Source organism: Pseudomonas sp. FP1740 (assembly GCF_030687165.1).
Classification (GTDB): domain Bacteria; phylum Pseudomonadota; class Gammaproteobacteria; order Pseudomonadales; family Pseudomonadaceae; genus Aquipseudomonas.
In genome coordinates this window covers 4,952,760-5,008,838 of record NZ_CP117461.1, presented here as the reverse complement: position 1 = coordinate 5,008,838, position 56,079 = coordinate 4,952,760, and the positions used below count along the sequence as shown (strand labels likewise).

Annotated in this window: 58 protein-coding genes (2 of these 58 running past the window's edge); 49 read left to right on the top strand and 9 right to left on the bottom strand. The window is 60.0% G+C overall.

Features of this window, described 5'->3' with window-relative positions:
* From lpxK to PSH69_RS22295, 11 genes are all read left to right on the top strand, one after another.
* Positions 1-997 carry the 3' portion of a tetraacyldisaccharide 4'-kinase gene (gene lpxK, locus PSH69_RS22345; RefSeq protein WP_305409857.1) on the top strand. The gene continues 14 nt to the left of window position 1, outside the view, so the window shows 997 of its 1,011 coding nt (coding positions 15-1,011); the start codon falls outside the window, past its left edge; it ends in the stop codon at positions 995-997.
* A 25-nt stretch (positions 998-1,022) separates the two neighbouring features.
* Positions 1,023-1,208 (top strand): Trm112 family protein, encoded by a 186-nt coding sequence (locus tag PSH69_RS22340; RefSeq protein WP_003179363.1) that lies wholly within the window; start codon positions 1,023-1,025, stop codon positions 1,206-1,208.
* Positions 1,205-1,969: a 3-deoxy-manno-octulosonate cytidylyltransferase gene (kdsB, locus tag PSH69_RS22335; protein WP_018926233.1), complete on the top strand. Its 765-nt coding sequence runs from the start codon at positions 1,205-1,207 to the stop codon at positions 1,967-1,969. The genes PSH69_RS22340 and kdsB overlap by 4 nt, the downstream gene beginning before the upstream one ends.
* Positions 1,969-2,433: a low molecular weight protein-tyrosine-phosphatase gene (locus tag PSH69_RS22330; RefSeq protein ID WP_105342969.1), complete on the top strand. Its 465-nt coding sequence runs from the start codon at positions 1,969-1,971 to the stop codon at positions 2,431-2,433. Before kdsB ends, PSH69_RS22330 begins: the two co-directional genes overlap by 1 nt.
* Positions 2,430-3,449: a UDP-N-acetylmuramate dehydrogenase gene (gene murB, locus PSH69_RS22325; protein WP_305409856.1), complete on the top strand. Its 1,020-nt coding sequence runs from the start codon at positions 2,430-2,432 to the stop codon at positions 3,447-3,449. Before PSH69_RS22330 ends, murB begins: the two co-directional genes overlap by 4 nt.
* A 243-nt stretch (positions 3,450-3,692) precedes the next feature.
* Positions 3,693-4,163: a (2Fe-2S)-binding protein gene (locus PSH69_RS22320; RefSeq protein WP_019582720.1), complete on the top strand. Its 471-nt coding sequence runs from the start codon at positions 3,693-3,695 to the stop codon at positions 4,161-4,163.
* Complete coding sequence (locus PSH69_RS22315; RefSeq protein ID WP_305409855.1) at positions 4,160-6,481, top strand: xanthine dehydrogenase family protein molybdopterin-binding subunit; 2,322 nt, start codon at positions 4,160-4,162, stop codon at positions 6,479-6,481. Before PSH69_RS22320 ends, PSH69_RS22315 begins: the two co-directional genes overlap by 4 nt.
* Entirely contained in the window at positions 6,481-7,464 is a 984-nt protein-coding gene (locus PSH69_RS22310) for an XdhC family protein (RefSeq protein ID WP_305409854.1), read from the top strand. Before PSH69_RS22315 ends, PSH69_RS22310 begins: the two co-directional genes overlap by 1 nt.
* Positions 7,461-8,054, top strand: coding sequence for a nucleotidyltransferase family protein (locus PSH69_RS22305; RefSeq protein ID WP_305409853.1), 594 nt, complete (start codon positions 7,461-7,463; stop codon positions 8,052-8,054). Before PSH69_RS22310 ends, PSH69_RS22305 begins: the two co-directional genes overlap by 4 nt.
* A 224-nt stretch (positions 8,055-8,278) precedes the next feature.
* Positions 8,279-8,542 carry a hypothetical protein gene (locus tag PSH69_RS22300; RefSeq protein ID WP_305409852.1) on the top strand — a complete coding sequence of 88 codons (264 nt, stop codon included), beginning with the start codon at positions 8,279-8,281 and terminating at the stop codon, positions 8,540-8,542.
* A gap of 11 nt (positions 8,543-8,553) precedes the next feature.
* A complete protein-coding gene (locus PSH69_RS22295; protein ID WP_305409851.1) occupies positions 8,554-9,471 on the top strand; it encodes a DMT family transporter in 918 nt (305 codons plus the stop codon).
* 28 nt (positions 9,472-9,499) lie between these two features.
* Here PSH69_RS22295 and PSH69_RS22290 read toward each other — a convergent pair whose 3' ends face one another.
* On the bottom strand, positions 9,500-10,405 hold the full coding sequence (locus PSH69_RS22290; protein WP_305409850.1) for a LysR family transcriptional regulator: 906 nt from the start codon (positions 10,403-10,405) through the stop codon (positions 9,500-9,502).
* Between the two features lie 262 nt (positions 10,406-10,667).
* Positions 10,668-13,871: a ribonuclease E gene (rne, locus tag PSH69_RS22285; RefSeq protein WP_305409849.1), complete on the bottom strand. Its 3,204-nt coding sequence runs from the start codon at positions 13,869-13,871 to the stop codon at positions 10,668-10,670.
* Between the two features lie 701 nt (positions 13,872-14,572).
* On the opposite strand from rne, the gene rluC reads away from it, so the two are divergent.
* Genes rluC through sppA form a run of 3 tightly spaced genes read left to right on the top strand, consistent with a single transcriptional unit; the run spans position 14,573 to position 17,195 of the window.
* Complete coding sequence (gene rluC, locus PSH69_RS22280; protein WP_205889447.1) at positions 14,573-15,532, top strand: 23S rRNA pseudouridine(955/2504/2580) synthase RluC; 960 nt, start codon at positions 14,573-14,575, stop codon at positions 15,530-15,532.
* Complete coding sequence (locus PSH69_RS22275) at positions 15,519-16,181, top strand: HAD-IA family hydrolase (protein WP_305409848.1); 663 nt, start codon at positions 15,519-15,521, stop codon at positions 16,179-16,181. Before rluC ends, PSH69_RS22275 begins: the two co-directional genes overlap by 14 nt.
* Positions 16,182-16,205: 24 nt before the next feature.
* A complete protein-coding gene (gene sppA / locus PSH69_RS22270; RefSeq protein ID WP_305409847.1) occupies positions 16,206-17,195 on the top strand; it encodes a signal peptide peptidase SppA in 990 nt (329 codons plus the stop codon).
* A gap of 59 nt (positions 17,196-17,254) precedes the next feature.
* On the opposite strand, the gene PSH69_RS22265 is transcribed toward sppA, so the two are convergent.
* Entirely contained in the window at positions 17,255-17,833 is a 579-nt protein-coding gene (locus tag PSH69_RS22265) for a nucleoside triphosphate pyrophosphatase (RefSeq protein WP_305409846.1), read from the bottom strand.
* A gap of 105 nt (positions 17,834-17,938) precedes the next feature.
* On the opposite strand from PSH69_RS22265, the gene PSH69_RS22260 reads away from it, so the two are divergent.
* The 17 genes from PSH69_RS22260 to PSH69_RS22180 all read left to right on the top strand — a co-directional run bounded on the left by PSH69_RS22260 (position 17,939) and on the right by PSH69_RS22180 (position 31,710).
* Positions 17,939-18,466: a YceD family protein gene (locus PSH69_RS22260; RefSeq protein WP_007942001.1), complete on the top strand. Its 528-nt coding sequence runs from the start codon at positions 17,939-17,941 to the stop codon at positions 18,464-18,466.
* Between the two features lie 13 nt (positions 18,467-18,479).
* Positions 18,480-18,662, top strand: coding sequence for a 50S ribosomal protein L32 (gene rpmF / locus PSH69_RS22255; protein ID WP_003179396.1), 183 nt, complete (start codon positions 18,480-18,482; stop codon positions 18,660-18,662).
* Between the two features lie 3 nt (positions 18,663-18,665).
* The gene (gene plsX / locus PSH69_RS22250) at positions 18,666-19,676 is read left to right on the top strand and encodes a phosphate acyltransferase PlsX (RefSeq protein ID WP_305409845.1); all 1,011 of its coding nucleotides are present in this window, start codon (positions 18,666-18,668) and stop codon (positions 19,674-19,676) included.
* A gap of 125 nt (positions 19,677-19,801) precedes the next feature.
* Positions 19,802-20,740, top strand: coding sequence for an ACP S-malonyltransferase (fabD, locus tag PSH69_RS22245; protein WP_026286430.1), 939 nt, complete (start codon positions 19,802-19,804; stop codon positions 20,738-20,740).
* Between the two features lie 16 nt (positions 20,741-20,756).
* Positions 20,757-21,500 carry a 3-oxoacyl-ACP reductase FabG gene (gene fabG, locus PSH69_RS22240; protein WP_007942004.1) on the top strand — a complete coding sequence of 248 codons (744 nt, stop codon included), beginning with the start codon at positions 20,757-20,759 and terminating at the stop codon, positions 21,498-21,500.
* A 192-nt stretch (positions 21,501-21,692) separates the two neighbouring features.
* Positions 21,693-21,929, top strand: coding sequence for an acyl carrier protein (gene acpP / locus PSH69_RS22235; protein ID WP_003175607.1), 237 nt, complete (start codon positions 21,693-21,695; stop codon positions 21,927-21,929).
* A 109-nt stretch (positions 21,930-22,038) separates the two neighbouring features.
* Positions 22,039-23,283, top strand: a complete 1,245-nt coding sequence (fabF, locus tag PSH69_RS22230; protein ID WP_007942005.1) for a beta-ketoacyl-ACP synthase II — start codon at positions 22,039-22,041, stop codon at positions 23,281-23,283.
* The gene (gene pabC, locus PSH69_RS22225) at positions 23,283-24,098 is read left to right on the top strand and encodes an aminodeoxychorismate lyase (protein WP_305409844.1); all 816 of its coding nucleotides are present in this window, start codon (positions 23,283-23,285) and stop codon (positions 24,096-24,098) included. The genes fabF and pabC overlap by 1 nt, the downstream gene beginning before the upstream one ends.
* Positions 24,099-24,101: 3 nt before the next feature.
* Positions 24,102-25,292, top strand: coding sequence for an endolytic transglycosylase MltG (gene mltG, locus PSH69_RS22220; RefSeq protein WP_305409843.1), 1,191 nt, complete (start codon positions 24,102-24,104; stop codon positions 25,290-25,292).
* A 19-nt stretch (positions 25,293-25,311) separates the two neighbouring features.
* A complete protein-coding gene (gene tmk / locus PSH69_RS22215; protein WP_007942008.1) occupies positions 25,312-25,944 on the top strand; it encodes a dTMP kinase in 633 nt (210 codons plus the stop codon).
* Positions 25,937-26,923 carry a DNA polymerase III subunit delta' gene (locus PSH69_RS22210; RefSeq protein ID WP_305409842.1) on the top strand — a complete coding sequence of 329 codons (987 nt, stop codon included), beginning with the start codon at positions 25,937-25,939 and terminating at the stop codon, positions 26,921-26,923. Before tmk ends, PSH69_RS22210 begins: the two co-directional genes overlap by 8 nt.
* Before the next feature lie 32 nt (positions 26,924-26,955).
* The gene (locus PSH69_RS22205; protein ID WP_018926214.1) at positions 26,956-27,312 is read left to right on the top strand and encodes a PilZ domain-containing protein; all 357 of its coding nucleotides are present in this window, start codon (positions 26,956-26,958) and stop codon (positions 27,310-27,312) included.
* A gap of 14 nt (positions 27,313-27,326) precedes the next feature.
* The gene (locus PSH69_RS22200) at positions 27,327-28,118 is read left to right on the top strand and encodes a TatD family hydrolase (protein ID WP_305409841.1); all 792 of its coding nucleotides are present in this window, start codon (positions 27,327-27,329) and stop codon (positions 28,116-28,118) included.
* Positions 28,119-28,501: 383 nt separating this feature from the next.
* A complete protein-coding gene (locus PSH69_RS22195; protein ID WP_007942012.1) occupies positions 28,502-29,140 on the top strand; it encodes a TetR/AcrR family transcriptional regulator in 639 nt (212 codons plus the stop codon).
* Positions 29,141-29,286: 146 nt separating this feature from the next.
* A complete protein-coding gene (locus PSH69_RS22190) occupies positions 29,287-30,255 on the top strand; it encodes a GTP 3',8-cyclase MoaA (RefSeq protein ID WP_305409840.1) in 969 nt (322 codons plus the stop codon).
* A gap of 272 nt (positions 30,256-30,527) precedes the next feature.
* Positions 30,528-31,133 carry a DUF4823 domain-containing protein gene (locus PSH69_RS22185; protein ID WP_019650440.1) on the top strand — a complete coding sequence of 202 codons (606 nt, stop codon included), beginning with the start codon at positions 30,528-30,530 and terminating at the stop codon, positions 31,131-31,133.
* A 16-nt stretch (positions 31,134-31,149) separates the two neighbouring features.
* A complete protein-coding gene (locus PSH69_RS22180; protein ID WP_019582739.1) occupies positions 31,150-31,710 on the top strand; it encodes a DUF1285 domain-containing protein in 561 nt (186 codons plus the stop codon).
* Positions 31,711-31,768: 58 nt separating this feature from the next.
* Here the strand turns inward: PSH69_RS22180 and PSH69_RS22175 are convergent, their stop codons facing one another.
* Positions 31,769-32,641, bottom strand: a complete 873-nt coding sequence (locus tag PSH69_RS22175) for a triacylglycerol lipase (RefSeq protein ID WP_305409839.1) — start codon at positions 32,639-32,641, stop codon at positions 31,769-31,771.
* A 241-nt stretch (positions 32,642-32,882) separates the two neighbouring features.
* Here PSH69_RS22175 and PSH69_RS22170 point away from each other — a divergent pair, with 241 nt between their 5' ends.
* The 10 genes from PSH69_RS22170 to PSH69_RS22125 all read left to right on the top strand — a co-directional run bounded on the left by PSH69_RS22170 (position 32,883) and on the right by PSH69_RS22125 (position 43,783).
* Complete coding sequence (locus PSH69_RS22170; RefSeq protein WP_018926208.1) at positions 32,883-33,599, top strand: FadR/GntR family transcriptional regulator; 717 nt, start codon at positions 32,883-32,885, stop codon at positions 33,597-33,599.
* Positions 33,600-33,640: 41 nt separating this feature from the next.
* Positions 33,641-34,516 carry an SMP-30/gluconolactonase/LRE family protein gene (locus PSH69_RS22165; RefSeq protein ID WP_305409838.1) on the top strand — a complete coding sequence of 292 codons (876 nt, stop codon included), beginning with the start codon at positions 33,641-33,643 and terminating at the stop codon, positions 34,514-34,516.
* A 273-nt stretch (positions 34,517-34,789) separates the two neighbouring features.
* Positions 34,790-35,608, top strand: coding sequence for an SDR family oxidoreductase (locus PSH69_RS22160; RefSeq protein ID WP_018926206.1), 819 nt, complete (start codon positions 34,790-34,792; stop codon positions 35,606-35,608).
* A 130-nt stretch (positions 35,609-35,738) separates the two neighbouring features.
* Complete coding sequence (locus tag PSH69_RS22155) at positions 35,739-36,743, top strand: substrate-binding domain-containing protein (RefSeq protein WP_305409837.1); 1,005 nt, start codon at positions 35,739-35,741, stop codon at positions 36,741-36,743.
* A gap of 65 nt (positions 36,744-36,808) precedes the next feature.
* Entirely contained in the window at positions 36,809-38,353 is a 1,545-nt protein-coding gene (araG, locus tag PSH69_RS22150; RefSeq protein ID WP_305409836.1) for an L-arabinose ABC transporter ATP-binding protein AraG, read from the top strand.
* A gap of 9 nt (positions 38,354-38,362) precedes the next feature.
* The gene (gene araH / locus PSH69_RS22145; protein WP_305409835.1) at positions 38,363-39,331 is read left to right on the top strand and encodes an L-arabinose ABC transporter permease AraH; all 969 of its coding nucleotides are present in this window, start codon (positions 38,363-38,365) and stop codon (positions 39,329-39,331) included.
* Positions 39,332-39,531: 200 nt separating this feature from the next.
* Entirely contained in the window at positions 39,532-40,245 is a 714-nt protein-coding gene (locus PSH69_RS22140) for a GntR family transcriptional regulator (protein WP_026286427.1), read from the top strand.
* Positions 40,242-41,240 (top strand): ADP-ribosylglycohydrolase family protein, encoded by a 999-nt coding sequence (locus tag PSH69_RS22135; RefSeq protein ID WP_305409834.1) that lies wholly within the window; start codon positions 40,242-40,244, stop codon positions 41,238-41,240. Before PSH69_RS22140 ends, PSH69_RS22135 begins: the two co-directional genes overlap by 4 nt.
* Before the next feature lie 154 nt (positions 41,241-41,394).
* Complete coding sequence (locus tag PSH69_RS22130; RefSeq protein WP_305409833.1) at positions 41,395-42,861, top strand: cytosine permease; 1,467 nt, start codon at positions 41,395-41,397, stop codon at positions 42,859-42,861.
* Positions 42,854-43,783, top strand: a complete 930-nt coding sequence (locus PSH69_RS22125) for a PfkB family carbohydrate kinase (protein ID WP_305409832.1) — start codon at positions 42,854-42,856, stop codon at positions 43,781-43,783. The genes PSH69_RS22130 and PSH69_RS22125 overlap by 8 nt, the downstream gene beginning before the upstream one ends.
* Before the next feature lie 42 nt (positions 43,784-43,825).
* Here the strand turns inward: PSH69_RS22125 and PSH69_RS22120 are convergent, their stop codons facing one another.
* From PSH69_RS22120 to PSH69_RS22110, 3 genes are all read right to left on the bottom strand, one after another.
* Positions 43,826-44,206 (bottom strand): Rho termination factor N-terminal domain-containing protein, encoded by a 381-nt coding sequence (locus PSH69_RS22120; RefSeq protein ID WP_086944608.1) that lies wholly within the window; start codon positions 44,204-44,206, stop codon positions 43,826-43,828.
* 53 nt (positions 44,207-44,259) lie between these two features.
* Positions 44,260-44,514, bottom strand: a complete 255-nt coding sequence (locus PSH69_RS22115; protein WP_018926197.1) for a hypothetical protein — start codon at positions 44,512-44,514, stop codon at positions 44,260-44,262.
* 127 nt (positions 44,515-44,641) lie between these two features.
* Positions 44,642-45,295 (bottom strand): HD domain-containing protein, encoded by a 654-nt coding sequence (locus PSH69_RS22110; RefSeq protein ID WP_305409831.1) that lies wholly within the window; start codon positions 45,293-45,295, stop codon positions 44,642-44,644.
* A 245-nt stretch (positions 45,296-45,540) separates the two neighbouring features.
* Between PSH69_RS22110 and PSH69_RS22105 the strand changes: the two genes are divergently transcribed.
* The 6 genes from PSH69_RS22105 (at position 45,541) to PSH69_RS22080 (ending at position 51,327) form a co-directional block, all read left to right on the top strand.
* Complete coding sequence (locus tag PSH69_RS22105; protein WP_111455360.1) at positions 45,541-46,023, top strand: GNAT family N-acetyltransferase; 483 nt, start codon at positions 45,541-45,543, stop codon at positions 46,021-46,023.
* 217 nt (positions 46,024-46,240) lie between these two features.
* Complete coding sequence (locus PSH69_RS22100) at positions 46,241-47,233, top strand: 2-dehydro-3-deoxygalactonokinase (protein WP_305409830.1); 993 nt, start codon at positions 46,241-46,243, stop codon at positions 47,231-47,233.
* Positions 47,234-47,252: 19 nt separating this feature from the next.
* The gene (locus PSH69_RS22095; RefSeq protein WP_018926189.1) at positions 47,253-47,873 is read left to right on the top strand and encodes a 2-dehydro-3-deoxy-6-phosphogalactonate aldolase; all 621 of its coding nucleotides are present in this window, start codon (positions 47,253-47,255) and stop codon (positions 47,871-47,873) included.
* A 47-nt stretch (positions 47,874-47,920) separates the two neighbouring features.
* The gene (gene dgoD, locus PSH69_RS22090) at positions 47,921-49,069 is read left to right on the top strand and encodes a galactonate dehydratase (protein ID WP_030131992.1); all 1,149 of its coding nucleotides are present in this window, start codon (positions 47,921-47,923) and stop codon (positions 49,067-49,069) included.
* An 83-nt stretch (positions 49,070-49,152) separates the two neighbouring features.
* Complete coding sequence (locus PSH69_RS22085; RefSeq protein WP_305409829.1) at positions 49,153-50,463, top strand: MFS transporter; 1,311 nt, start codon at positions 49,153-49,155, stop codon at positions 50,461-50,463.
* A 60-nt stretch (positions 50,464-50,523) separates the two neighbouring features.
* Positions 50,524-51,327, top strand: coding sequence for an IclR family transcriptional regulator (locus PSH69_RS22080; RefSeq protein WP_096480885.1), 804 nt, complete (start codon positions 50,524-50,526; stop codon positions 51,325-51,327).
* Here the strand turns inward: PSH69_RS22080 and PSH69_RS22075 are convergent.
* On the bottom strand, positions 51,324-52,376 hold the full coding sequence (locus tag PSH69_RS22075) for an NAD(P)-dependent alcohol dehydrogenase (protein ID WP_019582753.1): 1,053 nt from the start codon (positions 52,374-52,376) through the stop codon (positions 51,324-51,326). The genes PSH69_RS22080 and PSH69_RS22075 overlap by 4 nt on opposite strands.
* 190 nt (positions 52,377-52,566) lie before the next feature.
* Between PSH69_RS22075 and PSH69_RS22070 the strand changes: the two genes are divergently transcribed.
* Positions 52,567-53,457: an AraC family transcriptional regulator gene (locus PSH69_RS22070; RefSeq protein ID WP_064616620.1), complete on the top strand. Its 891-nt coding sequence runs from the start codon at positions 52,567-52,569 to the stop codon at positions 53,455-53,457.
* 83 nt (positions 53,458-53,540) lie between these two features.
* Here PSH69_RS22070 and PSH69_RS22065 read toward each other — a convergent pair whose 3' ends face one another.
* Entirely contained in the window at positions 53,541-55,205 is a 1,665-nt protein-coding gene (locus PSH69_RS22065) for an electron transfer flavoprotein-ubiquinone oxidoreductase (protein ID WP_096480883.1), read from the bottom strand.
* Positions 55,206-55,751: 546 nt separating this feature from the next.
* Here PSH69_RS22065 and PSH69_RS22060 point away from each other — a divergent pair.
* Positions 55,752-56,079 carry the 5' end (the start) of an electron transfer flavoprotein subunit beta/FixA family protein gene (locus PSH69_RS22060; protein ID WP_007903904.1) on the top strand. Its footprint extends 422 nt past the window's final position, so only the first 328 of its 750 coding nucleotides appear in the window; its start codon is at positions 55,752-55,754; its stop codon lies beyond the right edge, outside the window.

The following is a 56,079-nucleotide window of genomic DNA, read 5'->3' as shown; positions in this document are numbered from 1 at the left end:
TCGATTGCTCGCCGCGTGGTACGAAGGTCATCCGGCGTTGAAGCTGTTGCAGCCTCTGGAGTGGCTGTATCGACGCGTGGTCACCGGCAAGCGCGAGCGTTTTCTGGCTGGCGAGGGCGAGATCTACCAATCGCCCGTGCCGCTGATCGTGGTCGGCAATATCACGGTGGGCGGCACCGGCAAGACGCCACTGATTCTGTGGATGATCCAGCACTGCCAGCGCAGCGGTCTGCGGGTCGGTGTGGTCAGCCGTGGTTACGGCGCCAAACCGCCGCAATTGCCGTGGCGGGTCACAGCGGATCAAGGCGCGGACGTGGCGGGCGATGAGCCGCTGTTGATCGTCCAGCGCACCGGCGTGCCGCTGATGATCGACCCGGACCGCAGCCGCGCAGTCAAAGCCTTGCTGGCGAGTGAGCCGCTGGACCTGATCCTTTCCGACGACGGCATGCAGCATTACCGGCTGGCCCGGGACCTGGAACTGGTGCTGATCGATGCCGCCCGGGGGCTGGGCAACAAGCGTTGCCTGCCGGCCGGGCCGTTGCGCGAACCGGTCGAGCGCCTGCAAAGCGTCGATGCAGTGCTGTACAACGGCGCTGCCAATGATCGCGAAGACGGTTTTGCCTTTCAGTTGCAACCCACCGAACTGGTCAATCTGCACAGCGGTGAACGGCGGCCTCTGGACCACTTTCCCGCTGGCCAGGCGTTGCATGCGGTGGCCGGAATCGGCAATCCCCAACGTTTCTTCACGACCCTCGAAACGCTACACTGGCGGCCAGTGCCCCATGCATTTGCCGACCATGCCGAGTACAGCGTGCAGGCCTTGAATTTCACACCGTCATTGCCAGTGGTGATGACAGAAAAGGACGCGGTGAAGTGCCGTGCCTTCGCCGCTGCCGATTGGTGGTACCTGGCGGTCGATGCTGCGCCATCGCCGGCCTTCGTGGCCTGGTTCGATACGCAGCTGATGCGCCTGTTGCCGGCTCGTCTTTTGCCTTAACTCCGTTTCTATCCAGGGAATGTACATGGACACCAAATTGCTCGATATCCTCGCTTGCCCGGTCTGCAAAGGCCCGCTCAAGCTCAGCGCCGACAAAACCGAGCTGATCAGCAAGGGCGCCGGCCTGGCGTACCCGATTCGCGACGGCATTCCGGTGATGCTCGAAAGCGAAGCGCGCACCCTGACCACTGACGAGCGTCTGGATAAATGACCACAGCCTTTACCGTTGTCATTCCATCGCGTTACGCCTCCACCCGCTTGCCGGGTAAGCCGCTGCTGCTGATCGCCGGCAAGCCGATGATCCAGCACGTCTGGGAACAGGCGAGCAAAAGCAGCGCCCAGCGCGTGGTGGTCGCCACTGACGATGCGCGCATCGTCGAGGCCTGCAAAGGCTTTGGCGCCGAAGTGGTGCTGACCCGCGAAGATCACAACTCCGGCACTGACCGCCTGGCCGAAGTTGCGGCGAAACTGGGCCTGGCCCCGGATGCGATCGTGGTCAATGTTCAGGGCGACGAGCCGTTGATCCCGCCAAGCGTGATCGATCAGGTCGCCGCCAACCTGGCCGCTCACACCGAAGCACGCATGGCCACCCTGGCCGAACCGATCGAAGACGTCGAAACCCTGTTCAACCCCAATGTGGTCAAAGTGGTCAGCGACCTCAATGGCCTGGCGCTGACCTTCAGTCGTGCCACCTTGCCGTGGGCCCGCGACGCGTTTGCCAAAAGCCGCGAGCAATTGCCGGAAGGCGTGCCATATCGCCGCCACATCGGCATTTATGCTTACCGTGCCGGCTTCCTTCAGGACTTCGTCACCTGGGGCCCGTGCTGGCTGGAAAACACCGAGTCTCTGGAACAGCTGCGTGCCCTCTGGCACGGCGTGCGGATTCACGTCGCCGATGCGCTGATCGCACCGCCCACCGGCGTCGACACCGTTGAAGACCTCGAGCGCGTTCGTCGCCTGCTGGAGGCCTGATGCGGGTTCTGTTCGTCTGCCTGGGCAACATCTGCCGGTCCCCCACGGCCGAAGGCGTATTGCGGCACAAGCTGCGTGAGGCGGGGCTGGCCGATCAAGTCGAAGTGGCTTCCGCCGGCACCGGCGACTGGCACGTCGGCAAGGCCCCGGACAAGCGCAGTCAGGCTGCGGCGAAACTGCGCGGTTATGACCTGTCCGCCCAGCGCGCCCAGCAAGTGACCCGCGCCGATTTCGCCGCCTACGACCTGATCCTGGCGATGGACAATAGCAACCTGCGCCACCTCAAGGCATTGCAACCGGCCAAGGGCAAGGCCGAGCTGGATTTGTTCCTGCGTCGCTATCAGTCTGAAATCGATGAAGTGCCGGATCCTTATTACGACGGCGACCAAGGCTTCGAACAGGTACTGGACCTGATCGAGCGCGCCAGCGATCTGCTGGTGATCGAATTGAAGGGACGGCTATGAGTTTGCAGGTTCAACCCCGGGTTTCGCTCAAACCGTACAACAGCTTTGGCGTGGACGTTCAGGCGCGGCTGTTTGCCGAAGCCCATAGCGATGCCGACGTGCGCGAAGCCCTGGCCTACGCGGTGGAACACGAAGTGCCGGTGCTGGTGATCGGTGGTGGCAGCAATTTGTTGCTGACCGCCGATGTGCCGGCACTGGTGCTGCGCATGGCCACACGGGGGATTCGCCTGCTGAGCGATGACGGCAACCAGGTGGTGATCGAAGCCGAGGCCGGCGAGCCGTGGCATCCGTTTGTGCAGCACACCCTGGCGCAAGGGTGGTCGGGGCTGGAAAACCTCAGCCTGATCCCCGGCACCGTCGGCGCGGCTCCGATGCAGAACATCGGCGCTTACGGTGTCGAGATAAAAGACGTATTCGCCGGCCTGACGGCCCTCGATCGCCAGACCGGCGAGCTGCGGGAGTTCACGCTGGCCGAGTGCAACTTCGCCTACCGCGACAGCCTGTTCAAGCAGGAGCCGGGGCGCTGGTTGATCCTGCGGGTGCGTTTCACCCTCGCGCGCACCGCGCACCTGCATCTGGAATACGGCCCGGTTCGCCAGCGCCTGACCGAACAAGGCATCGATCACCCGACGCCCACCGATGTCAGCCAGGCCATTTGCAGCATCCGCAACGAAAAGCTCCCGGACCCGGCGGTGCTCGGCAATGCCGGCAGTTTCTTCAAGAATCCCTTGGTGCCCGCCGCACTCGTGGCACAACTCAAGGGTGAATACCCGGATCTGGTGGCGTATGCGCAGCCCGATGGGCAAATGAAGCTGGCGGCGGGCTGGCTGATCGAACGCGCCGGCTGGAAAGGCTTTCGCGACGGCGATGCCGGTGTGCATAAATTACAGGCGCTGGTGCTGGTCAACTACGGCAGCGCAACGGGCCTGCAATTGCTGAATCTGGCGCAGCGCATTCAGAAAGACATTGCAGAGCGTTTCAAGGTCGACCTGGAAATGGAACCCAACCAGTATTGAGGCTACGCTTTCAGGCTGATCAAAAAGCCCTGCACATTTTCAAATGTGCAGGGCTTTTTTGTTAATGCTCAGTTAACTTAGCCAGCTAACGATGCAAACATTTGCTCCATCAAAGGCCCGGTGCAGACGTCGCGTCTACATATGAGAGCCGATTAGCCTGAGTCGATCTGCGTGTAGTGAACCGCGAACCCCAAGCGGCAGATTGCTCGACCCCATAACCTCTATAACTATGCGGGCGTGCCCATGATTACCCTGAAACTCAATGGTCAAGATCATCAACTCGATGTCACCGAGGACATGCCGCTGCTCTGGGCGATCCGTGACGTGGCTGGCTACAACGGCACCAAATTCGGCTGCGGCATGGGCCTGTGCGGCGCTTGCACCATTCATATCGATGGCGCGCCCGCGCGCAGTTGCATCACGCCGATCGGCTCGGTAGTCGGCCAGAACGTCAGCACCATCGACGACCTGCATGCCGACCCGGTGGGCAAAGTCGTCCAGCAAGCCTGGCTCGACAGCGCCGTGGCCCAGTGCGGTTACTGCCAGGGCGGGCAGATCATGTCGGCCACCGCGCTGCTGAAAACCAACCCGAACCCCAGCGATGAGCAGATTGAAGAGGCGATGGTCGGCAACATTTGCCGTTGCGGCACCTACAACCGGATCAAGACCGCCATCCGCCAGGCATCCACTCATCTGAAGGAGGCCAAGGCATGAGCCAGCTACCGAATGATTTTGCACTGAGCAACCTCAGCCGCCGCGGTTTCCTCAAAGGCGTGGGCGCCACCAGTGCGCTGGTGCTGGCTGCCAGTTGGGGCTGGCAGGATGCATTGGCCGCCGAAAAAGAGCAGAAATTCGGTGCCGACGGCATGCCCAACGGCTGGATCGATGACCCGAAGGTTTACATCAGCATTGCCGCCGATGGCAGCGTGACGGTTATTTGCAACCGTTCGGAAATGGGCCAGGGCGTGCGCACCAGTCTGTCCATGGTGGTGGCCGATGAACTGGACGCCGACTGGGCACAGGTCAAAGTGCAACAGGCGCCGGGCGACGAAGTACGTTTCGGCAATCAGGACACCGACGGTTCGCGCAGCATGCGTCATTGGTACGAGCCAATGCGCCGTTGCGGTGCAGCCGCGCGGACCATGCTTGAGCAAGCCGCTGCCGAGCAATGGAAAGTGCCGGTCGGTGAATGCCATGCGCAACTGCACAAAATCATCCATAAACCGACTGGCCGTGAATTGGGCTACGGCGCGTTGGCCGCAGCAGCCAGTGCGCTTACGGTGCCGGCCCGCGACAGCCTGCGGCTCAAGCAACCGTCGGAGTTTCGTTACATCGGCAAGGAAGGTACCAAGGCCATCGACGGTGCGGACATCGTCAACGGTCGTGCGGTCTACGGCGCCGATGTGCATTTCGACGGCATGTTTTTCGCCACCATCGCCCGTCCGGCGGTCTACGGCGGTAAGGTCAAATCCTTCGATGCCAGCGCTGCGATGAAAGTCCCGGGGGTGATCAAGGTCCTGCAAGTCGAAAGTCGTCCACTGCCGTCCGAGTTCCAGCCGCTTGGCGGTGTGGCTGTGGTGGCCAGCAACACCTGGGCGGCGATCAAGGGCCGCGAAGCGCTGAAGATCGAGTGGAATGACGGCCCCAACGCCAGTTACGACTCGATCGCCTACCGCAAGGAACTCGAAGCCGCGTCGCTCAAGCCCGGCAAAGTAGTGCGCAACACCGGCAACATCGACCAGGCCATGAGCGCTGCCGACAGCACTCTCGAAGCTTCCTACTATCTGCCGCACCTGGCGCAATCGCCCATGGAACCGATGGTCGCCATCGCCCGTTTCAAGGATGGTGTGTGCGAGGCCTGGGCGCCAAGCCAGGCACCGCAAGTCACCCGCGAGCGGATCGGCGAGCGCTTGGGCATTCCATTCGATAACGTCACGTTCAACGTCACCTTGCTCGGCGGCGGTTTCGGTCGCAAGTCCAAGCCGGACTTCGTCATTGAAGCGGCGATCCTGGCCAAGGAGTTCCCGGGCAAGGCCGTGCGGGTGCAGTGGACCCGTGAAGACGACATCCACAACTCGTATTTCCATACCGTGTCCGCCGAATACCTGAAGGCGAGCCTGAACAAGGACGGCCTGCCGTCCGGCTGGCTGCACCGCACGGTGGCGCCGAGCATTACCGCGTTGTTCGCGCCGGGCATGAACCATGAGGCGGCTTTCGAGTTGGGCATGGGCTTTACCAACATGGCTTATGCGATCCCCAACGTACGCCTGGAAAACCCTGAAGCGGCGGTCCACACGCGGGTCGGCTGGTATCGCTCGGTGTCGAACATTCCCCACGGCTTCGCGATTCAGAGCTTTGTCGATGAACTGGCGCATAAGGCCGGCCAGGATCCGCTCAAGTACCAGATCAAGCTGCTCGGCCCGGACCGTCAGATCGATCCGCGCACCTTGAGTGAAGAATGGAACTACGGCGAATCCCCTGAGCGTTATCCAATCGATACCGCACGGATGCGCACCGTGCTGGAAACCGCCGCCAAAGCCGCCGGTTGGGGGCGGGAGCTGCCCAAGGGCCGGGGCCTGGGCCTGGCGGTGCATTACAGCTTTGTCACTTATGTGGCAGCCGTGATTGAAGTCGAAGTCAAAGACGATGGCACGCTGATCGTGCACAAGGCCGACATCGCCGTGGACTGCGGCCCGCAGATCAATCCCGAGCGGATTCGCTCGCAGTTCGAAGGCGCCTGTGTCATGGGCCTGGGCAACGCAGTACTGGGGGAAATCAGCTTCAAGGACGGCAAGGTCCAGCAGGACAACTTCCACATGTACGAAGTGGCGCGCATGTCCCTGGCACCGAAAGAAGTCGCCGTGCACCTGGTCACGCCACCGGGCAATGTGCCGTTGGGCGGGGTCGGTGAGCCGGGCGTGCCACCGATCGCGCCAGCGCTGTGCAACGCGATCTTCGCGGCCACCGGCAAGCGCATCCGTAACCTGCCGGTTCGCTATCAGCTGCAAGGCTGGCAGAAGGCTCAAGCCTGATGGACAGCGTCGATCTGAACGTCCTGCGCAGCGTGCTGGAATGGCGCCGCGCCGGTCAGCGGGTGATGTTGTACAGCGTGGTCCAGACCTGGGGCACCGCGCCCCGGGCACCTGGCGCCATGCTCGCCTTGCGTGGCGATGGCGTAGTGATTGGCTCGGTGTCCGGTGGCTGTGTCGAGGATGACTTGATTGCCCGGCTGCACGATGGCCGTATCCCGGCCGATGGGCCTCCGGTGCAGTTGATTACTTATGGCGTCACTCGTGAGGAGGCCGCGCGGTTTGGTTTGCCCTGCGGTGGCACTTTGCGCCTGACTGAGGAGCGCGTTGGCGATCCGGCATGGGTCGCGCAGTTGCTGGCGTGCTGCGAGGCGCATGAAATTGTTGCGCGCTCGCTGGATATTGCGACCGGTGAAGTGGTTTTGCAGTCGGCGAACAAGCACGATGTGCTGAGTTTTGATGGCAACACACTACGCGCCATTTACGGCCCGCGTTGGCGATTGTTGTTGATCGGCGCGGGGCAGCTATCGCGGTATGTCGCCGAGATGGCGCGGCTGCTGGATTTCGAAGTGCTGATCTGTGATCCGCGCACCGAGTTCGTCTACGGCTGGGAAGAACAACACGGTCGCTTCGTTCCGGGCATGCCCGACGAAGCGGTGCTGACCATCCAGACCGACGAACGCACCGCCATCGTCGCGCTCACCCACGATCCGCGCCTGGATGATATGGCGCTGCTCACGGCCCTGGATTCCAGGGCATTTTATGTCGGTGCGCTGGGTTCGCGAGTCAACAGCCAGAAGCGCCGGGACAACCTGGCTCAGCTAGGCTTGTCCCAACAGGCCATCGAGCGTTTGCACGGCCCGATCGGCTTGCACATCGGCAGCCATACTCCGGCGGAAATCGCCTTGTCGCTGCTGGCCGAGATTGTGGCGATCAAGAACGGCATCGAGCTCAAGCAGAAGAGGCCGTTGCAGGAGGGCGTATGAGTGACTCCATTGGCGTTATTGTTCTGGCCGCCGGGCAGGGCAGCCGGTTTCGACAGGTAGCGGGTGACGATAAGGACAAGTTGCTGGTGGACTGCACCGCCCGTGATGGCATCACCGTGCACTCAATGATCGAGCAGGTGCTGGTGAATCTGCCGGCCGCGCTTGAAAAGCGTGTGCTGGTCACCACCGCGGACCGCCCGCAAGTGATTCGCATGGCGCAGGCCTATGGTTGCGAGATTGTGCGGATCGACTCGACCGGCCTGGGCGACAGCATTGCGGCGGGTGTGGCGGCCTGTTCGCACCTCGATGGCTGGCTGATCATGCTGGGGGATATGCCGTTTATTCTGCCGTCGAGCATTGAACAGGTCGTTGCGGCGATTGCGGATGACGCCATCAGCGTGCCGGTGCATGAAGGGCAATATGGGCATCCGGTGGGGTTCGGGCGAAGCTTCGGTCCGGGATTGATGGCGTTGACCGGCGATCAGGGCGCCAAGTCACTGTTTGCGCAGGCGAGGGTGGTCGAGGTGGCGGTGGAGGATCCCGGGGTGTTGTGGGATGTGGATGTTCCTGAGGCGCTGGTTTTTCAATAACGGTTGTCAGCGGGATCGCATTTGCACTTCCCCGGAATAATCGACTCTTCCTTTCGCCCATTCGTATTTATCGATGGGTGCCAGATATAAAACTCGTTATTCAGCGGGTTCTATCCGACATACGATCATGTGGCGTGTGGTGTTCACAGTTGAGGTGAACATCCGTTTGCCCACCACTTGCAGTGGGCTCAGGACTACGGCGCGCCGAACTGGATTTTTCGAGGTTGCCATTCGCCTCGGCCGGCGACTTTCACTACCGCCGTCGATTGGGTTACTCACTGATTGTCACCAACAGTTCGCCTATCGAAGCCGAGCCTTGCCGAGTCTATGTCAATGAACTGGCTCGGGGGCTGGCGACGCAGGCACTGTTGTTGGTGCCCATTACGGATGTGTCGCAGGCGCAACTGTCTGTGTATCAAGACTTGTTCCATCTGCATGGGGTAGTCGAGTTCGACGGTGCCTCTTTCATGTTAATGAAGAAGATCTAAGGGAGGCATCAATGCCGTACTTGTTACTTTCACTCGCGGCCGTGTTCTGGGGCGGTAACTATGTCGTCGGAAAGTTGATGGTGGTGGATATTGATCCAGTGCTGCTGTCGCAACTTCGATGGCTGATTACCAGCGGTTTACTACTGTTGATTAACTATAAAGCCGTGATCGCCAGTTTGCCGGGCGCCCGTAAGTCATGGTTGACCCTGGTTATGTTGGCGGTCTGTGGTCAAGTTATATTTCCACTGACCTTGCATATCGGTTTGCAATACACCAGTTCGTTGAATGCGGCGATTTACCTGTCGGCCACGCCGTGTCTGGTACTGGCCCTCAACCGTTTCGTTTTCGGTGATTTCATCTCCAGGTCGAACATGCTTGGGGTGGTCATCAGTACGGTGGGTGTGTTCTGGCTGGTGACGATGGGGCATCTGTCCGATTTGAGCTTCCTGGAAGGCTTCAACAAAGGTGATTTCTGGACCATGGCCTCGGCTGCCAGTTGGGCCGTCTATTGCTCTTTTTTGCGGACAAAGCCAAAAACCATCGCCGGCAATGCATTCGTGACGTATTGCGCGGTGGTGGGGGCGCTGTGCCTGATTCCGTTCAGCTTGGGTATTTGGGCGTTGCACCCTGATCTGACGTTCAACCTGGGGCAGGGCGCGGCACCGTGGCTGGGCCTGGCGTATCTGGTGATCTTCCCGTCCTGGCTGTCGTACTTGTTCTGGAGCAAAGGCATCGGTGAAATCGGTGCCACTCGTGGTGAGATCTTCACTCACTTGGTGCCACTGTCCGGTGGGCTGTTCAGTATCGTGTTCCTCGACGTGCAACTGCACGTCTATCACCTGGTCAGTCTGGTGCTGATCGTATTTGGGGTGATCCTCTGTTCCATTAAAAGGCGGGCACCGGTGACGCTGCGCACGGAGGCGGCTTGATGGAAAGAATCATCGATTCGGTCGACCGTCACGATGTGCGGTGGGTGAGGGTTGTGCGAAGTGGTAAGCGGGCCGGTTTTTCGAAGTCCAGCACCCATTGCGCCAGCGCTCTGGGGGCTGGTTTGCCAGGGTGATCGAAAAACACGAATTCGGTGGTCAGTGAGGCATATGAACCACTCAGGAAATACGTTTGCACCTGTTCACTGCGGCAGCACGAATCGACCAGTGACAACGGCACCAGGGCAACGCCCACGCCGTTGATCACATTAGAAAACAAGAGCGGATAAGAGCCACACTCGATGATTTTTTCCGGGGTGATATTACCCATCATGAATAATTCGTCGAGATTACGTTGCGAAGCGCTGCGCCGGCTGTTGACCAGGAATACTTGGCCACTGAACGCTTTCAGGTCCTGGATGGCGGGGTGTGCTGCGCTGTAGATCAAGGCCAGCGGATCGTTGAACAGCGTTACCCGGCGATAATGCGAAGGTGCAAAGCCTGCGCCGACAATCACTGCGTCGAGCTTGCCGGCCTCAAGATCCTTGAGGAGCGACTGTGTATTACCAATGCTGACATCCACTGCCAGTCCGTCGGGATTGGCAACGATGCTTTGCAACAGGTTCTGGCGAGTAATAGTGAGGTTTTCGATAACACCCAAACGCACCCGTGTTTCGGTTTTTGTCTGGCTCAGGCTGGCTTGAGCGCGAGCAACCAGTTCGAGGATTTGTGAGGCGTAGGCATAGAGCTCCTTGCCTGGCGCCGTCATCGTGATACCGCGACCGGAGCGTTCGAACAGCTTGGTATCGAGCCGTGATTCGAGTGTCTTAATGCGGAAGGAAATACTGGATTGAGCGCGGTTTAACCTGATTGCTGCTTGTGTGACGCTGCCGTAGTCAACAATCGCTTTGAAAGCGTCCAGTTCAGCAATTTCCATAGTCACGCACTCTTTGCTCCATAACGGGCCGAAGGCTTTCGGACCGTGGCAGGACCTGCTTTGAGCCCCTGCACCGATCTATTCTGCACGTTGCATAGCTCTTTCGTAATACTTTCTTACAAATATTTCAGCGGATGTTTAGCGAGGAACGCAATCGCCTCGGCAATAAAGCGCTGCCAGGTAGCGACAGGCTTCAGTTTCTATAAGTAAAAAAAAGCCCCGCCTGGCATCACCAGGCGGGGCTTTTTAGTGGCCGATGGAATCAGGCGAGGGGTTTAGGCTCGTGCTCTTTTTCCAGGGCTTGCTCGTGTTGCTCTACCGCTTCTTGAACGGAGCGCGGTGCTTCGTCGATCGCGGATTCAACCGGCTCGGCAGGTACTTCAGCGGCCGGGGCAGGGGCTGCCTCGACGACTTCAGCAACAACCGGTGCTGGCTCGGCAGCGGCCGGAGCAGCAGCGGCAGCCAGTTCGGCTTCCTTCTGCAGACGTTCGGCTTCACGCTTGCGACGACGTACTTCACGCGGGTCGTTCGGCGCACGGCCACTTGGGGTCAGAGCGCTGACAGGAGCGGCTTCGACCACGGGTGCAGCTTCGGCAACCACCGGTGCTTCAAGCAGCGGAGCAGGCTCGGCAGCTGCAATCACTGGCTCGGAGACCGTGGCTTCAGCCGCTGGGGCTTCAGCAACCGGAGCCTCAGCGACTGGCGCTGGAGCTTCGATGGCTACAGGTGGCTCGGCAATCCAGTTGAACGTGGTTTGTTCTTCACGAACTTCGCGAACTTCACGTGCCGGTTCAGCCACTGGTGCTTCAACGACAGGTTCTGCAGCAACCACTGGTTCGGCGGCAGCTTCAACTTCAGGCTGCGCTTCACGAGCCGGGGCCACTTCGATTTCCGGAGCTGCGATGACTTCTACCGGCGTGGTCGCTTCAACCACTGGCGCTTCAACCGGAGCGGTTTCCAGAGTGGCAGCAGTAGCGCGTTCGGCTTGCTCGTTGGCTTGTGCTTCAGCAGGTGCGCTGATCACGGTGCTGGCAACGGCTGCGGTAACAGCCAGGCCGGCGGCCAGATCGGCAGCGCTTGGGGCTTCGGCGTTTTCAGCGGATTCGGATTCTTCCGAACCTTCGATCACGTTGCCGTTGGCATCGCGCTGACGCTCACGACGATTGCTGCGACGACGCTGGCCACGGGAGCGGCGGCGTGGACGATCGCCTTCGGCGACTTCCTGACCGTCTTCCTGCAGTTGCTCTTCGTTGGTTGGCAGCTCTTCTTCGGCAGCGGCAGCAGCGGCTTGCTCGGTGCGTGGTTGACGTTCTTCACGCGGTGGGCGTGGAGCGCGCTCTTCGCGTGGCTGACGGGCCGGACGCTCTTCAGTGGTGGCAGCGGCGGCCGGAGCGGCATCCAGAGGCTCGCGCAGTTCACGAACCGGACGTTCTTCACGCTCGCCACGTGGCTTGCGATCTTCACGCGGTGCGCGCGGTGCACGTTCTTCACGAGGGGCACGTGGAGCGCGTTCTTCGCGGGCTACCACTGGCGTTTCTTCGCGGGCTTCGCGTGGTTGACGCTCTTCGCGTGGCTCACGTGGTGCGCGCTCTTCACGCGGTGCACGTTCCTCACGAGGCTTGCGCTCTTCATCGCGGCGACCGTTACGGTTGCGGCTCTGCTGACGACCGTTGCGACGCTCTTCGTTGCGGGCAGGGCGCTCGGCAGTCGCTGGTTTTTCAACCACGACCGGCGCAACTGGCTCTTCCTTGGTCGCGAACAGGCTGATCAGCGACTTCACCAGACCCTTGAACAGGCTTGGCTCAGGCGCGGCAACCGGTGCAGCTACTGGAGCGGCGACGACTTCGGTCGGCACCGGAGCATTGGCGCGGGCCGGTGCAGTCTTGACCGCGGCTTCCTGGCGAACCAGGGTGCGGGTCGCGGCGGCTGGCTGGACTTCTTCGACTTCCGCAGCGGCAGCAGCGATCTCGTAGCTGGACTGGTTGATGCTGGCTTCCGGGCTGTCATCACGCAGACGCTGAACTTCGAAGTGCGGCGTTTCGAGGTGATCGTTCGGCAGAATGACGATGCGGGCGCGAGTGCGCAGTTCGATCTTGGTGATCGAGTTGCGTTTTTCGTTGAGCAGGAACGCTGCCACCGGGATCGGCACTTGTGCGCGAACTTCGGCGGTGCGGTCTTTCAGGGCTTCTTCTTCGATCAGGCGCAGGATCGCCAGCGACAGCGATTCAACGTCACGGATGATGCCGGTGCCGTTGCAACGCGGGCAAACGATGCCGCTGCTTTCGCCCAGCGATGGACGCAGGCGCTGACGGGACATTTCCAGCAGGCCGAAGCGCGAGATGCGACCGACTTGCACGCGGGCGCGGTCGGCTTCCAGGCATTCGCGGACTTTCTCTTCCACGGCGCGCTGGTTCTTGGCAGGGGTCATGTCGATGAAGTCGATGACGATCAGGCCGCCGATGTCGCGCAAGCGCAACTGACGGGCGATTTCTTCGGCGGCTTCAAGGTTGGTCTGCAGGGCGGTTTCTTCGATGTCGCTGCCTTTGGTGGCGCGCGCCGAGTTGATGTCGATGGACACCAGGGCTTCGGTCGGATCGATGACGATGGAACCGCCGGAAGGCAGTTCGACGACGCGCTGGAAGGCGGTTTCGATCTGGCTTTCGATCTGGAAGCGGTTGAACAGCGGAACGCTGTCTTCGTACAGCTTGATCTTGCTGGCGTACTGCGGCATCACCTGGCGAATGAAGGTCAGGGCTTCGTCCTGGGCTTCAACGCTGTCGATCAGCACTTCGCCGATGTCCTGGCGCAGGTAATCGCGGATGGCGCGGATGATCACGTTGCTTTCCTGGTAGATCAGGAACGGCGCGGCGCGGTCCAGCGAGGCTTCTTTGATGGCGGTCCAGAGTTGCAGCAGGTAGTCGAGGTCCCACTGCATTTCTTCGCTGCTGCGGCCAAGGCCGGCAGTGCGAACGATCAGACCCATGTCGGCCGGGGCAACCAGGCCGTTGAGGGCTTCACGCAGTTCGTTGCGCTCTTCACCTTCGATGCGACGGGAGATACCGCCGGCACGCGGGTTGTTCGGCATCAGAACCAGGTAACGACCGGCCAGGCTGATGAAGGTGGTCAGGGCGGCGCCCTTGTTGCCACGTTCTTCTTTTTCGACTTGAACGATGACTTCCTGGCCTTCGCTCAGGACGTCCTTGATGTTGACGCGGCCTTCGGGAGTTTTCTTGAAGTATTCGCGGGAGATTTCTTTGAGGGGCAGGAAGCCGTGGCGCTCAGAGCCGAAATCGACAAAGGCAGCCTCAAGGCTTGGTTCGATGCGAGTAATCCGGCCTTTATAGATGTTGGCCTTCTTCTGCTCGCGTGCACCGGATTCGATGTCCAGGTCGTAGAGGCGTTGGCCATCTACCAGTGCAACACGCAACTCTTCAGGTTGAGTCGCGTTAATCAGCATTCTTTTCATGTAGTACCGTCGGTTTCCGGGCTGCCGGAAACGGCGTTCGGCACACACGACTTCTCACGGTCGGTGTCAGGTGCGTCGGGAGTGGTTGGCCATTCCCGTGTCCAGCGATGTCCGACCAATTGGGCCGGTATCGCGACGTACGCGTCCTGCTTGCTGTGGCTACTTAAGCACTCAGTCAGGAGGAGGAATCAACCGGCGGCTGTGGACGAGATGAAGCGTCTTGATAAAGCCTATTGCTACACAGTCCAGCGGTTGTGCATCTCCACCCTACACGTATCCCTGATAATTCGGGTGCTGCCGCGCGCAGAATCCGCAGCGGGTTGGCATTTACCGTGAGCTCCGAAAGGGGGAGGTCACGCATCATGGCTAATTTAGGCGTTGTTTCCGAAGCGTTCGCTCGGGGTCGTTTGCAGCTGACTGCACTTTGTGAACTGGCCGTGAATATTTGCTCGGAAGGCGAGTGAAAACTCTGCTTTGCGGCATGATTCAGGCCTTATGTCACCTGCGCTTGTTACAACTGCAAACTCTGCCGTTACGTAGCGAAAGCCCCGTAGGACGGCCTCTCGTCCTCGTGAATTGCGTTGGTCAGGGCCGGTTTTTGACCGTTAGTCCGCTGTCCAGGCCACTTTTGGCGGCGTTCGCGACTATAGCAGCAATGATTAAGTGCTTCAATTCCATAAAAAATTGTTATCATCCGCACCATGACGACTACTGCCCCTTCGACCCCAGGCGTACAACTGCTTGAGGTCTCGCCGGAATATGCCGGCCAACGTATTGATAACTTCCTTCTCGCTCGGCTCAAAGGCGTGCCCAAGACCTTGATTTACCGCATTTTGCGTAAAGGCGAAGTGCGGGTGAACAAAGGTCGGATCAAGCCCGAATACAAGCTGCAGGCGGGCGACATCGTGCGCGTGCCGCCGGTTCGCGTGCCCGAACGCGACGAGCCCGTGCCACTGGCGCAGGGGCTGCTGCAGCGGCTCGAGGCCTCGATTGTCTACGAAGACAAGGCGCTGATCGTGATCAACAAGCCCGCTGGCATCGCGGTTCACGGCGGCAGCGGCTTGAATTACGGCGTCATCGAAGCCTTTCGTCAGTTACGTCCTGATGCAAAAGAGCTCGAGTTGGTTCACCGCCTCGACCGGGACACCTCCGGCCTGCTGATGATCGCCAAAAAGCGCAGCATGTTGCGTCACTTGCACGCCGCATTGCGCGGTGATGGCGTCGACAAGCGCTATATGGCGCTGGTGCGCGGCAACTGGGCGACCTCGATCAAGCAAGTCCGTGCGCCGTTGCAAAAGAGCAATCTGCGCTCCGGCGAGCGCATGGTCGAAGTCGACGAAGAAGGCAAGGAGGCTTTGACCGTGTTCAAGGTGCTGCGCCGCTTCGGTGACTTTGCCACCATGGTCGAAGCCAAGCCGATCACCGGTCGCACTCACCAGATTCGCGTCCATACTTTGCATGCCGGGCATTGCATCGCTGGCGACACCAAGTACGGCGATGAAGGTTTCAGCAAGGAAATTCGTGACCTGGGTGGCAAGCGTCTATTCCTGCATGCCTACATGCTGACCGTGCCGCTGCCTGATGGCGGCGAGCTGAAGTTGCAGGCACCGGTCGACGAGATGTGGGCCAAAACCGTGGAGCGATTGAGTGCGCCCATCTGATTACAAGCTGCTGATTTTCGATTGGGACGGTACGCTCGCAGACTCCATTGGTCGGATTGTCGAGGCGATGCACGTGGCGTCCAGGCGCTCCGGCTTCCCGTTGCGCGATGATTTTGCGGTCAAAGGCATTATCGGTCTCGGGTTGCCGGAGGCGATTCGGACCTTGTATCCCGAGATCGGCGATGGCGAACTGATGGCTTTTCGTGACTATTATGCGGAGCACTACATCGCGGCGGAGGCTGTTCCTTCGCCGTTGTTCGAGGGCGTGCTTGAGTCGATGGAAGCGTTTCGTGCTGACGGCTATCACCTGGCGGTTGCCACCGGCAAGGCTCGGCGCGGGCTGGATCGGGTGCTGAAGGCTCACGGCTGGGAAGATTATTTTGATGTCACTCGCGCAGCCGATGAAACGGCCAGCAAGCCTCATCCATTGATGCTCGAGCAGATTCTCGCCCATTGCGAGGTTCGCCCGGAGCAGGCGCTGATGGTCGGGGATTCGTCCTTCGATCTGCAGATGGCGCGCAACGCTGGCATGGATTCGGTGGCGGTCAGCTATGGCGCTCAATCGATTGAGGCGTTGCAGCAGTTCGAGCCACGGCTGTCCATTGATCGTTTTTCAGAATTGCGCGCCTGGCTGAGTCAGCGGGTATAACGGTATTTTGCAGGGGTAAATGTCATGACCGACGAATGGAAAGCACCCGCCAAGGCGAGCGCAGAGAGCGGTGACGAAAAAAGCTGGAAGCTGCTGGAAAAGACCCTGCTGGCCAGTGTGCAGGAGCATCGCCGGTCCCGTCGCTGGGGGATTTTCTTCAAGCTGCTGACCTTTGCATATCTGTTGCTTGCGTTGTTCTTGTTCTCGCCGCTGATGGATATGGAAAAAAGCGCCACTCGCGGTTCCGGTTACACGGCGTTGATCGATATAACCGGCATGATCGCCGACAAAGAACCGGCGAGTGCAGATAATATCGTCAGCAGCCTGCGTAAAGCCTTCGAGGACAACAAGGTCAAGGGTGTGATCCTGCGGATCAACAGTCCGGGCGGCAGTCCGGTGCAGTCGGGTTATGTCTATGACGAGATCCGTCGTTTGCGCGGCTTGCATCCGGATACCAAGGTTTACGCGGTGATCTCGGATCTGGGGGCTTCCGGTGCCTATTACATTGCCAGTGCGGCAGATCAGATCTATGCCGACAAGGCGAGCCTGGTGGGTTCCATTGGTGTGACCGCGGCCGGTTACGGTTTTGTCGGCACCATGGAAAAGTTGGGTGTCGAGCGTCGTACCTACACCTCTGGCGAGCACAAATCATTCCTCGATCCGTTCCAGCCGCAGAAGCCTGAAGAAACTCAGTTCTGGCAGGGTGTGCTCGACACCACTCATCAGCAGTTCATCAGTAGCGTCAAGAAGGGGCGTGGCGATCGTCTTAAGGACAAAGATCATCCGGAGCTGTTCTCTGGACTGGTCTGGTCCGGTGAGCAGGCGCTGCCGCTGGGCTTGATTGATGGTCTGGGCAGTGCCAGTTCGGTGGCGCGTGACGTGATTGGCGAGAAAGAGCTGGTGGACTTCACTATCGAGGAGTCGCCGTTTGATCGCTTCTCGAAAAAGCTCGGTGCCAGCGTGGCTGAGCATTTGGCGATGTGGATGGGCTTCCAGGGGCCAGCGTTGCGCTGATCGTTGGTTGCATAAGAAACCGGCCTGCGTGGCCGGTTTTTTGTGCGCGCGCAGTCGGTTCAGGGTATTTGCACGCCTTCAGCCAGCAACATGTCAACCAGGCGAATCAGTGGCAGGCCGATCAGGCTGGTGGCGTCAGGGCCTTCGGTGCTTTGAAACAGGCTCACACCCAATCCTTCAGCCTTGAAGCTGCCAGCGCAGTCGTAGGGCTGTTCGGCGTGCAGGTAGCGTTCGATGCGTGCTGCGTCGAGTGCGCGCATGTGCACGGTAAACGGCACACAGTCGACCTGGCAGTGGCCGGTCTGGCTGTTGAGCAATGCCAGACCGGTGAGGAATGTCACGCTGGCACCGCTCGATGCCAGCAGTTGTTCGCGGGCCTTTTCGAAGCTGTGTGGCTTGCCGATAATCCGCTGGCCAAGTACCGCGACCTGGTCCGACCCGATGATCAGGTGGGCGGGATGGCTGGCGGTAAGTGCCCGGGCTTTTTCTTCGGCGAGGCGCTTCACCAGTTCTATGGCTGACTCGCCCGGGCGATGGCTTTCGTCGATATCCGGCGAGCTGCAAGTAAACGGCAACTGCAGGCGGGCCAACAATTCCCGGCGATAAACCGAGCTTGAAGCGAGTAATAAAGGCAGCATGCGCATCTCCAAAGGGCAAGGGGCGAATTCTAGCGCAGGCTCAAGTGACGGGCAGGGCTGAATTTCCTTTGACATGGCTGGGGGCATCCCTATAATGCTGCGCCTATGTTGAATGACCCGATTCCACCTCACGTTGACCCGCGCAAATTGGCTGACCGTGGCACCACCCTTCAAGGTGAAATGCTGCTGGCCGATTTGGAGAGACTCTGCGACCCGCTTTCCGACAATGTCGGTACGGTGCAGGCTAAATTCGTTTTTGAACGAGATGAACGTAAGTCTGTGGTAATCCACAGTTTTATCGACACCGAAGTCAAAATGGTTTGCCAGCGTTGTCTTGAGCTGGTCACCCTGCCGATCCATAGCGAATGCAGTTATGCTGTGGTGAAGGAGGGTGCGAATACCCAGTCGTTGCCGAAAGGTTATGACGTGCTGGAACTGGGCGAAGATCCATTGGATCTGCAGTCACTGATCGAGGAGGAGCTTCTGCTCGCCTTGCCCATTGTGCCTGCTCATCATCCGGAAGAATGCCAGCAGCCGGCGGGAGCAGATGAGCCCGAACCGAGCGAGGACGAGGTAACGCGGTCCAACCCGTTCAGTGTATTGGCGCAGTTAAAGCGTGACCCAAACGTTTAGGAGTTAATCAATTATGGCTGTTCAGCAGAACAAAAAATCCCGCTCTGCCCGTGACATGCGTCGTTCGCACGATGCTCTCGAGGCTAGCACCCTGTCTGTAGAAAAAACCACCGGTGAAGTTCACCTGCGTCACCACGTATCGCCAGAAGGCGTATACCGTGGCCGTAAAGTGATCGACAAGGGCGCTGACGAGTAATCCTTGTCCGCTCAAGTCATCGCGATTGACGCAATGGGCGGGGACTTCGGTCCCCGCAGCATTGTTCAGGCCAGCCTTGCTTGTCTGTCAGCTACGCCCTCGCTGCACCTGACCCTTGTCGGTCAACCCTCCCTACTTGAAGAATTGATCGCTGGCCAATCGGCTGTGGATCGCTCGCGCCTGTCGATTGTGCCGGCGTCCGAAGTCATCACCATGGACGAAAAACCTGCCCAGGCCCTGCGCGGCAAGCCTGATTCGTCGATGCGCGTGGCGCTGGAGTTGTTGCGTGATGGCAAGGTCCAGGCGTGCGTCAGTGCCGGCAATACCGGTGCGCTGATGGCGTTGTCGCGGTTTGTGCTCAAAACCTTGCCGGGGATCGATCGGCCGGCCATGGTCGCCGCCATTCCGACCGAGAAAGGTTTCTGCCAGTTGCTCGATCTGGGCGCCAATGTCGATTGCAGTGCCGAGCATCTGTTGCAGTTTGCGGTGATGGGGTCTGTGGCGGCGCAAGCCCTGGGCGTCGTTCGCCCACGGGTCGCGTTGCTGAATATCGGCACCGAAGACATCAAGGGCAATCAGCAAGTCAAGCTGGCGGCGACCCTGCTGCAAAATGCGCGTGGCCTGAACTATATCGGGTTTGTCGAGGGCGACGGTTTGTACCGTGGCGAGGCGGATGTGGTGGTGTGTGACGGCTTTGTCGGTAACATCCTGCTCAAGTCCAGCGAAGGCCTGGCGACCATGATCGCCGGGCGCATCGAGGCCCAGTTCAAGAAAAATTTCGCGTCGAAACTGGTGGGTGCACTGGCGCTGCCGCTGATGAAACGCTTGCAGGCCGAGCTGGCGCCGGCGCGCCATAACGGCGCAAGTTTCCTCGGTTTGCAGGGAATTGTCGTGAAAAGTCATGGTTCGGCGGGGGTTCAGGGCTTCCAGAGTGCGATTCAGCGCGCCTTGGTCGAGATCCAGGAAAACTTGCCGGAACGTCTTCATGGGCGCCTGGAAGATTTGTTGCCTTAGGCGTTTTCGTCAGACAATGCTTAAATGTGACCGCTCAGTTCAATGAGCCATCCAACTGTCAGTTTCTTGCGTTCCCCTGGCGGGACGTCAATTCTCCGACGACAAGATCATTAGGGGCTTGTTACATGTCTGCTTCCCTCGCATTCGTCTTTCCAGGACAGGGTTCGCAGTCCCTCGGCATGCTGGCCGAGTTGGGCGCGCAACACCCGGTGGTCCTTGAAACATTCAAAGAAGCTTCCGATGCTCTGGGTTACGACCTGTGGGCGCTGACCCAGCAAGGGCCGGAAGAACTACTCAATCAAACCGATAAAACCCAACCGGCCATTCTGACCGCCTCGATCGCCTTGTGGCGTCTGTGGCTGGCTGAAGGCGGCGCGCGTCCGGCTTACGTTGCCGGCCACAGCCTGGGTGAATACAGCGCCCTGGTGGCTGCGGGCAGCCTGAGCCTGGGCGCCGCGGTGAAGCTGGTAGAGCGTCGCGGTCAATTGATGCAGGAAGCCGTTCCGGCCGGGCAGGGCGGCATGGCCGCTATCCTCGGTCTGGACGATGCTGACGTGCTGGCAGCCTGCGCCGAAGCGGCGCAAGGTGAAGTGGTCAGCGCAGTCAACTTCAACTCGCCGGGCCAGGTAGTGATTGCCGGCGCCAAGGCTGCGGTCGAACGCGCCATCGAAGGCTGCAAGGCGCGTGGTGCCAAGCGCGCCATGCCGTTGCCGGTCAGCGTGCCGTCCCACTGCGAGTTGATGCGTCCGGCCGCCGAGCGATTCGCCGAGTCGATCGCGGCGATCGATTGGCAGGCGCCGCAGATTCCGGTAGTGCAGAACGTCAGTGCCGACGTGCCAGCCGATCTGGAAACCCTCAAGCGCGATCTGCTTGAGCAGCTTTACAAGCCTGTGCGCTGGGTCGAATCGGTCCAGGCACTGGCTGCCAAGGGTGCAACCCAACTGGTCGAGTGCGGTCCGGGCAAGGTCCTGGCCGGTCTGAACAAACGTTGCGCTGAAGGCGTGTCGACCTCTAACCTCAATACCCCAGATGCTTTCGCTGCCGCCCGTGCAGCGCTGGTCTGATCAAGGAGAAGCTTGCATGAGTCTGCAAGGTAAAGTTGCACTGGTCACCGGTGCCAGCCGTGGTATCGGCCAGGCTATCGCTCTGGAGCTGGGTCGTCAGGGTGCCATCGTTGTTGGTACTGCGACCTCCGCATCGGGTGCCGAGCGTATCGCCGCCACTCTGAAAGAAAACGGTATTCAGGGCACTGGCCTGGAACTCAATGTCACCAGCGACGAGTCCGTAGCGGCCGTGCTGGCGAGCATTCAGGAGCAGTTCGGTGCGCCGGCGATCCTGGTCAATAATGCCGGTATCACCCGCGATAACCTGATGATGCGCATGAAAGATGACGAATGGCATGACGTTGTCGACACCAACTTGAACAGTCTGTTCCGCCTGTCCAAGGGCGTTTTGCGCGGTATGACCAAAGCCCGTTGGGGACGAATTATCAGTATTGGCTCGGTTGTGGGTGCCATGGGCAACGCAGGCCAAGTAAACTACGCAGCCGCCAAGGCCGGTCTGGAAGGTTTCAGCCGTGCGCTGGCGCGTGAAGTCGGTTCGCGTTCGATTACGGTAAACTCGGTGGCCCCAGGGTTCATCGACACCGATATGACCCGCGAACTGCCCGAGGCGCAGCGTGAAGCCTTGCAGACGCAAATTCCGCTGGGTCGTCTGGGGCAAGCTCAAGAGATCGCGTCTGTGGTCGCTTTTCTTGCGTCCGACGGTGCGGCTTACGTTACTGGGGCTACAATCCCGGTGAACGGCGGGATGTACATGAGTTAAATGTGACGGATTGCTTCAAAAAAATGTCATACGAGCTGTCTAAAATCCGTTATAAAGCTGCAATCTATTTTATCGGCAGAGGGCCGCAGGGTTTGAGGAGTGAAGCTTTCAGTTGAAAAACTGAAAAGTCTTTCTATACACTTACCCACTGGCCAGCTGCCTGAATTTGTCCATTAGGAGTGAAAACAAGGTATGAGCACCATCGAAGAGCGCGTCAAGAAAATCGTTGCTGAGCAACTGGGCGTTAAAGAAGAAGAAGTGGTCAACACCGCTTCCTTCGTTGAAGACCTGGGTGCCGACTCCCTTGACACCGTTGAGCTGGTGATGGCTCTGGAAGAGGAATTCGAGACCGAAATCCCTGACGAAGAAGCTGAAAAGATCACTACTGTACAAGCAGCAATCGACTACGTTACCAGCCATCAGGCGTAATAGTTTTTAGTCGTCGCTCGCTGTCATGGAAAAACCGCACTGCCATCATGGCGTGCGGTTTTTTCTTTAGGCCTTGTGCGAAGTCGTCATTTGAAAAAAGGAGAGTGCTGTGTCGCGTAGACGCGTCGTAGTCACCGGTATGGGTATGTTGTCGCCACTGGGCACGGATGTGCCGAGCAGCTGGCAGGGCATTCTGGCTGGCCGCAGTGGCATTGGTCTGATCGAACACACCGACCTTTCTGCCTATTCCACCCGCTTTGGCGGTTCGGTAAAGGGCTTCAATGTCGAGGAATACTTGTCGGTCAAGGAAGCCCGTAAACTCGACCTGTTCATTCAATACGGTCTGGCAGCAGGTTTTCAAGCCGTGCGTAACGCAGGTCTTGAGGTTACCGACGCCAATCGCGAGCGTATCGGCGTGGCCATGGGGTCGGGTATTGGTGGTCTGACCAATATCGAAGACACCAGCCGCACACTGCATGATTCCGGCCCACGGCGGATTTCTCCGTTTTTCGTGCCTGGCTCGATCATCAATATGATTTCCGGTTTCCTGTCCATTCACTTGGGTGCACAGGGACCTAACTACGCCATCGCCACGGCGTGTACCACCGGTACGCACTGCATTGGCATGGCGGCACGTAACATCATGTACGACGAAGCCGACGTAATGATCGCCGGTGGCGCCGAGATGGCTGCATGTGGTCTGGGCATGGGCGGCTTTGGTGCCTCCCGCGCACTGTCGACCCGCAACGACGAGCCGACCCGTGCCAGCCGTCCATGGGACAAGGGTCGTGATGGCTTCGTGCTGTCCGACGGTGCCGGCGCACTGGTTCTCGAAGAGCTGGAGCACGCCAAGGCCCGTGGCGCGACCATTTACGCCGAGTTGATCGGTTTCGGCACCAGTGGCGATGCCTACCACATGACCTCGCCACCGGCCGATGGCGCGGGTGCTGCGCGTTGCATCACCAATGCCTTGCGCGATGCGAAGATCAATGGCGATCAGGTGCAGTACATCAATGCCCATGGCACCTCGACCTCGGCTGGCGACCTCGCCGAAGCCTGTGCGATCAAATCGGTGTTCGGCGATCACGCCTACAAACTGGCCGTCAGTTCGACCAAGTCCATGACCGGTCACCTGCTGGGTGCCGCAGGGGCGGTCGAGGCGATTTTCAGCGTACTGGCAATCAACAGTCAGGTAGCCCCGCCGACCATCAACCTCGATGAGCCGGACGAAGGCTGCGACCTTGACTTCGTTCCCCACACCGCGCGCGGCATGGATATCGACGTGGTGCTGTCCAACTCCTTCGGATTTGGCGGTACCAATGGCTCGCTGGTGTTCCGCCGGTTCGCTGACTGATGGACAGCTGGGTCGACGGTCAACCGGCTGACGCTTTGTCGCTGAAAGATCGCGGCCTGGCTTACGGCGATGGTCTGTTCGAGACCATCGCCGTCAAGGGCGGGCAGCCGTTGTTGCTGGAACGACATTTGTCGCGTCTGGCCGAAGGCTGTTCGCGCCTGGCGATTGCCGCCGATCATGAGCTGATCCGCGCTGAGCTGCTGGCCTATGCCGCCGCACTGGGCGAGGGCGTGCTCAAACTCATCCTCACCCGCGGCGACAGCCTGCGCGGTTACGCCCCCGATCCTTCGGCCCGGGCCCGGCGCATTCTGCAAGGCAATCCTCCCGCTGCCTATCCGGCTGTGCATGCGAAGCAGGGTGTGCGCCTGTTCCCTTGTACAACACGGCTTTCCAAGCAGCCATTGCTTGCCGGCCTCAAGCACCTGAATCGTCTGGAGCAGGTTATCGCCCGTTCCGAATGGCAGGACACCGAGCATGCCGAAGGCTTGATGCTGGATCAGGTCGGGAGGGTGATCGAAGGTGTGTTCAGTAATCTGTTCCTGGTGCGCGATGGCGTGCTGGTGACCGCCGATCTCAAACGTTGTGGCGTGGCAGGCGTAATGCGTGCCGAATTATTGTTTCAAGCCGAGTCATTGGGGATCCCCACACAAATCACCGACATTACCCTCGAACAGCTGCAATGGGCTGATGAGGTCTTTGTCTGCAACAGCGTTTATGGCGTTTGGCCGGTGCGCGCCTATGCCGCACTGAGCTGGCCGGTTGGGCCGCTCACCCGTAAACTCCAAACCATTGCCCGTGCGCTACTGGATGCTTGATTCGTGAGACGTAAATTATTGCTGCTGCTGGAAACCGGACTGGTTCTGGCGGGGCTGTTGGCGGGCGCTTGCGCCTGGAAAATCCATTCGGCGCTGGAACAGCCGCTGAACATCGCCCAGGAAAAACTCTTGGAAGTGCCCAAAGGCACTACGCCGAACCGCACTTTCATTCGACTTGAAGCCGATGGCGTCATCAAGGACGCTTTCTGGCTGCGTGTGTACTGGCGCTTCAACCTGGCGGGCCAACCGCTGCACAGCGGCGAATACCGCATGGTTCCCGGCATGACAGTCGAAGGGCTGATCGACCTGTGGAAGCGCGGGGAAATGGTTCAGTACAGCTTGACGCTGGTCGAAGGCTGGAATTTCCATCAGGTCCGCGCCGCCCTGGCCAAGGATGAAAAGCTCGAACAGACCCTCAATGGTTTGAGTGACAGTCAGGTGATGGACAAGCTCGGGCACGGCGGGATTTTCCCGGAAGGGCGCTTCTTCCCCGACACGTACCGTTTCGTGCGTGGCATGACTGACGTCGATCTGCTCAAGAAAGCTTACGACCGCCTTGACGAAGTCCTCGCCATGGAATGGAGTCAGCGTGCTGCCGACGTGCCCTACACCGAACCCTATCAGGCGCTGATCATGGCCTCGCTGGTGGAAAAGGAAACCGGTGTGCCGCAGGAACGCGGGCAAATCGCCGGCGTGTTCGTGCGGCGCATGGAGATGGGCATGTTGCTGCAGACCGATCCGACGGTGATCTACGGCTTGGGCGATCGCTATAACGGCAAATTGACCCGCGCCCATCTCAAGGAGCCGACGCCGTATAACACTTACCTGATCGCTGGCTTGCCGCCGACACCGATCGCGATGGTCGGCCGCGAGGCGATCCATGCGGCGTTGAATCCGGCGGACGGCAACAGCCTGTATTTTGTTGCTCGCGGTGATGGCAGCCACGTGTTCTCCGATGATCTGGACGCCCATAACAATGCGGTGCGGGAGTTCCAGCTCAATCGCCGTGCCGATTACCGTTCCAGCCCGGCACCGACTACCGCGCCGCAGGCGGAGGATGCCCAGGCGCCGATTCCGGCGGCTTCACCCGATACGGCGGCCGAAGATGTGCCACAAGTTGCGCCGCATGACTCTGCACAAGAGCCAGCGCCAGCGCCCAAACCGGATGCGCCCACGCCGCAAAGCCCGCAATGACTCTGATTAAGGACTGCCTGTGACTGGCTTGTTTATTACCCTGGAAGGCCCGGAAGGCGCCGGCAAGAGCACCAATCGCGAATACCTGGCCGAGCGTCTGCGCGCCGCCGGGATCGAGGTGGTGTTGACCCGGGAGCCGGGCGGCACGCCCCTGGCCGAGCGGATCCGCGACGTGCTGTTGGCGCCGGTCGATGAGGTCATGAACCCTGACACCGAGCTGCTGTTGGTGTTCGCTGCGCGAGCCCAGCACCTGGCCGAGGTGATCCGCCCGGCGCTGGCCCGTGGCGCGGTGGTTCTGTGTGATCGTTTTACCGATTCGACCTATGCCTACCAGGGCGGTGGTCGCGGTTTGTCGCTGGAGCGCATCGCGACCCTCGAAACGTTCGTCCAGGGTGATCTGCGCCCGGACTTGACGCTGATCTTCGATCTGCCGGTGGAAGTGGGACTGGCCCGCGCCAGCGCCCGCGGTCGCCTGGACCGTTTCGAACTTGAAGGCCGTACGTTCTTCGATGCCGTGCGCAGTGCCTTCCTCGAGCGCGCCAAAGCGGATCCTGCGCGTTATGTCCTGGTGGATGCCGCTCAACCGCTAGCGCAGGTTCAGCAGTCTCTGGATGCCTTGCTGCCACGTCTGCTGGAGTTGACCCGTGGCTGAAGCCTATCCGTGGCAGGACAGTCTCTGGCAGCAATTGGCCGGTCGTGCCCAGCACGCCCATGCCTATCTGCTGCATGGCCCGGCCGGGATCGGCAAGCGGGCGCTGGCCGAGCGTTTGATGGCCAGTTTGTTGTGCCAGCGCCCGACCGCCCAAGGCGCCTGCGGCGAGTGCAAATCCTGCCTGCTGCTCAAGGCCGGTAGTCATCCCGACAATTACATCCTGGAACCGGAAGAGGCGGACAAGGCGATCAAGGTCGATCAGGTGCGTGATCTGGTCAGCTTCGTGGTGCAGACCGCGCAGTTGGGCGGTCGCAAAGTGGTGCTGATCGAGCCGGTCGAGTCGATGAACATCAACGCCGCCAACGCCTTGCTCAAAAGCCTTGAAGAGCCGTCCGGCGACACCGTATTGCTGCTGGTCAGCCACCAGACCAGTCGTCTGCTGCCGACCATCAAGAGCCGTTGCGTACAGCAGGCCTGTCCTTTGCCGAGCGAAGCCATGAGTCTGGCGTGGCTGGCCAAGACGTTGCCGGACTGCTCGGAAGACGAGCGCATTGAACTGCTGACCCTTGCTGCCGGTTCGCCATTGGCCGCGGTCAAATTGCAGGCCCAGGGCGTGCGCGAGCAGCGGGCGCTGGTGGTCGAGGGTGTGAAGAAGTTGCTCAAGCAGCAGCAATCGCCGACGCAACTGGCCGAGGAATGGAAAACCATTCCCATGTTGCTGCTGTTCGACTGGTTCTGCGACTGGTCGAGCCTGATCCTGCGTTATCAGTTGACTCAGGATGAAGCGGGGCTGGGGCTGGCGGACATGCGCAAGGTCATTCAATACCTGGCGCAGAAAGCCGCTCAGGATAAAGTCCTGAATATTCAGGACTGGATTCTCGCCCAGCGGCAGAAAGTGATGAGCAAGGCCAACCTCAATCCGGCGCTGTTGCTGGAGGCGCTGTTGGTGCAATGGGTATCCTTGCCTGCCCAGAGGTGACTAGACTCTGATCATCAGAAATGGAGGTCAGCATGAATGAACCCATCAGTCCTGGGCCGCGCAATGGCATTTTGTCCTTGACCATCAAGGACAGGTCCGTGCTCTACGCAGCCTATATGCCCTTCATCAAGAACGGTGGCCTGTTTATCCCGACCAACAAGAGTTACAAGTTGGGCGATGAGGTCTTCATGCTGCTGCACCTGATGGACGAACCGGAAAAGATCCCGGTCGCCGGCAGGGTCACCTGGATTACCCCCAAAGGTGCCCAGGGCAACCGCGCCGCTGGAGTCGGCGTGCAATTCAACGAAGGCGATAACACCGCGCGCAGTCGAATCGAAACTCATCTGGCCGGAGCCCTGAAGTCCGACCGTCCCACTCATACGATGTAAGTTGCAGCCCTTTTATGCTTGTAGATTCCCATTGCCACCTTGATCGCCTCGATCTCACCGCCCACAACGGCTCCCTGGATGCCGCGCTCGACGCGGCTCGTCAGAGGGGAGTAGGGCACTTTCTGTGCATTGGCGTCAGCGCCGATAACGCCGCCGACGTCAAGGCGTTGTCCGAACGTTACGACGACGTCGATTGTTCGGTCGGCGTGCATCCGCTGGACGTGCAGCCGGGTGCCGCTCCGGCGCTGGATTGGCTGTTGCGCGAACTCAATCATCCGCGGGTGGTGGCGATCGGGGAAACCGGCCTGGATTACCACTACGAACCGGAAGCGGCAGAGTTGCAGCAGGAGTCGTTCCGCCTGCACCTGCAAGCGGCGCAACAGACCGGAAAACCGGTAATCATCCACACCCGTGGCGCCCGGGCCGACACCCTTGAACTGCTGCGTGAGGCGGCGCTGCCTCAAGCAGGCGTTCTGCATTGCTTCACCGAAGACTGGGAGATGGCCAAGGCCGCGCTGGATATGGGTTATTACATTTCCTTGTCCGGTATTGTCACTTTTCGCAATGCCGATGCCTTGCGCGATGTGGCCAGCAAAGTGCCGGCCGACCGCTTGCTGGTGGAAACCGATTCGCCGTACCTGGCGCCGATCCCGTATCGCGGCAAACCGAACCTGCCGCAGTACGTGCGTGAGGTAGCGGAATTTCTGGCAATGTTGCGAGGCGAGCCCTACGAGCGATTTGCCGAGCAGACTACCGAGAATTTCAAGCGGTTATTTCCGTTGGCGCACGTCAGGGCATCGGCGTAACGTTGGAAAAGGTCGCAACCTGTGGCGGGCTTTGCCCTTAAATTGCAGGCAAAAAAAACCCGGGTTCTGGGGGGTGAATCCGGGTTAAGACCATTAGGAGTAAAACAAAGGCACGCAATCCTTTGGTACCTTCATCGGCGCGACACTTGGGGGAGATGCCTCGCCGACAGTTGAAGTATTGATCAGTATCGCGCCGAGTCCAGTTTGGTTGGTCGGGTTTTTAAACAAATTTGGAATACGTGCGCTTCGGTTGAGTTCTCATCAACCGGCGAGGTCGCGTGAATTCATCAAGAAACACATATATGGTCGGATGATCCGTGCATTTTTGCGCAAGTTAGGCATAATACGCGGCTTCGAATTTTGACCCCTACAGACCTTTTCTTATGCATAAAGAACCTCGTAAGGTCCGTGAGTTTCGTCGCCGCGAGCAAGAAATTCTCGATACCGCGCTCAAGCTGTTCCTCGAACAAGGTGAAGACAGTGTCACCGTCGAGATGATTGCTGATGCCGTAGGTATCGGCAAAGGCACGATCTACAAGCACTTCAAATCCAAGGCGGAGATCTACCTGCGCCTGATGCTCGACTACGAGCGTGATTTGAACGAGCTGTTGCATTCCGCCGATGTCGATAAGGACAAGGAAGCCCTGTCCCGCGCCTACTTCGAATTCCGCATGCGCGATCCGCAACGCTATCGGTTGTTCGATCGCCTGGAAGAAAAGGTGGTCAAGGGCAACCAGGTACCGGAGATGGTCGAGGAACTGCACAAAATCCGCGCCTCGAACTTCGAACGCCTGACCCTGCTGATCAAGGGCCGGATCAGCGAAGGCAAGCTCGAAGACGTGCCGCCTTACTTCCATTACTGCGCAGCCTGGGCGCTGGTGCATGGCGCCGTGGCGCTGTATCACTCGCCGTTCTGGAGCAATGTGCTGGAAGATCAGGAAGGTTTCTTCCAGTTCCTGATGGACATCGGCGTGCGCATGGGCAACAAGCGCAAGCGCGATACCGACACTCCGAGCAGCTGAGCCATCCAGTTGTCTAATTGCGCCATGAGCCATGATTTAGCTACGTGGCGCAGTACCGCAGGAATATACTCAGGCATAGGGCTTGCTAAAACTTGATTTGTGAGTCAAGTTTTGCGCGTTCGAATCTTCTTTCGCCGGAGTGATCCATGATCGTTGACCGTCAAGGCAGGCGTTTTCGCAATTTGCGGATCAGTCTGACCTCCGCCTGCAACTACGCCTGTACCTACTGCGTGCCCAACGGCAAACGGCTGGTGGCTGCGCAGGATGAGTTGTCGGCCGAGGCGATGGCACGCGGCGTGGCCTATCTGATCGAAGCAGCCGGCATCGAGCGCCTGCGCATTACCGGTGGCGAGCCACTGGTCAGCCCCAAACTCGAAGCCTTCATGACCGCCGTCGGGCAGATGGGCCTGGAGGACATCAGCCTGACCACCAATGGCCAGTTGCTGGCGAAGAAGCTGCCGCTGCTGGTGGACGCCGGCATTCGGCGCATCAACGTTTCCCTCGACACCCTGGACGCCGGTGCCTTCCGCAGCATTGCCCGCGGCGGCGATCTGGCGACCGTGCTCGGCGGCATGGCCCAGGCCGCGGCAGCCGGCATGAAGATCAAGGTCAATATGGTGCCCCTGCGTGGGCAAAACCTCGATCAGGTGATGCCACTGCTCGATTACTGCCTGGAACGCGGCTACGAGCTGCGCTTCATCGAGTTGATGCGCATGGGCCACCTGGCCAGTGATTCCAACGCCTTCCTGCAACAGTTCGTCAGCCTTCAGCAATTGCTGGGCCTGATCGGCGAACACTACGAATACCTGCAGGCCGACGCGCCGGTCGATGCCACGGCGGTGCGCTACGAGATTCCGGGGCAGGGCCACTTCGGCGTGATCGCCAACGAAAGCGTGCCGTTCTGCCGCACCTGCTCGCGGTTGCGCTTGTCGTCCACTGGCTGGCTGCATGGTTGCCTGTCATCGAGCAATCGCCACTATGTCGGCGATCTGCTGGACAAACCTCGTCACCAGGCACTGCCGGCGTTGCAGCGACTGCTGGTGAAGGCTCTGGGGGACAAGCAGGAAGTGGCGTTCTCCGGTGGCGCAACCATCATGAAAATCATCGGCGGCTGATCGCGATCTGTAGCAGCTGTCGAGCCCCAGCGAGGCTGCGTCCGGCTGCGCAGCAGTCGTGAATCCGGCTAGCGTGGTTTGCCTGACGTACCGCGGCTTCTGATTTTACGACTGCTTTGCAGCCGGACGCAGCCTCGCTGGGGCTCGACAGCTGCTACAGCCGAACGCAGCCTTCGGCAGCTGCTACAAAGATGATCCTGGCATGAGCTGGCGCGGAAGCTGCATCCCTCGGCCATTCGCCGGTTTTCCGTCACCGGCTTCTGGAGGGAAGGATGCGTAGCCTGGTTTTGCTGCTGGCCGTTTTGGCGCTTGGCGGCTGCATGAATGTCAGCGATATGGCCGAAGGAACTCGCTACCACATGAGCGACGCGGGGCTGCTGGACCACAGCGACAGCCGTCGCGTGAATAACATCCGCATTCAGCCAGATTCGTTCATCTACATCGCCCAGGGCGCCTTCGCGCCACCGGGCACTGCTTATCCGCGACCTAACGTGGTGGCCGAAGAAGCCTTCAACGGCTTTATCGAATATTTCCCGATGGTCCGCCGTGCCCGCGCGCCGGAAGGTCTCGATGCCGCCATGGGCGAAGCCCGTGCCGCCGGTGCTCACTACCTGCTCTATACACGTTTTGCCAAGGCCGACGACCGCATCGGCAACACGGACGAATTGATCGACCAGGAACGCTCGGATCGCCTCGGGATCGACAGTGGCGTCATTCAGATCATGTTGATCGAGACCAGCACCCAGTATTTGATCGATACTGCACGTATCAAGAGTCGTGGCGGTTTACTGACGTTCCACGATAACAAGCCAGAAGATCTGCTGGGCCCGCCGCTGGAGCAATACGCTCGTAGCCTGCTGGGGATCAGCGACCAGTAATTCAAAGGAGAACGCCATGAGTGGCCCGCAAAAAGCCAATGACCTGTTGGGACAAATCCCCAAAACCAAAGGCTTGCCACCGGTCCACTTGTGGAACCCCGACTTCTGTGGCGACATCGACATGCGCATCGCCCGCGACGGCACCTGGTATTACCTCGGCACGCCGATCGGGCGCAAGCCGATGGTCAAGCTGTTCTCCACCATCATTCGCCGCGATGGCGATGATTACTTTCTGATTACTCCAGTCGAAAAGGTCGGCATCAAGGTCGACGACGCACCGTTCGTGGCGATAGCCGTGGAAGTCGAAGGCGAGGGTGAGGCTCAGGTCTTGCGCTTTACCACCAACGTCGATGAAACCACCGACGCCGGTGTCGAGCACCCAATGCGCGTGGTGATTGACCCGGTCACTCAGGAACCCGCCCCGTACGTGCATGTGCGCAGCAACCTTGAAGCGCTGATTCACCGCAATGTGTTCTACCAATTGGTAGAGCTGGCCGTGAGCCGTGAGATTGACGGGCAGAGTTGGCTCGGTGTCTGGAGCGGTGGCGAGTTTTTCCCGATCGGACTTGAGCCGTAAGCGCTGAACCCGAGAAACGAAACGGCCCGTTATTGCAACGGGCCGTTTTTTTATGGGCTTACAAACCCTTGCTCTTCAGCCGGGCGGCATGTTCAAGGTAGAGCATCACCGGGCTCACGTTCCAACTGTTGATCCCGGCCATCTGGTTGACTGCATCAAAGTGGTCCATGGGGTAATCCGAGCGGATCACTTTGCCCAAATGAGAGCTGTAGCGGCCGACCAGCCCATCATTGGCGTGCTTCTCTTTATAAAATAACTGCGACAGCACTTTACAGTTCAAATGGGTCGGGTCGAGGAGTTGCAGGCTTTGAAAGTTCTGCACGATCCCGCTCCAGGAGTAGTAATACACGCCGTTCTCGACTTCGTTGCCTTCCCCGCCCCAAACCTTTGGCAGCCCTTGCGGGTACTTGCGATTGAAGGCGGCCAGGCCTGCGCTGGTCAGCGATTCGAACGCCGCTTGAGGGTCGACGGGGTTTTCCGGATGGCCACTGATCAACGAAATGAAGGTGCCGACTGCGCCTAACAGGGCTAATACAAAGGCTTCGGGTAATTCTCCGGGTGTCAGTGCCTTGTGCAGTTGGTCGGCAATCTCGGAGCCGTGGTTAGGGCAACTGACCGAGGTGACCGACGCAACCTTTTCCGGGTACAGGGCTGCGACGTAGCGTGCGGCCAGCGGACCTTGGCTATGGCCGATCAGATTGACCTTGGCGGCGCCCGTTTCCCGCAAGATGCGGTCGACGTGTTCGAGGAGTTTTTCGCCGCGTTCCTCATTGCCGTTGACGGTTGGAATATTCACGGCAAACACCTGGGCACCAGCGCGTTCCAGGGCTTCCTCGATTTCGAAGAAGTACGGATAACCGGCGATTCGGTCGAAGCCGAAAAGACCGTGAACCAACACAATGGGGTATTTCGTAGACGCATCCATGTCCATATTCATACCTGGCGATAGCGGATTTTAGTGAAACAGCCTGATCTGTTGCGGGCTAACCGTAGTTTACAAAGTGGGTGGGTTCAAAGCGCCGGGGGAGTAATCGGACGAACAGTCATACCTGTGTTGGCAAGGACTCCAGAAAAATCCAATTGACACTCAATCATATGATGATTAGCGTGGGCATCCATCGCAAATGGCTTTTTTGTCGTTTCGTTTTTGTCACCGGGGTGGCGAGGTAACCATGTCCAGCAGTTTTCACGCGTCGACGGTTGATTGGCTGGGGTGCTGGATTGCCGCTGGCCAGGTGAAGCCCGGTCAAACCATCAAGGTTGAAGCCGACTTGGGCGAGCAGCTTGGGGTCAGCCGTACGGTCATCCGCGAAGCGATCAAAACCCTGGTCGCCAAAGGCATGCTCGAAGTCGGGCCGAAGGTCGGCACGCGGGTGTTGCCGGTACGGCGCTGGAACCTCTTCGATCCACAAGTCGTCGGCTGGCTGTCGCGCAGCGGTTTGCCGGAAAACTTCGTCGACGACTTGCTTGACTTGCGTCGTACCATCGAACCGATGGCGGTGCGTTGGGCCTGCGAGCGCGCGACGGTGGAACAAGTGCAAGCCGTGCTTCAGGCCTACAACGCGCTGGAACGAGCCGTAGACAGCGGCATCGATTACAACCGCGCCGACCAGTTCTTCCACGAGTGCATCCTCGCCGCCAGCCACAATCAATTCATCGAACAAATGGTCCCGGCTCTCGGCGCGCTGCTGGCGGTGTCGTTCGAAGTGTCTGCCGCCGACCCGGACGAACTGCGCCGAACCTTGCCGATTCACAAAGACATGGCCGACGCCATCGCTGCTCGGGATGCCGCGCGGGGTGTGTGGGCCTGCATGACCCTGATCGATAACGCCGACCTGGCGATCAAACGGTTTTACCCCCAAGTCATGGCCGACAAGAAGGCAAGCTGACCAGGTTCGCTCCCACATAAAAGCAATAAAAAGGAGGTTTCATGACGTGGACTGCGGTTACCGAGCACCGTGCGCGACTCGGTGAAGGCCCGTTCTGGGATGCACCGACCCAAGCGCTGTACTGGGTCGATATCGCCGGCCAACAGGCGCTGCGATTGATCGGCGCCAATGTGGAAATCTGGCAAATGCCGGAACATGTGTCCGCATTCATCCCCTGCGAAAGTGGCGATGCCCTGGTGACATTGAGCAGTGGGGTTTATCGACTGGACCTGAACTCTCCCGGCCTGGAACCTCGGCTGACCTTGCTCTGTGTGGCCGATCCGCAACCCGGCAATCGCGCCAACGAAGCCCGTTGTGATGCCTTGGGCCGGCTCTGGCTGGGCACCATGCAAAACAACATTGGCGAGCAGGGCGAAGACTTGCCCATCGTGCGCCGCTCCGGTGGCCTGTTTCGCATCGACCGCGATGCTCGGGTCACGCCGCTGCTTCGAGGGCTCGGCATCCCCAACACATTGCTATGGAGCGACGACGGCACGACCCTGTATTTCGCCGACAGCCTCGACGGCACGTTGTACCAACATTTCATCCATACCGACGGCAACCTCGACACCGCCTGCGTCTGGTTTGGCCCCCACGAACGGGGTGGCCCCGACGGCTCGGCGATGGATGCCGAGGGCTATATCTGGAACGCCCGCTGGGACGGCAGTTGCCTGCTCAGGCTGACCCCGGACGGTCATGTCGATCGGGTAATCGAACTGCCTGTCAGTCGCCCCACCAGTTGCGTGTTTGGTGGCGAAGACTTCAAAACCTTGTACATCACCAGTGCTGCGAGCCCGCTCAACCATCCGTTGGATGGTGCTTTGTTGGCGGTTCGAGTCGATGTGCCCGGAAAGCCCTGTCAGAGGTTTGCAGGTTAAATCCCAAAATATGGGATGTGAAATTATATATTGAGATTTGTTGGTGGCCGGGTTTATAGTCGGCCCCATCAGTTACACGCACTCACACTTAAAAAAACAAAACAGGTGAAGTGATGCAGCGATATTCCACCGTCCTCCCTTGGGGTGACAGTGCTTCAGGCCGCCCCGGCGCCCGGGCGTTTGCACGCCTGTCTGCCTATTCCAAAAAGCCTTTTGACCGGACATCGACAGATGTCCGGTTTTCGTCGTGCCCTCGAACAGGAGTGTTGATCCATGGCTGAACCCCTTTCCTTGCCACCGGTGCCCGAACCGCCGAAGGGTGAGCGCCTGAAAAACAAGGTCGTGCTGTTGACCGGCGCCGCTCAGGGGATCGGCGAAGCGATTGTCGCGACCTTTGCGTCCCAGCAAGCCAAGCTGGTCATCAGCGATATCCAGGCCGAGAAAGTCGAAAAAGTCGCGGCGCATTGGCGTGAACAAGGCGCGGATGTCGTGGCGATCAAGGCCGACGTATCGCGCCAGCAAGACCTGCACGCCATGGCCAAGTTGGCCATTGAGCTTCACGGTCGCATCGACGTGCTGGTCAACTGCGCCGGGGTCAACGTGTTCCGTGATCCGCTGCAAATGACCGAGGACGACTGGCATCGTTGCTTCGCCATCGACCTGGACGGCGCCTGGTATGGCTGCAAAGCCGTGCTGCCGCAGATGATCGAGCAGGGCATCGGCAGCATCATCAACATCGCCTCGACCCATTCCACTCACATCATTCCCGGCTGCTTCCCGTACCCGGTGGCCAAGCATGGCCTGCTCGGGCTGACCCGCGCCTTGGGCATCGAATACGCACCCAAGGGCATTCGCGTCAACGCCATCGCGCCGGGCTATATCGAAACCCAACTGAACGTCGATTACTGGAACGGTTTTGCCGACCCCCATGCCGAACGTCAACGGGCCTTCGACTTGCATCCACCGCGCCGCATCGGTCAGCCAATCGAAGTGGCGATGACCGCCGTGTTCCTGGCCAGCGATGAGGCGCCATTCATCAACGCTTCGTGCATCACCATCGATGGTGGTCGTTCGGTCATGTACCACGACTGAATGACTTGTGTTTCAGGCGCAAAACTACGCCTGAAATACAATCATCATACGATATGACTATTGGCTACATGCTTCGACCGCTGTATTGGCTTTCAACTAACGCTCAAAAAAAATAACAAGGAGTCAGCTTATGAAACGTCGTCGTGGGATCCGTTCCCTGTGCTGTGCCGCTTTGGCGGTCACCGCGGTCAGCCTGAGCAGTACGTTGCTGGCGGCCGAGGAAGTGAAGATCGGTTTTCTGGTCAAGCAGGCCGAAGAGCCCTGGTTCCAGACCGAGTGGGCCTTCGCTGAAAAGGCCGCCAAGGACAAGGGCTTCACCGTCATCAAGATCGCTGTGCCTGATGGCGAGAAAACCCTTTCGGCCATCGACAGCCTGGCGGCGAACGGCGCCAAGGGCTTCGTGATCTGCCCGCCGGACGTCTCCCTGGGCCCTGCGATCATGGCCAAGGCCAAGCTCAACGGTTTGAAAGTGATCGCTGTCGATGACCGTTTCGTCGATGCCGGCGGCAAGTTCATGGAAGACGTGCCGTACCTCGGCATGGCAGCTTTCGAAGTTGGCCAGAAGCAGGGCGCCGCCATGGCCGCCGAAGCGAAAAAACGCGGCTGGGACTGGAAACAAACCTATGCGGTGATCAACACCTTCAACGAACTCGATACCGGCAAGAAACGCACCGACGGTTCGGTTAAAGCCCTGGAAGACGCCGGGATGCCGAAAGACCACATTCTGTTCTCGGCCCTGAAAACCCTCGACGTACCTGGCAGCATGGACGCCACCAACTCGGCGCTGGTGAAGCTCCCGAGCGGGGCGAAAAACCTGATCATCGGCGGGATGAACGACAACACCGTGCTGGGCGGCGTGCGCGCCACCGAAAGCGCCGGTTTTGCCGCCACCAACGTAATCGGTATCGGCATCAACGGCACCGATGCCATCGGCGAACTGAAGAAAGCCAACAGCGGCTTCTTCGGCTCGATGCTGCCGAGCCCGCACATCGAGGGCTACAACACCGCCAGCATGATGCACGAGTGGGTCACCACCGGCAAAGAACCGCCGAAATACACCGCCATGGACGACGTGACGCTGATCACGCGCGACAACTTCAAGCAGGAACTGGAAAAGATCGGCCTGTGGAATTGAGGGTCGGTTGATTTCATTGGCGGCCCCGGCGACGGGGCCGCCTGATCGGTGTGATGAGGTGGGTTATGCACGCACACGTACAAACAGATGAACAGCGCATTGGCGGCAGCCTGCGCTTCAACGGGATCGGCAAAACCTTTCCCGGGGTGAAGGCGCTGGACGGCATCAGCTTCGTCGCGCATCCGGGGCAGGTTCACGCCTTGATGGGCGAGAACGGCGCCGGTAAATCCACGCTGTTGAAAATCCTCGGCGGTGCTTATACGCCGAGCAGCGGCGACCTGCGGATCGGCGAGCAGACGAGGGTCTTCAAATCCACTGCCGACAGCATTGGCAGCGGGGTCGCGGTGATCCATCAGGAGCTGCACCTGGTGCCGGAAATGACCGTGGCCGAGAACCTGTTTCTCGGGCATCTGCCGGCAAGTTTCGGCCTGATCAATCGCAGCGTTTTGCGCCACCAGGCACTGGCCTGCCTCAAAGGCCTGGCCGATGAAATCGATCCGCAAGAGAAAGTCGGACGCTTGTCCCTCGGTCAGCGGCAATTGGTGGAAATCGCCAAGGCGCTGTCCCGTGGCGCGCATGTGATTGCGTTCGACGAACCCACCAGCAGCCTGTCGGCGCGGGAAATCGATCGCTTGATGGCAATCATCGGGCGCCTGCGGGACGAAGGCAAAGTGGTGCTCTACGTCTCCCATCGCATGGAAGAGGTCTTCCGCATCTGCAACGCGGTAACGGTGTTCAAGGACGGTCGCTTCGTGCGCACCTTCGAGGACATGAGCGCGCTGACCCATGACCAGTTGGTGACGTGCATGGTCGGTCGCGACATTCAGGATATCTACGATTATCGCAGCCGCCCGCGCGGCGCGGTGGCGCTCAAGGTTGACGGTTTACTGGGGCCGGGTTTGCGTGAACCGGTGAGTTTCGAGGTGCACAAGGGCGAGATTCTGGGTCTGTTCGGCTTGGTTGGCGCGGGCCGCACCGAGCTGTTTCGCATGCTCAGCGGACTTACCCGCAACACGGCCGGACGCCTGGAGTTACGTGGACATGAATTGAAATTGCGTTCACCGCGCGATGCCATTGCGGCGGGGATTCTGCTGTGCCCCGAGGACCGCAAGAAGGAGGGCATCCTGCCGCTGGCCAGTGTCGCCGAGAACATCAACATCAGTGCTCGTGGTGCTCATTCCACCTTCGGTTGCCTGTTGCGCGGGCTGTGGGAAAAGGGCAACGCCGACAAGCAGATCAAGGCGCTAAAGGTGAAGACGCCTAACGCGGCGCAGAAAATCATGTACCTGTCCGGCGGCAATCAGCAGAAGGCGATCCTTGGTCGCTGGCTGTCGATGCCGATGAAAGTCCTGCTGCTCGATGAGCCCACCCGGGGCATCGACATCGGCGCCAAAGCCGAGATCTACCAGATCATTCATAACCTGGCCGCCAGCGGCATCGCGGTGATTGTGGTGTCCAGCGACCTGATGGAAGTCATGGGCATTTCCGACCGTATCCTGGTGCTCTGCGAAGGCACGATGCGCGGCGAACTGACCCGCGAACACGCCAATGAATCCAACCTGCTGCAACTGGCTTTGCCACGCCAACGCGCTGCCGACGTGGCGAACTGAGAGGTGACTATGACCATCCAAAACAACGCTCTGCCAACCCCGCGCAAACCGCTGGACCTGCGACGCTTTCTCGATGACTGGGTAATGCTGCTGGCGGCCGTCGGGATCTTCGTGCTCTGCACCTTGCTGATCGACAACTTCCTGTCGCCGCTGAACATGCGCGGTCTGGGCCTGGCGATTTCCACCACCGGGATTGCCGCCTGCACCATGTTGTATTGCCTGGCATCCGGGCATTTCGACTTGTCGGTGGGCTCGGTGATTGCCTGCGCCGGCGTGGTCGCGGCGGTGGTGATGCGCGACACCAACAGCGTGTTCCTCGGCGTCAGTGCGGCGCTGGTGATGGGGCTGATTGTCGGGCTGATCAACGGGATCGTGATCGCCAAGCTGCGGGTCAATGCGTTGATTACCACGCTGGCGACCATGCAGATCGTTCGTGGTCTGGCTTACATTTTCGCCAACGGCAAAGCGGTCGGTGTGTCGCTGGAATCGTTTTTCGTCTTCGGTAATGGCCAATTGTTCGGCGTACCGGTGCCGATTCTGATCACCATCGTTTGCTTCCTGTTTTTCGGCTGGCTGTTGAATTACACCACCTACGGGCGCAACACCATGGCCATCGGTGGCAACCAGGAAGCGGCCTTGCTGGCTGGGGTCAACGTTGACCGGACCAAGATCATCATCTTCGCCGTGCACGGGGTGATTGGTGCATTGGCCGGGGTGATTCTGGCGTCGCGCATGACCTCGGGGCAGCCGATGATTGGCCAGGGTTTCGAGCTGACAGTGATCTCGGCTTGCGTGTTGGGCGGGGTGTCGCTGAGTGGCGGGATCGGGATGATTCGGCATGTGATCGCCGGGGTGCTGATTCTGGCGATCATCGAGAATGCGATGAACCTGAAGAACATCGATACGTTCTACCAGTACGTGATTCGCGGTTCGATCCTGTTGCTGGCGGTTGTGATCGACCGACTGAAACAACGCTGATTTTCCCCGGGGGGAGCGGGATGTCCGGCACATGGATACTGGATGTGCCGACGCCTTCGCGGGCAAGCCTCACTCCTACAGTACCGTGCAGATCCCCCTGTAGGAGCGAGGCTTGCCCGCGAAAGCGGTCTGTCTGTCACACAATCCAGCCACAAAATATCCCTTGCTCGCCCTAATCCCTTTCGGTTATCACTTTGTACATGGTTAGACAGGTACGATTTGACAAGAAACAACGGATTATCGATGAGCTTGTCCGGCGCATCGAAAGCGGCCTCATGGAGGACGGCTTGCTATTGCCGGGTGAACATCAGTTGGCTCAAGAATTCAAGGTCAGCCGCGGCACGCTGCGTGAAGCCCTGGCCGAACTGAAACGGCGTCACTACATCGCCACGCAAAGCGGAGTCGGTTCCATCGTTACTTACGACGGCGTAGTGCTCGATCAGAGCAGCGGCTGGGCTCAGGCACTGGCGGACAGCGGGGCGTTGATCAATACCGAAGTGCTGCGGCTGGAGGCGGTGACCCGTCCTGACCTGCTGTCGCGGTTCGGCACCGATCAATTCATCACCCTCGACCGGCGCCGGCGCGCCACCGACGGCACGCTGGTGTCTCTGGAACGTGCGTTAATGCCCGCGACCGGAGGCCTGGAAGGCCTGCCGCGCGTGGGACTGATTGATAACTCCCTGACCATCACGTTGGCTGCCTACGGCTATGTCGGCGAGCACGGCGATCAGTGGATCGGTGCCGAACCCTTGAACGCCGAAGACGCCGAACTGCTCGGGCGCCCGGTCGGCACGGTGTTCCTCAAGGCCCTGCGCACCACCTACGACCGTCAGAACCGTTTTATGGAGCAGGTCGAAAGCCTGCTCGATCCGGTGCACTTTCGTCTGCATTTGCAGTTTGGAGCTCCAAAATGACCGCGCTCAACCGTGCCCTCGGCGCGTTCTATGGACTGGCCCTGGGCGATGCGCTGGGCATGCCGACCCAATCCCTGAGCCGCGCCGACATCAAGGCGCGCTTCGTTGAAATCACCGATCTGCAAGACGCCGGCCCCGATCAACCGATTGCCGCGAACCTGCCCAAAGGTTCTATCACCGACGATACCGAGCAGGCGATTCTGGTCGCTCGGTTGTTGATCGAGGGCGAGGGCCGGATCGAACCGGCGGTACTGGCCCAACGATTGATCGAATGGGAAGCCGGGATGCAGGCCAAGGGCTCGCAAGACTTGCTCGGCCCTTCGACCAAACGCGCCATCGAAATGATCCTCGCCGGCCACTCGCTGGAAGAGGCGGGGCGCTATGGCTCCACCAATGGCGCGGCGATGCGCATCACCCCGGTAGGGATTGCGGCCGATGTCGCCGATCCTGAGCGTTTCATCCGCGCCGTGGTGCAAGCCTGTCAGGTGACCCACAACACCACGCTGGGGATTGCCAGTGCGGCGGCGGTGGCGGCAGTGGTTTCCGCCGGGATCAACGGCATGGACCTGGGTGAGGCGTTGAACCTCGGCCAACAATTCGCGCAGCAGGCCGAAAGTCATGGTCACTGGGTCGCCGGCGGGCGCATCGCCTCGCGCATCAGTTGGGCGCGGAGCGTCGGCATCGACAGCGACAAGGCGTTGCTGGCGGATTTGCTGTACGACGTGATCGGCACTTCGGTGGCCTCACAGGAATCGGTGGTGGTGTCGTTTGCGCTGGCCCAGCAAGTGGCCATCGGCGAGATGACGGCCTTCGAAGCGCTGTGCATGGCCGCGAGCCTGGGCGGTGACACCGACACCATCGCGGCGATGCTCGGCGCCATGCTCGGGGCCTGTCTGGGGCTTGAGAGTTGGCCGATGGCGATGATCGAGCAGGTTAAAGCGGTTAACTCGTTGGAATTGGAACCGTTGGTAAAAGGACTGTTGGCTTTACGTTGACTGGACTGGCCCCATCGCGGGCTTGCCCGCGATGAACACGCCGCATACTTGAATTTTTCACCCGCAATGGAACGCACAAACACGGGCAGGACGGCCGGCTGTTGTTTTGTCCTCCGAGATTGCCCACACCATAACAATTGCAAGGAGCATTTTCATGAGTTCATCGAACGCCGGGCAAAGCGCCGGACAACTGGAAACCCGTGGTATCGAACCGGTGCCGGAAGGGGAGTGCAACGGTCATCCGCTGCAACTGTTCTGGGTCTGGTTTGCGGCCAACATTTCCATTCTCGGCTTGCCGTTGGGCGCCACGCTGGTGGCCTTTCGCGGCCTGGCGATCTGGCAAGCGATCATCGTCGCGATCCTTGGTGCCGCCGGCTCTTTCGCGGTGGTGGGGATCATCTCCATAGCCGGTCGTCGTGGTCGCGCACCGAGCCTGACGCTGTCGCGAGCGATCTTCGGCGTACGTGGCAATATCGGCCCGACGCTGGTCTCGCTGATGTCGCGCCTGGGTTGGGAAACGGTCAACACCACCACCGCCGCGTTCGTCCTGCTGTCGTTGTGCTCGATAGTGTTCGGCTCGCCGGTGGAAGCCAAAAGCGCGCCGCTGCTGACCCTGGTGTTCATCGCGATTTTCGTGCTGCTGACGTTGTCGGTGTCCGGTCTCGGCCACGCCACATTGCTGGTGATCCAGAAATGGGCAACCTACGTGTTCGGTGCGCTGAACATCCTGGTCGGCGGTTTCCTCTGCGCGACCATCGACTGGAGCGCCGTGTTCAACGCCACGCCAGCACCGTTGAGCGCGATGATCATCGGCATCGGCACCATGGCCGCCGGCACCGGGATCGGCTGGGCCAACGCCGGCGCAGACATGTCGCGCTACCAGCACCGCAGCGTCAAAGCGGTGCGCCTGGTGGCGTCGGCGGCGTTCGGCGCGGGGATTCCGCTGGTGCTGCTGATCACCCTCGGCGGTCTGCTGTCGGTGGGCAATAATGATCTGGCCTCGGCCACTGACCCGATTGTCGCGATCCGCGACATGCTGCCGAGCTGGATGGCGGTGCCGTACCTGATCACCGCGTTCGGCGGGCTACTGCTGTCGAACAACCTGTCGGTGTACTCCGCCGGTTTGACCACCTTGACCCTCGGCCTGAAGGTCAAGCGCGTGTATGCGGTGGTGGTCGATATCGTGGCGATCTTCGCTGGCTCGATCTACTTCATGCTGATCGCCGAGAGTTTCTACGGCCCGTTCATTACCTTCATTTCCTTGCTGGCGGTGCCCATCACGGCGTGGGTCGGGATCTTCGTGGTCGACCTGATCCATCGTCATTACTACAGCCCCAAGGACCTGCTGGACGTCAGCCCGAGCAGCGCCTACTGGTATCGCGGTGGCGTCGAGTGGCGTGCATTCGGTGCGTGGGCGGTGGCGATTGTGTTGGGTTTCAGCTTCACCACCATTGGCACCACTGAACAAGATGTCTGGTTCCGGGGCTTTCTGTCCGACTCCTGGTTGGGCCATAACGGCCTGGGCTGGATCGTGACGTTTGTGGTGGCTGGCGGGATTTACTGGGTGCTCGGCGGTGTCAAGGACCGCCGCGCCGCGTTGCTCGAGCCTGTTCATGTCTAGGATGCTGCACACCGGCCAAGTCATCATCGACCTGGTCATGGCCGTGGACAAATTGCCTCATTCGGGCGGTGACGTGCTGGCGCAATCCGCCCGTTTCGAGGCGGGCGGCGGTTTCAATGTGATGGCCGCGGCCCGACGGAACGGCTTGTCGGTGGTCTACCTCGGGCGCCATGGCAATGGCCGTTTTGGTGATCTGGCCCGGGAGGCGATGACGGCAGAAGGCATTCGGATCGGCATCGCTCACCGTGCTGAGCGCGACACCGGGTTGTGTGTCGCACTGACTGAAGCCTCGGCCGAACGCACGTTCATTTCCTACATCGGTGCCGAAGGCGAATTGACCGCCGAAGACCTGGCGAGTGTGCCGGCCGAGGCGGGCGACTTTGTCTATGTCAGCGGCTACAGCCTGCTGCATGCCGGCAAGGCTCAGGTGCTGGTGGATTGGGTGCTGGAGTTGCCGGACGGGATCAAAGTGGTATTCGATCCGGGGCCGTTGGTGGATTCGCCGGACGCGCGGCTGATGAAGGCCTTGCTGCCGCGCATCGATCTGTGGACCAGCAACCGGGTCGAGGCGCTGCGGTTTACCGGGGCGTCGGACATTGCCGAGGCGTTGAATATTTTGGCGGATCAGTTGCCGACGGACGCCCTGATGGTGGTTCGCGATGGGCCGCAGGGCTGCTGGATCAGCCAGCATGGCGACCGTCAGCAGGTGCCGGGATTCAAGGTCTCGGCCGTCGACAGCAACGGTGCGGGGGATGCCCATGCCGGGGTGTTTGTGGCCGGGTTGGCGCAGGGTTTGTCGGCGGCTGAAGCGGCACGGCGGGCGAATGCGGCAGCGGCGTTGGCGGTCACTCGTTGGGGGCCGGCGACTTCGCCGGGGGCGGCGGAAGTGGATGCGTTGATCCGCGAGACTTTTAGCGCCTGATCAGCCGCCATCGGCCCTCAAATTCACCCTCAATCCTGACTTTCAACCCGCCTTGCGCAACGCCTCGATCAGCTCTTGCTTGCGCATGCTCGAACGCCCCGGAATCTTCTTCGCCCGGGCTTCCTTCATCAGGCTGTCCACCGTCTGGGTATCGCGTGACGCCTTGCTGTTGCGCGGTTTGCCCTCCCGGGTGGCGACGGCACGGCGGGCTGATTCCTTGCGATCGGCAGACTTGGCAGCGGCCGGTTTCTTGCGTCCTGAGCCGCCGGCGCGCTCACCGCCACCCGACTGCTTGTTCACCGTCGCCCAGGCGCGGGCCTCGGCTTCATCTTTCGACACGCCTTTGCGTTCGTAGCTTTCTTCGATGTGTTCGGCCTTGCGTTTCTGCTCGGCGGTGTATTTGTCTTTGCTTCCACGAGGCATGGGATTTCTCCTGGCTATAGGAGCTGGCGCAGGCTTCGCCAGCTCCTGCTCGGTTAGTTATCCAGTTTGCGCGCCGCCTCAACCCCAGCGGCGCTGAGTTTGATCGGCAGGTTCAGCGAGTGTTCGCCGGCTTCGTTGCAGATCACATGACCGTGCTGGATCAGCCCACGCTCCTGCAGCGTCGCAAGGGTGCTGGCCACGACTTTCTCCCCCCGGTAATTGTCTAGAACCTCCTTGCCCAAGCCGCTTGGATGGGCATGCAGCAGGCGGGTCAGGACTTCTTTTTCCAGGTTTTTATCGACGTTCATGGTGACCTCTTGGTTGGGATGGACGGGTATGGCGCCTGGCTCGCATCGGCGAACCCTTACCCGTTATTGGTCCATCCACGATCTGGATTGGTGCCTGATGAACGACGAGCGGTGTGGCCCTGGCTCCTCAGCCGACGCCTATTTCTTCCTTGAACAGCTCCATGAATCCCTTCAAGCGTTGATGGCGAACCTGTGCCAGGCGCTGGCCGGTGGTCGTTTGGAAGCCGTCCGCCAGGTGCAGCAGCTTGGTCTGGAAATGATCGAGGCAAAAGCGTTTGTCGTCGTAGTCCCGCTCGTGTGCCTCCGGGTCCACAGGGTCGTACAGCGCGCTGCCCATGCGCCCGGCAATGTAGAAGGTACGCGCCACGCCGAGCATGCCAAGGGAGTCGAGGCGGTCGGCGTCCTGGATGATTCGGGCTTCGAGGGTCGTGGGTGTGATGTTGGCGCTGAAGCTATGGGCCTCAATGGCATGGACGACCGCGGTGATTTTTGCGTCAGGCCAATCCATGGCTGTCAGCACTGTCGCCGCTTTCTGCGCCGCCAGCCATGACGCCTGGGAACGCAGCGGCGAGTTCTTCTCCACCGCCACGCAATCGTGCAACAGCACGGCGGCCAGCAGCACCTCAAGGTCACCGCTTTCTTCAGCATGAAGCGTGCGCACGTTGTGCCATACCCGTTGCAAGTGCGACAGATCGTGGGCGCCATCCTCGCCAGGTTCCAGCGCATGGGGCAGCAGTTCAGAAGCCAGATTCTGCAGAGGTGCGAAAGCAGTGGTGCTCATAAATGTCCTAAGTATGAAAACGCTTTTGTGGCGAGGGAGCTTGCTCCAATGCCAGTAAGTTAAACCGTAAATGCAATCCGTAGCAGCAGCCTCGCAAGCTCGACAGCTGCTACGGAGAGTGTGTTGCGGCTGAGATTACTTAGCGAATCGACATTAGTCACAAAGGCCCCCTCCATCATTTCAAATGTGACGAGCGCCGCGCGCGGACTTAGTATGGCGTTTTCAACTTTTGACAAGGCACGTCCATGACGATCGAAATCCGCCCGGCAACCCCCAGCGATGCTCCGCAAATCCTCGCGTTCATCACTGAACTGGCCGACTTCGAACGTGCCCGCCACGAAGTCATCGCCAGCGTCGCCGACATCGAGCGCAGCCTGTTCAGCGAAGGCGCCACCGCCCATGGCCTGATCTGCCTGCGCGATGGCCTGCCGATCGGCTTCGCGGTGTTCTTCTTCAGCTATTCCACCTGGCTGGGCAGCAATTGCCTGTACCTCGAAGACCTCTACATCACCCCTGAACAACGGGGCGGCGGTGCCGGTAAAACCCTGCTGCGCCACCTGGCGAAAATCGCCTGCGCCAATGACTGCGGCCGTTTCGAATGGAGCGTGCTGGACTGGAACAAACCGGCGATCGAATTTTACAAATCCCTCGGCGCACAACCGCAGGAAGAGTGGGTGCGGTATCGGATGGATGGGGCGGTGTTAAGGGATTTTGCCGCCGGTAATTGATCCTCTAAAAGATCGCAGCCTTCGGCAGCTCCTGCACGGGATTGTGTTTCGACCGCGATATTGCGGGCGTACATCGAATCTGTAGGAACTGCCGAAGGCTGCGATCTTTTTTTGTGTTGTCTCAATATGTGGGATTGATATTTATATATTGAGATTTCCCCTCGTCCAGGTTTATAGTCCAGCTCACTCACTGCCAAAAAACAAAACAGGTGAAGCGATGCTGGCGCAATTGATCGCGCTCGATTGGGGGACAACCTCATTACGTGCTTACAAACTCGGCTTCGGTGGCCAGGTGCTGGAACAGCGTGCGCTGTCGTCCGGGATCATGCAGTTGCCCAAGACGCCGCGAACCATCGCCGGTCAGGCATGCGCCGACGGTTTTGAACTGGCCTTTGATGAGGCTTGCGGTGACTGGCTCGACGCGCAGCCCGATGTGCCGGTGATTGCCTGTGGCATGGTCGGCAGTGCTCAGGGCTGGCGCGAAGCGGCCTACTGCGACACGCCGGCGAACGTCGCCAATCTCGGAACTTCCCTACAAAACGTTCGCAGTCTGCGCGGTGTCGATGTGCACATCGTGCCGGGTGTTATTCAGCGTTCGCACTTGCCCAATGTCATGCGTGGCGAGGAAACCCAGGTCCTCGGCGTATTACAGAATCTGCCGGGCGAGGCGGGTAGCGATCTGTTGATCGGCCTGCCGGGCAGCCATTCGAAATGGGTGCAAGTGGCCGACGGCTGCATCGTGCATTTCGATACCTTCATGACCGGCGAGATCTTCGCCGTGCTCAGCGAACACAGCATTCTGGGGCGCACTCAGCAGCGCGGCGGGGCTTTTGATGGCGATGCTTTTGACCGTGGCGTGCAAGTGGCGCTGTCGGCGGATGGCGAGATCGGGCCGCTGTCGACGTTGTTCAGTGCCCGCAGTCTGGGGCTGACCGGCGAGCTGAGCGCCACCGCTCAGCCGGACTATCTGTCCGGCCTGCTGATCGGCCATGAACTGTCGGCCTTGGCCACCGTTCAGCGACGTCGACGCAATAGCGTGCACCTGCCCTCGATCATCCTTATCGGCAATGCCCAACTCTGCACTCGCTACAGCCGGGCGCTCGACGCCTGCGGTTTTACCCGGGTAACCCTGGCCGAGCAGGCCACCGAACGCGGCTTGTGGCAGTTGGCGGTCGCCGCCGGACTTATCACTGCAAACCTATCCCGTTAAACCTGACTGGAGGTCTGACATGCTCAAGCAAGCATTGGCACAAAACGGTCTGATCGCGATCTTGCGTGGCCTGCGTCCGCAAGAAGCGGCAGCCGTCGGCGAAGTCCTGTATTCGGCCGGATTTCGCGTCATCGAAGTGCCGCTTAATTCCCCCGAGCCGTACGAAAGTATCCGCATCCTGCGCAGCACATTACCCGCCGACTGCCTGATCGGCGCGGGCACGGTGCTGACGCCGGAACAGGTCGAGCAAGTGAAAGCGGCGGGCGGCCAGGTGATCGTCATGCCCCACAGCGATGCCAAGGTGTTGCGCGCGGCGAAGGCAGCAGGGCTGTTTCTGTCGCCGGGCGTGGCGACGCCGACCGAAGCCTTTGCCGCGCTGGCCGAAGGGGCGGATGTGCTGAAGATGTTCCCGGCCGAGCAGATGGGCCCAGCCGTAGTGAAAGCCTGGCTGGCGGTGTTGCCGGCGGGGACGGTGCTGGTGCCGGTGGGCGGGATTACGCCAGACAACATGCAGGTGTTTGTCGAGGCCGGCGTCAAAGGTTTCGGTCTCGGCTCCGGGTTGTTCAAACCGGGCATGACGGCGGACGAAGTAGCGGTGCGCGCCAAGGCATATGTCGCTGCGTGGAACGCTCTGCGTTAAGACTTTCTGGCGCTGTGAGCGCTGCATCTACAAGAGAGACAATAGAGATGAAAATCACCAAACTCACCACCTTCATCGTTCCGCCGCGCTGGTGCTTCCTCAAGATCGAGACCGACGAGGGTGTGACCGGTTGGGGCGAGCCCGTGGTCGAAGGCCGCGCGCACACCGTCGCTGCTGCGGTCGAGGAGTTGTCCGACTACCTGATCGGTAAAGATCCACGCAACATCGAAGACATCTGGACCGTGCTCTACCGTGGCGGCTTCTACCGGGGCGGGGCGATCCACATGAGCGCGCTGGCCGGTATCGACCAGGCATTGTGGGACATCAAGGGCAAGGCGCTGGGGGTGTCGGTCAGCGATCTGTTGGGCGGCCAGGTGCGGGACAAGATTCGGGTGTATTCGTGGATCGGTGGTGATCGCCCGGCAGACACCGCGCGCGCCGCGAAAGAAGCGGTCAGCCGTGGTTTCACCGCAGTGAAAATGAACGGCACCGAAGAGCTGCAGTTCCTCGATTCCTTCGAGAAAGTCGACCTGGCGCTGGCCAACGTTGCCGCCGTGCGCGATGCGGTGGGCCCGAATGTCGGCATCGGCGTGGACTTCCATGGTCGGGTGCACAAGCCGATGGCCAAGGTGCTGATGAAGGAACTCGACCCGTACAAACTGATGTTCATCGAAGAACCGGTGCTCAGTGAAAACTACGAAGCGCTGAAGGAGCTGGCGCCGCTGACCAGCACACCGATTGCTCTTGGTGAGCGGTTGTTCTCGCGTTGGGATTTCAAGCGTGTGCTCAGCGAAGGCTACGTCGACATCATCCAGCCTGATGCGTCCCATGCGGGCGGCATCACCGAAACCCGCAAGATCGCCAACATGGCCGAAGCCTACGACGTGGCGCTGGCGCTGCATTGCCCGTTGGGGCCGATTGCCCTGGCGGCGTGCCTGCAACTGGACGCGGTTTGCTACAACGCGTTCATCCAGGAACAGAGCCTGGGCATCCATTACAACGAGAGCAACGACCTGCTCGACTATGTGAAAGATCCGCGGGTGTTCGACTACGACAAAGGCTTCGTGAAGATCCCCAATGGGCCGGGTTTGGGGATCGAGATCAACGAGGAATACGTGATTGAGCGTGCTGCCGTCGGCCACCGCTGGCGCAACCCGATCTGGCGCCATGCCGATGGCAGTTTTGCTGAGTGGTGAAACTCACGCGGTGATCGTTCCCACGCAGAGCGTAGGGACGATCAACCACCATGACCTCAATAAACATAAGAAGAGGCACCTCCATGCAACCGCAAACCCTCACCGGGCAGGCGTCGTTGGTGACGCCCAGTCGCAAGCGTTTTTTCATCATGGTCCTGTTGTTCATCACGGTGGTGATCAACTACCTGGACCGCAGCAACCTGTCCATCGCCGCCCCGGCGCTGACCAGCGACCTGGGCATCGATCCGATTCATGTCGGGCTGATTTTTTCCGCATTCGGCTGGACCTACGCCGCCATGCAGATCCCCGGCGGCTGGCTGGTGGACCGGGTGCCGCCGCGCATCCTCTATAGCGTTGCATTGCTGTTGTGGTCGCTGGCCACGGTGATGCTCGGCTTTGCTGCCAGTTTCATCGCGCTGTTCGTGCTGCGCATGGCCGTCGGCGCCCTGGAAGCGCCGGCGTACCCGATCAACAGCCGCGTAGTGACAACCTGGTTCCCCGAGCGCGAACGCGCCACAGCCATCGGTTTCTACACCTCCGGGCAGTTCGTTGGACTGGCATTTCTCACGCCTGTGCTTGCCTGGCTGCAACACCAATATGGCTGGCACATGGTGTTTGTCAGCACCGGTGTGGTGGGCATCCTTTGGGCGGTGATCTGGTACGCGGTGTATCGCGAACCACGGGATTTCAAGGGCGCCAACGACGCGGAAATCGAGCTGATCCGCGAGGGCGGAGGGCTGGTGGATATCCAGGCCGAGACTGTCAAGGCCAAGGCGAAATTCAGCTGGATCGACCTCGGGATTGTCCTGAGCAAACGCAAGTTGTGGGGCATCTACCTCGGCCAGTTCTGCCTCAATTCAACCTTGTGGTTCTTTCTGACGTGGTTCCCGACCTACCTGGTGAAATATCGTGGCATGGACTTCATCAAGTCTGGCTTGCTGGCGTCGCTGCCGTTTCTCGCAGCGTTTGTCGGCGTGCTGTGTTCGGGGTTCTTCTCGGACTTTTTGATCCGTCGCGGCTACACCGTAGGTTTTGCCCGCAAACTGCCGATCATTGGCGGATTGCTGATTTCCACCTCGATCATCGGCGCCAACTTCGTCGAGTCGACACCGTTGGTGATTGCCTTCCTCGCGTTGGCCTTCTTCGGTAATGGCCTGGCCTCGATCACCTGGTCGCTGGTGTCGACCCTGGCCCCGGCGCGCTTGCTCGGGCTGACCGGTGGGGTGTTCAATTTCATCGGCAACCTGGCGGCGATCACCACACCGATCGTTATCGGTTTCCTTGCTTCCGGTGATTCGTTTGCTCCGGCGATCACCTATATCTCGGTTCTGGCGTTGCTGGGCGCGCTTTCCTACGTGTTGCTGGTGGGCAAGGTCGAGCGTATCAAGTTGTAGTCGCAGCCGTCGGGCGACCATAATGCCGCCCGTTCCCTCGCTCAACGGTAAAGGCTGGATATGCAGGAAGACGCCCCAAAAATCGCCAAGGACGCCGCGCCGACCGGCACCCAGACACTGCTTCGTGGCCTGGGTGTGGTGCAGGCGGTGGCCAGTGGCGCCCGCGATCTCAAGGAAATTGCCCGGCTGATCGGCACGACGCGCAGCACCACCCATCGTCTGGCCAGTTGCCTGGTGGACGAGCGTTATCTGCGGGTGGTGCCGCAAATCGGTTATCTGCTGGGGCCGAAACTGATCGAGCTGGGTTTCCAGGCGCGTGAAGAGCTGCCGCTGGTGACGCTGGCCGGGCCGTATCTGGATGAGTTGTCGGCGTTGACCGGCGACACCATTCACCTGGCGATTCGTGAAGGCGACGAGGTGCTGTACCTGCTCAAGAATCCGGGGCGAAATGGCCCGGAAATGCGTTCGCGGGTCGGCCATCGCATGCCGTTGGCGCGTACCGGGATTGGTAAGGCGCTGATGCTTGATGACTCGCAGGAAGAATGGCAACGACTGTATGAAATCAGCTTGCCGGTGGGTGGGAAAAATCAGTTCTGGCCGCAGCACCCGGAGCAATCCTGGGAACAGTTTCAGCAGCGCATGATCGAGTACGTGGCTGGCGGCTACGCCTTCGACCTGGAGGACAACGAACCGTCGATTCGCTGCGTGGCGGCACCGATCCGCGATGCCAGCAAGCGCATTGTCGCCGGCATCAGCATCGCCAGCACCGTGCCGTACATGCCACTGGAAAAAATGGCCGAGCTGATTCCCCTGATCAAAGGGGTCACAGCCCGGCTGTCGGCGGAATTGGGCCTGAAGGTTTAGAGTTTCAGCGTCGCCATGTCGATCACGAAGCGGTATTTCACGTCACCGGCGATCATGCGGGTGTAAGCCTCGTTGATCTGGCGGATGTCGAGCATTTCGATGTCGCAGGAGATGCCGTGCTCGGCGCAGAAGTCCAGTACTTCCTGGGTTTCGGCGATGCCGCCGATCAGTGAGCCGGCCAGCATGCGACGACCCAATACCAGTTTGGCAGCATGCACCGGCGGATCGATCGGCTCGATCAAGCCCACCAGAATGTGCACGCCGTCGAAACGCAGGGTATCGAGGTAGGGGTTGAGGTCGTGCTGCACCGGAATGGTGTCCAGCAGGAAGTCGAATTGTCCGGCGGCGGCCTTCATCTGTTCGGCATCGGTGGACACGATCACGTGGTCCGCGCCTTGGCGACGACCTTCTTCAGCTTTGCTCGCCGAGCGGGTGAACAAGGTCACCTCAGCGCCCATCGCCTTGGCGAACTTGATCCCCATGTGACCGAGACCGCCCATGCCAAGAATCCCGACCTTGTCACCGGCCTTCACGCCGTAGTGCTTGAGCGGCGAGTAGGTGGTGATGCCGGCACATAGAATCGGCGCGGCGCTGGCCAGGTCGAGCTTCTCCGGGATGCGCACGACAAAGTGCTCGCTGACCACGATGCTGTCGGAGTAACCGCCCATCGTGTTGCTGCCATCGACCCGGTCCGGGGTGGCGTACGTCATGGTCGGGCCTTCGAGGCAGTATTGCTCCAGATCGGCCTGGCAGGCTTCGCAATGGCGGCACGAGTCGACCATGCAACCGACGCCGACCAGATCGCCGACTTTGTGTTTAGTAACGTTCGCGCCGACGGCGGTCACTTTGCCGACGATCTCATGGCCGGGCATCAGCGGGTAAACCGCAATGCCCCACTCGTTGCGCGCCTGGTGGATGTCGGAATGGCAGACGCCGCAGTAGAGAATCTCGATTGCGACGTCGTCGGCCCGTGGACTGCGGCGTTCGAATTTCATCGGGGCGAGGGGAGTGGTGGGCGACTGAGCGGCGTATCCGATGGCGGTGTACATGGTGAACCTCGCAAAGCAGTGACAGGTGAGGCGAGCCATTCTGGGCACCGCACGGGTGACCGGCCATGGCGATTCCTCCGGGTGTCATGCCTAATCCTCCGGTATGCGCCGTTGATTGGCCGCATTGGCGTTCAGACCTGCGATGATGTTTTCATCCCTTTTTTCGCGACTTTTTTGTGAAGAGCTCTCCATGTTGTTGACCCGTCATCTCGATGCCAATGCCACGCTGGTTTCGCTGATCCAGCCGCTGACCACCCGCGATGGTTTCACGCCTACCACGTTGCCGGGCGTGCAGATTTTGCGGGCCAGTTGTGATTTGGCCCGTGGCCCGCAAATCTACGAGCCAAGCCTGGTCATCATCGCCCAGGGCAGCAAGTTGGCGTATCTGGGGTCGCGTACTCTGGAATACGGTGCCGGGCATTATTTGATTCAGGCGCTGCCGGTGCCGTTCGAGTGCGAGACGTTTTCCGCGCCCGATGGCCCGATGCTGGGCATTTCCATCGCCATTGACCGGGTGTTGCTCGGTGAGTTGGTGCTGGCCATGGGGCTGGCGTCGGGGCGCTATATCGCGGCGCAGACGCCAGAGTCCATGACTTCGGCGGTGCTCGATGATGCGATGCGGGGTTGTGTTGAACGGCTGTTGCGCTGTCTGCACGACCCGCTGGAGAGCCAGGTTATGGGACAGGCGCGATTGCGTGAGTTGTTGTTCGTTGCCTTGCGTGGGCCGCAAGCCGATGTATTGCGGGCGCTGGTGGAGCAACAGGGGCAGTTCGCCCGGATCGCGGCCTCCCTGAGCCATCTGCATGCCCATTACACCGAGCCGCTGAACGTCGAAGCCCTGGCCAGTTGCGCCAACATGAGCGCATCGACGTTTCACGAGCATTTCAAACGCTGCACCTTGTTGTCGCCAGTGCAGTATCTGAAGCGTTTGCGCTTGCTCAAGGCCCAGCGCTTGCTGCAGGGCGAAGGATTGGGCGTGGCCCAGGTGGCGCATCGGGTGGGGTATCAGAGTACGTCGCAGTTCAGCCGTGAGTACAAGCGCTACTTCGAGCGTAATCCGGGGGATGAGCGCGCTGCCTGATCCACAGGTTCTTGTGGTGACGCTTGAATTGCGGGCAACAAAAAGGCCCCCGTTCAGGGAGCCTTGTTGTTCAGACGGTCGACTTACATGTTCGGGTAAGTCGGGCCGCCGGAGCCTTCCGGCGCCACCCAGGTGATGTTCTGTGCAGGGTCCTTGATGTCGCAGGTCTTGCAGTGAACGCAGTTCTGGGCGTTGATCTGGAAGCGCTTCTCGCCGTCTTCCTGGGTGACCACTTCGTACACGCCGGCCGGGCAGTAACGCTGGGCAGGTTCATCGTACAGCGGCAGGTTCTTGCTGATCGGGATGCTCGCGTCGGCCAGCTTCAGGTGGCACGGCTGCTCTTCTTCGTGGTTGGTGCCGGAGATGAACACCGAGCTGAGTTTGTCGAAGCTGATCTTGCCGTCCGGTTTCGGGTAGTCGATCTTCTTGCAGTCGGCCGCCAGTTTCAGGCACGCGTAATCCGGCTTGGTGTCGTGCAGGGTGAACGGCAGTTTGCCGCCGAAGATGTTCTGGTCGATCCAGTTGAAGCCAGCGCCGAGGATCGGGCCGAACTTGTGCATCGCCGGGCCGAAGTTGCGGCTGGCGAACAGTTCGTCGTAGAGCCAGCTCTTCTTGAACGCTTCGACATAAGTGGTCAGCTCTTGCGTGCCGTCCAGATCGGCAAACAGCGCGTCGGCCACGGCGTCAGCGGCGAGCATGCCGGACTTCATCGCCGTGTGGCTGCCCTTGATCTTGGCGAAGTTCAGGGTGCCGAGGTCGCAACCGATCAGCGCGCCGCCCTTGAAGACCATTTTCGGCAGCGAGTTCAGGCCGCCTTTGCAGATGGCGCGAGCGCCGTAGCTGACGCGCTTGCCGCCTTCCAGGTATTGCTTGAGCACCGGGTGATGCTTGAGGCGCTGGAACTCATCGAACGGCGACAGGAAGGTGTTGCTGTAGGAAAGATCGACGATCAGACCGACCACCACCTGGTTGTTTTCCAGGTGATAGAGGAACGAGCCCCCGGTGTTCTCGGTGCCCATGATGTCCAGCGGCCAGCCCGCGGTGTGGACCACCAGGCCTGGCTGGTGCTTGGCCGGGTCGATTTCCCAGATTTCTTTCAGGCCGATGCCGTAGTGCTGGGCGTCGGCTTCGCTGTCGAGGTTGAAACGCTTGATCAGCTGCTTGCCGATGTGGCCGCGGCAACCTTCGGCGAACAGCGTGTACTTGGCACGCAGTTCCATGCCTGGGGTGTACAGGCCTTCCTTCGGATTGCCTTCGCGGTCAACGCCCAGATCGCCGGTGATGATCCCGCGCACCACGCCGTTCTCGTCGAACAGCGCTTCCTGGGCGGCGAAGCCCGGGTAGATTTCCACGCCCAGGTTTTCGGCCTGCTGGGCCAGCCAGCGGCACAGGTTGCCCAGGGAGATGATGTAGTTACCTTCGTTGTGCATGGTCTTGGGCACAAAGAAGTCTGGAATCTTCTGCGCGCTGTCAGCGTTTTTCAGAACGAAGATGTCATCGCGGGTGACTGGCGTGTTCAGCGGCGCGCCGAGTTCTTTCCAGTCTGGGAACAGTTCGTTCAGGGCCCGTGGTTCGAACACGGCACCGGACAGGATATGAGCGCCGACTTCGGAGCCTTTTTCGACCACGCAGACGCTGATTTCCTTACCGGCTTCGGCGGCCTTCTGCTTCAAACGGCAGGCGGCGGACAGGCCAGCGGGGCCGGCACCGACGATGACCACGTCGAATTCCATGTATTCGCGTTCCACAGGCTATCTCCTACTCAAGGCTCAACAGTTTTTTTTCTAATTGGAGGTTGGGTGTCGCATTCATGAATTCCCCATAGTGCGGCACAGAGGACAATCGATGAACCACCTTTCTCTTTGGGTGGCGCATTATATCTACACCACTCTTAGCGTCCAATACAAACGTTTGTTTGAATCGGCTCAAAGCCAGATAAATCAAAGTCACGCGGCTTATGACTGGCCATTTTGCCGTATTGACCGGAATAGGTGTTCCGGTCAAGATACGGGCGGTTTTGCGCTCGCCGTAGGCTGAATGTAGGTTTCAAGAGCACCTCTAAAGACACGGCGATGGCAGTACAAGGTGAAGCGCCGCGCAGGTATCGCGCGCAGTTTACACGCCACGGTAATGAATGACTTGTCGGTCACCACTGACGAACGGTCATCAGCCTCGTGAGCAAGGTTCACCCGATACACCTGCCAGCGTTTTTAGAGGTGCCCTTGCGCCGATGAGCATCAACCGCCAGGTTCGCCTAGGCGACTTTCTTTTCACCGGAGAGTAACGAGGAATCCATGAAGGTTCTTGTAGCTGTCAAACGCGTTGTGGATTACAACGTCAAGGTTCGCGTCAAGGCGGACAATTCCGGCGTCGACCTCGCTAACGTCAAGATGTCGATGAACCCGTTCTGCGAAATCGCAGTGGAAGAAGCCGTACGTCTGAAAGAGAAAGGCGTTGCGACTGAAATCGTCGTCGTCTCCATCGGCCCGTCCACCGCTCAAGAGCAACTGCGCACTGCGCTGGCTCTGGGTGCCGACCGCGCCATCCTCGTCGAATCCGCTGAAGATCTGACTTCCCTGGCCGTGGCCAAGCTGCTCAAGGCAGTGGTCGACAAGGAACAGC

Bases quoted from the DNA above. Each gene is read 5' to 3' on its own strand.
- PSH69_RS22110 (WP_305409831.1), bottom strand. From the start codon at position 45,295: ATGAGCACCACTGCTTTCGCACCTCTGCAGAATCTGGCTTCTGAACTG.
- PSH69_RS22330 (WP_105342969.1), top strand. From the start codon at position 1,969: ATGCGGGTTCTGTTCGTCTGCCTGGGCAACATCTGCCGGTCCCCCACG.
- rne (WP_305409849.1), bottom strand. From the start codon at position 13,871: ATGAAAAGAATGCTGATTAACGCGACTCAACCTGAAGAGTTGCGTGTT.
- PSH69_RS22315 (WP_305409855.1), top strand. From the start codon at position 4,160: ATGAGCCAGCTACCGAATGATTTTGCACTGAGCAACCTCAGCCGCCGC.
- murB (WP_305409856.1), top strand. From the start codon at position 2,430: ATGAGTTTGCAGGTTCAACCCCGGGTTTCGCTCAAACCGTACAACAGC.
- PSH69_RS22085 (WP_305409829.1), top strand. From the start codon at position 49,153: ATGCAACCGCAAACCCTCACCGGGCAGGCGTCGTTGGTGACGCCCAGT.
- PSH69_RS22165 (WP_305409838.1), top strand. From the start codon at position 33,641: ATGACGTGGACTGCGGTTACCGAGCACCGTGCGCGACTCGGTGAAGGC.
- PSH69_RS22200 (WP_305409841.1), top strand. From the start codon at position 27,327: ATGCTTGTAGATTCCCATTGCCACCTTGATCGCCTCGATCTCACCGCC.
- pabC (WP_305409844.1), top strand. From the start codon at position 23,283: ATGGACAGCTGGGTCGACGGTCAACCGGCTGACGCTTTGTCGCTGAAA.
- PSH69_RS22170 (WP_018926208.1), top strand. From the start codon at position 32,883: ATGTCCAGCAGTTTTCACGCGTCGACGGTTGATTGGCTGGGGTGCTGG.
- fabG (WP_007942004.1), top strand. From the start codon at position 20,757: ATGAGTCTGCAAGGTAAAGTTGCACTGGTCACCGGTGCCAGCCGTGGT.
- PSH69_RS22340 (WP_003179363.1), top strand. From the start codon at position 1,023: ATGGACACCAAATTGCTCGATATCCTCGCTTGCCCGGTCTGCAAAGGC.
- dgoD (WP_030131992.1), top strand. From the start codon at position 47,921: ATGAAAATCACCAAACTCACCACCTTCATCGTTCCGCCGCGCTGGTGC.
- fabD (WP_026286430.1), top strand. From the start codon at position 19,802: ATGTCTGCTTCCCTCGCATTCGTCTTTCCAGGACAGGGTTCGCAGTCC.
- PSH69_RS22205 (WP_018926214.1), top strand. From the start codon at position 26,956: ATGAATGAACCCATCAGTCCTGGGCCGCGCAATGGCATTTTGTCCTTG.
- PSH69_RS22305 (WP_305409853.1), top strand. From the start codon at position 7,461: ATGAGTGACTCCATTGGCGTTATTGTTCTGGCCGCCGGGCAGGGCAGC.
- PSH69_RS22175 (WP_305409839.1), bottom strand. From the start codon at position 32,641: ATGGACATGGATGCGTCTACGAAATACCCCATTGTGTTGGTTCACGGT.
- PSH69_RS22260 (WP_007942001.1), top strand. From the start codon at position 17,939: ATGTTGAATGACCCGATTCCACCTCACGTTGACCCGCGCAAATTGGCT.
- PSH69_RS22155 (WP_305409837.1), top strand. From the start codon at position 35,739: ATGAAACGTCGTCGTGGGATCCGTTCCCTGTGCTGTGCCGCTTTGGCG.
- kdsB (WP_018926233.1), top strand. From the start codon at position 1,205: ATGACCACAGCCTTTACCGTTGTCATTCCATCGCGTTACGCCTCCACC.
- PSH69_RS22290 (WP_305409850.1), bottom strand. From the start codon at position 10,405: ATGGAAATTGCTGAACTGGACGCTTTCAAAGCGATTGTTGACTACGGC.
- PSH69_RS22115 (WP_018926197.1), bottom strand. From the start codon at position 44,514: ATGAACGTCGATAAAAACCTGGAAAAAGAAGTCCTGACCCGCCTGCTG.
- PSH69_RS22190 (WP_305409840.1), top strand. From the start codon at position 29,287: ATGATCGTTGACCGTCAAGGCAGGCGTTTTCGCAATTTGCGGATCAGT.
- acpP (WP_003175607.1), top strand. From the start codon at position 21,693: ATGAGCACCATCGAAGAGCGCGTCAAGAAAATCGTTGCTGAGCAACTG.
- PSH69_RS22105 (WP_111455360.1), top strand. From the start codon at position 45,541: ATGACGATCGAAATCCGCCCGGCAACCCCCAGCGATGCTCCGCAAATC.
- PSH69_RS22080 (WP_096480885.1), top strand. From the start codon at position 50,524: ATGCAGGAAGACGCCCCAAAAATCGCCAAGGACGCCGCGCCGACCGGC.
- PSH69_RS22195 (WP_007942012.1), top strand. From the start codon at position 28,502: ATGCATAAAGAACCTCGTAAGGTCCGTGAGTTTCGTCGCCGCGAGCAA.
- sppA (WP_305409847.1), top strand. From the start codon at position 16,206: ATGACCGACGAATGGAAAGCACCCGCCAAGGCGAGCGCAGAGAGCGGT.
- PSH69_RS22125 (WP_305409832.1), top strand. From the start codon at position 42,854: ATGTCTAGGATGCTGCACACCGGCCAAGTCATCATCGACCTGGTCATG.
- PSH69_RS22320 (WP_019582720.1), top strand. From the start codon at position 3,693: ATGATTACCCTGAAACTCAATGGTCAAGATCATCAACTCGATGTCACC.
- rpmF (WP_003179396.1), top strand. From the start codon at position 18,480: ATGGCTGTTCAGCAGAACAAAAAATCCCGCTCTGCCCGTGACATGCGT.
- PSH69_RS22180 (WP_019582739.1), top strand. From the start codon at position 31,150: ATGAGTGGCCCGCAAAAAGCCAATGACCTGTTGGGACAAATCCCCAAA.
- PSH69_RS22070 (WP_064616620.1), top strand. From the start codon at position 52,567: ATGTTGTTGACCCGTCATCTCGATGCCAATGCCACGCTGGTTTCGCTG.
- PSH69_RS22100 (WP_305409830.1), top strand. From the start codon at position 46,241: ATGCTGGCGCAATTGATCGCGCTCGATTGGGGGACAACCTCATTACGT.
- PSH69_RS22295 (WP_305409851.1), top strand. From the start codon at position 8,554: ATGCCGTACTTGTTACTTTCACTCGCGGCCGTGTTCTGGGGCGGTAAC.
- PSH69_RS22185 (WP_019650440.1), top strand. From the start codon at position 30,528: ATGCGTAGCCTGGTTTTGCTGCTGGCCGTTTTGGCGCTTGGCGGCTGC.
- PSH69_RS22095 (WP_018926189.1), top strand. From the start codon at position 47,253: ATGCTCAAGCAAGCATTGGCACAAAACGGTCTGATCGCGATCTTGCGT.
- PSH69_RS22160 (WP_018926206.1), top strand. From the start codon at position 34,790: ATGGCTGAACCCCTTTCCTTGCCACCGGTGCCCGAACCGCCGAAGGGT.
- PSH69_RS22140 (WP_026286427.1), top strand. From the start codon at position 39,532: ATGGTTAGACAGGTACGATTTGACAAGAAACAACGGATTATCGATGAG.
- PSH69_RS22075 (WP_019582753.1), bottom strand. From the start codon at position 52,376: ATGTACACCGCCATCGGATACGCCGCTCAGTCGCCCACCACTCCCCTC.
- araG (WP_305409836.1), top strand. From the start codon at position 36,809: ATGCACGCACACGTACAAACAGATGAACAGCGCATTGGCGGCAGCCTG.
- PSH69_RS22135 (WP_305409834.1), top strand. From the start codon at position 40,242: ATGACCGCGCTCAACCGTGCCCTCGGCGCGTTCTATGGACTGGCCCTG.
- PSH69_RS22265 (WP_305409846.1), bottom strand. From the start codon at position 17,833: ATGCTGCCTTTATTACTCGCTTCAAGCTCGGTTTATCGCCGGGAATTG.
- rluC (WP_205889447.1), top strand. From the start codon at position 14,573: ATGACGACTACTGCCCCTTCGACCCCAGGCGTACAACTGCTTGAGGTC.
- araH (WP_305409835.1), top strand. From the start codon at position 38,363: ATGACCATCCAAAACAACGCTCTGCCAACCCCGCGCAAACCGCTGGAC.
- PSH69_RS22130 (WP_305409833.1), top strand. From the start codon at position 41,395: ATGAGTTCATCGAACGCCGGGCAAAGCGCCGGACAACTGGAAACCCGT.
- PSH69_RS22310 (WP_305409854.1), top strand. From the start codon at position 6,481: ATGGACAGCGTCGATCTGAACGTCCTGCGCAGCGTGCTGGAATGGCGC.
- PSH69_RS22120 (WP_086944608.1), bottom strand. From the start codon at position 44,206: ATGCCTCGTGGAAGCAAAGACAAATACACCGCCGAGCAGAAACGCAAG.